Here is a 57671-nt window from a genome sequence, read left to right on the forward strand (position 1 = left end):
GCCATCGGAAAAACTACTTGCCGAAATGAATAAGACAGGCCGTGTTTCATCCATCAATCGACGTTATCACGGTCATCCCTTACCCGTTCCACGCTACGACACCCTGTGGAATTATGCGAAGCACATCCGAAAAGGAAGACTTCCTGCAAAGCTCGTCAAATGGATTGAAGAACGACTTCAACTACAACAACCATTCCTTATCTTTTTCCATACGATTATGCTCATGGAAGAGGCGGAGCCTTTATTCAAACAACTTGACGCGAAAATCTGTGCTGTCCACGCGGTACATCCCGACCGACAAGAACGTGTCCAAGCGCTACGCAATAAAGAAATACCAGGCTTGCTTACAACAACAATCCTAGAACGGGGCATCACGATACCAAACGTTCAAGTGGCTGTAGTTGGTTCGGAGCAACTGACTTTCAACAAATGCGCACTTGTTCAAATTGGTGGCCGCGTCGGTCGTTCCGCGCAATTTCCAACGGGCGATTTTGTCCTGTTCCACCACGGTATCACCTATGCGATGGACGAAGCGAAAAACGAAATTCATAGGTTGAATAAGGGAGGCGTCCATGTATGAACGAATGCCTCCTATGTGAACAAATAATCGCCTTCAGCCCGTCGTGGAAAGGGCTACTAGGACTCGATAGACAGATGAATATTTGTCCGAACTGTTCAAAAAAGTTTAAACATGCCGACATAAAAGATGAGGGAACCATCTTGGATAAAATCACAACGCTTTACACATACAATGAAGCGATGCGGGAATACTTGCACCAGTTTAAATTCCTACAGGACGTTCAACTAGCGGGTGTCTTTGCCAAAGAACTACATGAGCACCTGAAGGGAGCTGGGACGATTGTTCCCATTCCCATGCATCCTGAAAAGAAGATTCAAAGGACATTTGCGCACATGGACGAACTATTGAAAAGCGCAAATGTATCTTACAGCAATATCCTCGATAAGACAGACACCGTTGTAATGGGGGAGAAATCGAAAGAACAACGTCTGGCGATGAAACCTTTATTTGCATTGAAACCTGGTAAGACCCTTCAATCTGGCACGTACATACTTGTGGATGATATTTACACGACGGGTACGACTCTATGTCATGCGGCAATCGTTTTAAAGGAAGCAGGCGCTACGCGAGTTGAAGCGGTCACGCTTATCCGTGCAGAACGATGAATTAGATAGGAGATGATCGAAATGGCTGAACTACGCAATTGTCCGACTTGTGAGGATATATTTAACTTTACAGGTGCGCGCGAGGTATGTGCAAAATGCACCATGGACGAAGAGAAAATGTTTGAGGAAGTTTATCGTTTTCTTAGAAGAAGGGGAAATCGTTCGGCGACAATTGAACAGATTGTTGAACAGACAGGAATGAGCAAATCCTTACTACACAATTGGGTGAGAAGAGGCAGGCTACAACCGGCGTTATTCCCGAACCTAGGTTACCCGTGTAACAGCTGCGGTGGGCTTACGAACAAAGGGAAATTGTGTGACCGCTGTACGACCGACATTAAAAAAGATCTCAAAACATTTGAAGCTGCACAGGCATTCAGGGAAGCCCAGGAGAAGAGAAACAAACTGACCTATCACTTGGATCGTAATAAGGATTAATTGGAAATCACTCGTTCTTACCTGTCCAACCTTTTCATCCAGCTGCCCCTAAAGGTTCACGAACTTATGCCGAAATAAGAGATAAGGGGCACACATCAATCAATTTACAAAGGAAGGAGTGAAATGAAATGAAGATTCAAAATATTAATTTACCAGCTGTTAACCCTTACAAAGCAAACCAGCTAAAAGCGGAGCAGAATGAGCATAAGACCAAAATGAAGACTGATAAACTCGAGATTTCAACTGCAGCAAAACAGCTTTCGGAACTGTCAACATTTCCGGCCGAGAGGAACGAACGCGTTCAACAGATAAAAGCGCAAGTCCAATCAGGCATGTATGAAGTGGACGTTCAACAGCTCGCATCCAATTTGGCCAACCATTTTAAAGTGTAAAATACAATTTCAAGATGAAAGTAGGCAAAACATCATGTCCATCACACCAATCTTGGCGTCACTCGATAGCCTCGAAAAACTTCATGTAAGTCTACTACGGCTGGCGAACGATAAAACGGTGCTCATCAAGGTCGGGGATATGATGGGTCTCGATCAGATGCTAAAAGACGAGCAGGCGCATTTGGCCGCGATTGTTCAGATGGACACCAGAAGGCAGTTAGCCGTGAGTCAATACTTAACTGATCAAGGACAAACAGTTCCGGCGAAACCAACCGTTGCCGATTTGCTCGGTGCCGTACCGGAAGTGGACAAGAAGAGTCTTAAGGAGGCGAGGGACCGTCTCCTTCACGCGATTCATGACTTGAAATGGCAAAATGACTTGAACCAGAAACTAACCTACCAATCCCTTCAGTTCGTGAATCTATCACTGGATATGACTCGACCACGGTCAAGAACAATCAACTATACAAAACCGGAAATTAACGGAAAAAGAGTAACGGAAGACGAAAGAACTTTCGACTCACAAGCTTAAGGAGGAAAAATATGCGCTCCACATTTATGGGACTAGAAACAGGTAAACGCGGAATGTTCACACAACAAACCGGACTTTATACGGTAGGTCATAACCTTGGTAACGAAAACACGCTAGGTTTCTCACGTCAGCGTGTCAATATGAAAACAACGACACCGTTTCCAGGCATTGGTTTAAGCTCAGGGACGTCGCCAGGCTTTATCGGTACAGGTGTTACAGCGCATTCTATTGAACGAGTCCGTGATGTATTTGTCGATCGACAATATAGGCAGGAAACGAATAATTTTGGCTACTGGGAATCACGTTCAAAAGCGATGGAACAAATAGAAGACGTTATGACAGTGACATCGGGAGCTGGGCTAGATAAAACCTTAAGTCTTTTTTGGCAATCACTACAAGAATTAGCTAAAGAACCTGCTAATCTAGGAGTACGACGTGTTGTTGTTGAACGTGGGGTTGACACGGCGGCAGTGTTTAATAACATGCATAAGCAATTGACAGATATTCGAAGTGGTCTGAAGAATGAAATTGAAATGTCGACGTCAGCGATTAATTCAATCTTCAAGCAAATTGCAGACTTGAACGATCAAATTCAGAGAATTGAACCAAATGGTTATCTACCAAATGACTTATATGACTCTCGCGATTTGCTCCTCGATGAACTGTCTACGTACTTGCCAATCGAAGTTTCATATACAAAGTCTGGAGGAAATGCATTAAAAATTGCCGAAGGTCCCGTAACGGTTAGTATAAAAACGAATGGTGCAAGTATAGAAGTTGTTAAAGGCAAAGATTTCGCTACGATGGCATCCGACTTGACAGGAGCTGGAGTTAATGATTACTTCAATAATTATACTTTTGCTGGAACAGGTGTAACAGGTGGAACGATTAATCACGGCGAGTTAGTTCAAGGAAAAGGGAAAATGCTTTCGCTTGTTAATTCGTATGGATATGCTGTAGATAAAGGCGTTTATCCGGAAATGTTGAAAAACCTGAATGATATGGCAAAAGCATTTGCGGATGGATTCAATGCTATACACAGTGCAGGTTATGAATTTGAAAAAGATGGGACAGGTAACACACCACAAGCAGGAAATTTCTTCGCACCAACGACTGGGGCAGGGGATATTAAAGTTCTGGATGCTATCAAAAATGATCCTAAAAAAATAGGTGCATCTAATGCTGCTAATGAAGAAGGGAACGGTAAAAATGCCCTTCTTCTTGCGGGTATGCAATCCGCTACTTTAACGATTGATGGTACCAATACAACATTAACAAGTTTTTATGATTCATTAATCGGTAAACTTGGTGTCGATGCAGAACAAGCAAAGCGCTTTACAACTACCTCCGCTATTTCGGCAATAGCAGTGGAAAAAAGACGTGCATCCATCAGTTCAGTGTCAAAGGATGAGGAAATGATAAATATGATTAAATTCCAACAAGCCTATAATGCTTCGGCACGTATGATTACAACTATTGATGAAACGCTTGATCGTATAATAAACGGCATGGGCCGAGTAGGACAATAAGGGAGTGTATTATAAATGCGTATAACTCAATCGATGCTTGTGAATAATATGGTGCGTAACTTATCGAATAGTAACTCGAAATTGGATAAAATACAAAATCAAATCGATACTAAGAAGAGAATAAACCGTCCTTCTGATGATCCTGTGGCCATTATGAGGGGAATTGGCTATCATAGGGACGTTGATAAAATCGACCAATATAAAGAGAAAAATTTAGGTGAAGTTAATAATTGGCTCGATAATTCAGATGCTGCACTTGACGCTGTAGGAATAGTACTCCACCGCGTTCACTACATAGTGGGAGAAGCGGCGAATGGCACGAAAACAGAGGATGATCGTGCGAAATACAAAATCGAAATTGATGAGTTAAAAAAGCACCTTCAATCTATTTCAAATACTCAAATGGGGGGGAAATATATTTTTAATGGCACAAATACACTAACCCCAGTATGGAAAGATGGTGTTTTCTCTAACGAAACACTTCCAGGCCCACCCCCAGTTCCGCCCTCTGCTCCAGGTTGGGATAAAGCAGTAAATATCGAAGTGACTGAGGGAACCGAAATGACAGTAAACGTAACTGCAGTTAATATGTTCAAGGATTTAGATACGATGATGCAGAATATTGGGGATGCATTAGTCGGAACGCCAGGGAATCCTTCAAATAGTATTGAAATTAGTGCATTAATAAAGTCCGTAACAGATAACCTAGATGTTGTCCTTGAAAAACGTGCGGAACTAGGAGCACGTCAAAATCGTGCAGAAATGATGGAGAATCGTTTATCATCTCAAAACATTTCAACGATAAAGATGATGGATGATAACGAAGGCACCGATTATGAAAAAGCCATTTCAGAATTAATGTTGCAAGAAACGTCTCACCGTGCGTCACTTGCAGTAGGCGCACGAATCATCCAACCGTCCTTGGTAGATTTTTTAAGATAACATAAAGATGAGTTAAGCTTTTTACTATTATAATCTACTAAGAAAGCGTTTGGATATCCTCCAAACGCTTTTCTTTAGAAGCTGAACCTATGGGACCCGAAGAAGCGTAAGTGGGGGCATCAACTGCCCAAAACAGCTGTGGAATAAAGTTCGATTCCACTTTAAAGCCCGAATGGTTCGGACCAACAGGATGTTGGCCGCTTAGAGGAGAGGGATTGACCTTTATCCCTCTTTGTTGCCGCAGGATGCGGTGTCTTAGTCTGAGTCCCTTTTTATAATTAGTGAGGATAATGAATCCTCCTGATTGAAGTTTCACTTTATAGGTTTTTAAGCTCGGTTGAAAATCCAGCTGATGTAAACTAGTTAGCGGTCACTGTACAAAACGAAAAGACTAGGCTAACCAGCTTAGTCTTTTTAAAAAATCCAAATAATGCTATTGTACATAACAGGAACTATAAAGGAGTAGATGATATGCGTATCCAAACAAAATTCTTCGGAGATGTCGAACTATATCTCGACCAAAGATGGACATTTCCGAAAGGGATTCCAGGATTTGAAGATGAAAAGGAATTTGCTTTGCTTCCCATAGAAAACAATTCAACCTTTCAAGTATTACAATCCACAACAGATAGGGATATCGCCCTAATTGTCGCCAATCCATATCTATTAGTGGAGAATTACTCATTCGATATCGATGAACCGACAATCGAACTACTCACTATCAAAGAAGCAGAAGACATCTTTGTACTAGCAGTTCTCACTTTAAAAGATCCGTTCGAAACTTCGACCATCAATTTACAGGCACCTGTTATTTTTCAGTCCAAATCAAAAACAGCAAAACAGATGCTTATAAATGATACCGCATTTTCAATCCGTCATACAATTGGTACACAAGACACAGCCATCCAAGGGGAGGCGTGAAAGATGCTAGTCTTATCTCGTAAATTAAACGAAACAATTCGAATTGGTGATGATATTGTGATTAGAGTGGTAGATATTAAGGGAGAAACCGTCCGGCTTGGAATCGAAGCACCTAAATCCATTGAAATTTTACGCGGTGAATTAATAACCTCTATATCTGAAACAAATACAGAGGCTATCCAACTCGATGCGTCCCTTTTTACAAAGTTATCAAAAAAACTTTGAAATACTTTTAAAGTACTTTTGAAAAAGAGTAAACAAATCCAATTCAAATCCGATATTACTAGTGTAAGCAACAAGTAAGGAAGAACGGCCGATTCCTGAAAGTTGCAAACAAAAAAATGGGGTCCACACGGATGTGGGCCAACACATACTCAAGGAGGAAACACACAATGAGAATTAATCACAACATCTCGGCGCTCAACACACACCGCCAACTAACTTTCAACAACGCTAACGCTGCTAAGAGCCTAGAGAAATTATCTTCAGGTCTTCGCGTCAACCGTGCAGGAGACGACGCTGCAGGTCTTGCAATTTCTGAAAAAATGCGTGGACAAATCCGCGGTCTTGATATGGCTTCTAAAAACTCACAAGATGGTATCTCTCTAATTCAAACAGCTGAGGGTGCATTGAACGAAACACACTCAATTCTTCAACGTATGCGTGAACTCGCTGTTCAATCAGCAACTGGTACGAACACAAATGAGGACCGTACTGCAATCGAAGCAGAAATTACTCAATTAAATTTTGAAATTGACCGTATCGCTACTTCAACACAGTTCAATACTATGAACTTATTGGACGGTTCTCTTACAAGTATGGTTTTACATGTGGGTGCAAATGAAAATCAACAGATGAAATTTGCAATTGTTAGCATGGACTCTGAAGCAATTGGTGTTGCAACTATAAACATAGCTACTCAAGCTGATTCTAACCTAGCAATCACTGTGATCGATGCTGCTATTAAGAAAGTATCAGATACACGTGCTGGACTTGGCGCGATTCAAAATCGTTTAGAGCACACAATCAATAACTTAGGTGCTTCTTCTGAAAACCTAACAGCAGCAGAATCACGCATCCGTGATGTTGATATGGCAAAAGAAATGATGGAGTTCACAAAGAACAATATCTTGACACAAGCTTCACAAGCAATGCTTGCGCAAGCTAATCAACAGCCACAAGGTGTTCTACAACTACTTCGTTAATTTATAATCATTTCTGAAAAATTAGATAGCCGTAATTGGCTATCTAATTTTTAAATTGGAGGAATTTATAAAATGATCTATGTAAATGAGCTACTGGTTACAGAAGAAAAAAGTCGGGAAACGGCAGTTCAACTAGTAACGGAGTATTTAGCTACTAAAAAACTAGTTTTAATAAGTGGGAACAATGAAATATTGAACGAAGAAGAAATTAGATTACTTATTACTGAACAACCAGCAGTTCTTAAGTTGACTGCACTTCATTCTAATGAAGTGCTAAGAGATTTCAAAGAAGAATTGCATAACTATATAGTGAAAATAGAAGAATATGTCGAGGATACTCGGGAATCGGAAAACTTTACTTCTGCTATGAATAGCTTCGTTCAAGTTGCGGAGGCGTTATTAGAGTTCGAGGCTGTTGCAAATTATTTGCGAAAAAAATTGATTAATCATCAACAAATACAAGCTATTTCAACAAAAGCATTAAGCCAGGCTGAAGAAGGTGACAGCGAGTATATTCTCGATCTAATCGAGTACGAATTATTACCGATTTTACATCAATTTATAGACGAAACAAACGAGGAGATGTAAGATGTCATACATAGTAAGTCGAGTGCAATCGGACTCGGGACAAGATATATACATGTATGAAAAAAATGGACAGAAAATCGGCTTAAACTCACTTTATTCACCAGGAAAGGAAGCGGAGCGTTTTATAAAAAAGCTTGAATACTTGGAAAAGAACTTTGTAATACTGATCGGCTTTGGGAATGGTGCATTATTAGAGGGGCTTTTAAAGAGCAAAGCTTATGATCGAAATATTCATTTTCTCTTTATCGAACCTTTTTGTGAAGTGGAAGTGAGTGATGATTTAGCAAATCAAATAACAAGTACCCATAAAGTATCTTTTTTCTATGCAGAAAATTTTAATGCCATTACTTTTTCTAAATATATAGCGAAGTATATGTCCATTCCTGTTTCGATTCAAGTACATCCTAATTATTCAAAGATTGAAGACCCAGTAATAAAAGATTGTTTACAAGTAATTACTGACGGTATTGAGACAGTTCAAGTATTCAAAAATACACAAGCAGCATTTGCAATTGACTGGATTATCGAACCATTATTAAACATTCGTTCGTTACCCAAATCAATGAATATTAAAAGTTTTCAAGGTAAGTATAAAGGTGAACGAGCTATTCTTGTTGCTTCGGGTCCTTCTTTAAAAGAACACATCCCATTTTTGCAAGATAATAAAGAATCTTTTCATCTTTTTTCAGTCGGTTCAGCGTTACGTGCCTTACTTGTTAATGATATAGAACCGGATTATGTCGTTACGATGGATGCAGGTGCTACGAACTATGAGACCCATTTCAAAGACCTAAACTATAACGGAGCTCTTATTTATGAAACCGTCTCTAATTCGAAAATTCAAGATAATCATAAAGGTTCCTTAATCGTGAGCAGAAATATAGCTGAACATATAACCGTACAATTTTCGGATGAAATGTATTCATTTACTCAAACATCTCCTTCCGTTGCGATTCTAGCGTTACAGGTGATTGCCTATTTAGGTTTTTCTGAAGTATATTTTGTTGGACAAGACTTGGCTTTAGTAGATGGGGAGTATTATGCAAAGGACGTTCAACATCATGAGGCTGTAAAAAATATAAAGGAAGAATTGCTAGTGGTAAATAACCAAGGGAAACAAGTAGGAACGACGCGCGCGTTAAAAATATTTTTAGAAGCATTTGAGGAACTTATCAAAAACTTACCTAATGAAATGTCACTCTATAATCTATCTGAGCAAGGTGCAAAAATTGAAGGTACTCAATTTATAAAAGAAAGCACTATTTTAAAAGGGAATAAGAAAAATAGTACAGTTCCAAAACAATTAATCCAGTCATCAGTAGATCCAAATCATTTTATTCAGACGTTTATTGTGAAATTAGATGCATTAAAGAGGGATGTATTGGTTGCAAGCGCAGGTTTGAAGCGACATATCAAGATTGGTGTTGTGAACACAAATGACATGTCGAAGGTGTTAAGAGACTTCAGAAAAGCATCGAAGCATACCATTTTAGAAGACGTCATATTGGCCAATTTGAAATTTGTGTTTAATAGCATTGTTAATAACATCCAGTTGTTAAGTAGTGAACAAAACAATACGAGTAAAGGCTATCTTGCATTAATTAAAGAACTTGAAACTTTCTATAGACTAGTCATAGCCTATTGTGATGAAATTAGTAAAGATAAGCGATTAACACAATATAAATAAAGAGACATGGCTTGAATTGCAGCCATGTCTCTTTATTAGTTGTTAGTTGTAAGTAAATTGTGTAGTTGCTGTTTCACCATGAAGTTCTAATGTTAGATCGACTATACCTGGTGTCCCAGCAGGTATAGCTACTCTAATTCGTGTGTCTGCTAGAATTGTAAAGGTTGTCGTATTTCCACCGACTGTGACAGTCATGTTCTTATCAAAATTACCTCCAAAAAGAACAATACTATAACCGCCTGTTGCAGCGCCATTATCCAAAGATAAACTTCTAATAAAAGGTTTGATTCCTTGATATAAATATGCGTCTTGTAAAGTGGCTTCTTGTAAGTCTGTATTGACTACTTTTACCGAAAACAACCCTATATGATCTACTTTTGGTGTACGTAATGTTATTTCCGTATCAGATACAAAAGTTATTCCCGCAGCTTTGTCTCCAAAATATACTTTTACACCGCGAATAAAGTTTTGACCTGAAATTGTAACAGTTTCATTTCCAGCTACTGAACCAGCGGTACTAGAAAGTGATGTAATGATTGGTGCAAGTACTGGTGCTGGTTCTGTATACGTAAAACCATTAGTTAGAACAGCAAATTGACCATCTGCATTTAAGACTTTTACATCTACTGCACCTGCTACGTTGCTAATTGGAACTACAACTCGTACTCTAGTTTGGGAAAGAAATGTGAAAGTTGCTTCTTGGTCACCAATAAATACTTTTGAAGAACTTTCAAGGTTTTTACCAGAAAGTAGGATACTTTTTGGCTGACCCGTTAAAACAGTATTTTCTGAGATAGACGTAATTTCAGGACCAGGCAGTGGGGGTGGCGTTAAATATTCGTACGCACTGTCTAGTATAGAAAAAGATGCATCAGGATTTTCGGCTTTTACGGGTACGAAACCTGGAGCTGTAGCCGCTGGTACGTTTACTCGTAATTTGCTCGCCGATATGAAAGTGACTACTACTTCTTCGGTTCCAAAATAAATCTTCACCTGTGGATTGAAATTTCTCCCGAAAATATATATGCTTTCCCCACCTGTAGTAAGACCGCTTATCGCTGATAGATGGGATAGTTGGACAGCAGGAGCTGGTGGTGGCGTTAAATATTTATACGCATCCTCTAATACAGCGAAGCTGGCATCAGGGTTTTCAGCTTTTACGGATACAAATCCTGGAGCTGTAGCCGCTGGTGCGTCTACTCGCAATTTGCTTGCCGATATGAAAGTGGCTGCTATTTCTTCGGTTCCAAAATAGACTTTCACATTTGGATCAAAATTTTTCCCGAAAATATAAATGCTTTCCCCACCTGTAGTAAGACCACTTGTTACTGACAGATAGCTTAGTTCGATAACAGGAGCTAGTGGTGGTGTTAGGTACTCATAGGCATCCTCTAATACAGCGAAGCTGGCGTCAGGGTTTTCAGCTTTTACAGATACTAAACCTGGAGCAGTAGCCGCTGGCGCTTTTATATTTACTCTACTTGCTGATATGAATGTAACGGGTACTTCTTCACCAGCAAAATAAATTTTGACATGTCGATCAAAATTCTTCCCGAAAATATTAATTGACTCTCCACCTATCATTTTGCCGCTCTTCATTGAAAGGTAATCCAGTTCTAAGACGGGTGGAGGTGGTGGTGTCAAATACGTATATGCATCTACTAACTTTGCATTCGTCATATCTGGGTTTACTACTTTAATAGAGACTAATCCACTTTTAGCAGCAGCAGGAGATGTTGCGATTAACCTGCTTCCTGAAATGAATGAGTAGGTGGCTTCAATATCACCAAAAAATACTTTAGCACCGGGTAAGAAGTTTGAACCGGAAATAGAAACGAAATTTCCACCTTCAAATGGCCCTTCGGCAGGTGATACAGAAGTAATCGTTGGATCTGCATAATAATTGTAATTTCCAATTGCAAATTGTCGATCGGTGTTCTCAACTTTAACAATCACAGTGCCCTGTTTTCCAGCAGGTGCCGTAACAACGATTTCGTTGTCCGTAACCGAAGTCACGGTTGCTAGTTTAGCGCCGAAATAAACTTTTGCTCCGGCTAAGAAATTTTCACCAGTGATTGTTACTGTTTCTCCACCGGCTGGAATGCCTTTACTTTCAGTTATGCTTGTAATGATTGGTGCAAGGTTTTTAATCTCGACGATTGGGTTTGTTGAGTTTAATGTTTTTGTTAAACCATCTCCGATATCAAAGGTTGTAGACGTTTGAGCGATCGGATATTTACCTGCAACAGCATCATTTTTTGCGCGAATTTGGTAAGTGAAGCTAAGTTCATCTGTTTTTAATTCTGAGATGAACCATGTAATTGTGTTGCCAGTAACAGTTGGTCTAGGGATATGATTGTCATAAGAACCTGGGACCAATTCGAACGCTGAGGAAATTGTGTCTGTAATGCTAACGTTATAAGCAGATGCAAGACCGATTTCTTCTACAATCTTTCTATAAACATCTGATAATCCAACAGAACCTAAAACAAAGTGATGATGTTTTGCTGAAGAAGCCATATCCATTAACAGTAGATTTGGAGCACTAGTTGCTGGATTTTCATTGGGTCCCAATAATGCAATTGAGTAGAAAGTAATTCCCGCATTCTTTGCAGCGCTTGAGGCAGCAAGAGCTTCGGGGTGACTATTAGCAGCACCATCCGTCATAATGACAATTGTTGGCTGAGCATCTGCACGGTGGTTTGCAAGTGTTGCTGTAGCTACTTGAATCGCTTCACTCGTATTTGTATTACCACCCAGTCGGATTGTATCTACATACGCTTTTGCTGCCTCTTTGTCAGTTGTTAGCGGGAATGAGGATGCCTTGGTACTGTAATCTACAATTCCCACTTTATGTTTCGTTAAATCCATCAAATTGATGAATTCTTTTGCTGCATCTTTAGCAGCGTCAAGTCTGTTATCATCAGCCATACTACCTGACTTATCGATAATTAAGATAACGTCATTGGGCTTCACGAAAGTGGAATCCTGTGGTGTTCCCTTAACGGTAAGTGTGACGTCTGTGACTTTACCTTTTGTAAGTATATTCTCACTTACTGTTTTAGTGATATTCAGCAGATTGCCACTTGTATTCGGAGCAGCTTCTGTTGAATTTGGTACAGCTATGCCGATAATAAGGATAGCTACTAAAATTACTTTTAGACTTTTAAATAATTTCATACAAATCATCCCTTTCTTGTTTTGTAGTGCTATTTCATTATTTATATCGGCAGGATAAAAGGCTTGTTTAGTTCCTTTTTTAAAATTTTTAGAGTTGAGTTCCTTTGAACTATTATATGGAAGTCTATTGTGGAAATAGTTAAAGTTTGGTTGTTAATCGTTTAGAAAGCTGTTGATAATGTATTTATTTAAACAAGCGTATAGCATTTTATTATCATCTGGTAATAGTATGATAAAGTAAAAAGTGGAATCATTGATGAAGAAAATGAAAGAAAAAGGTTAGGAGAATAGTAATGTTCAATTTAAAAGGTAAAACGATACTTGTAACAGGTGGTACAGGGTCATTCGGGAAAAAATTCATCTCAACAATACTTCAACAAGACATTAAAAAGGTTATCGTTTTTAGTCGAGATGAACTAAAGCAATATGAGATGGCACAAGAATTCACTGATTCACGTATTCGATTTTTTATAGGCGATGTGAGGGATAAGGATAGACTATACCGTGCTTTTGATGGTGTTGATATTGTTATCCATGCCGCTGCGATGAAACATGTCGGCGCATGTGAGTACAACCCATTCGAAGCAGTGAAAACGAATATCCATGGTGCACAGAATATAATCGAAGCTGCGATTGACCGTGGAGTTGAGAAAGTCATAGCGTTAAGTACTGATAAAGCAGCAAGTCCGCTTAATCTCTATGGAGCTACCAAACTAGCATCCGATAAACTTTTCGTAGCTGCAAACTCTTACGCTGGGGACAAAAATACAGGATTCTCGGTTGTACGTTACGGGAATGTTGTTGGCAGTCGAGGCAGCGTAGTTCCATTTTTCAAGAAGATTAAATCATCTGGAATTGTTCCCATTACAGATGATAGAATGACACGTTTCTGGATTACATTAGATCAAGGTGTTCAATTTGTTTTAGATAGTCTAGAAAGAATGCGCGGCGGTGAAATATTTGTCCCTAAGATCCCTAGCATGAAAGTACTAGATTTAGCAAAAGCGATAGCTCCTGAATGTGAAATTGAAATTGTCGGGATACGTCCGGGAGAAAAGATTCACGAAGCAATGATTACGGAGGATGACGCAAGGCAAACAATTGAATTCGATACATACTTTGTAATCCAACCTGAGTTTCCTTGGTGGACAGAAGCGTATACGGAAAGCGGCAAAGCTCTTCCGGAAGGTTTTAAATATACAAGCGATGTAAATATAGACTGGTTGACAGTTGAACAGTTGCGTAGCTTAGCAGAGGGTATGTAACGATGATGGAATTCAAGCCTGTCCGTGATACATACTTACCCTATGGCCAACAGCTAATTGATGAAGCGGATATAGAAGCGGTTGTAAAGGTGCTGAAAAGTGGCTATTTAACAACGGGTCCAGCTATAAGAGAATTTGAAATTAAAGTTGCGAATTATGTAGATGCGAAGTATGCTGTGGCTTTTTCGAATGGAACAGCAGCTTTGCATGGTGCTTGTTTTGCTGCTGGGATTGGTAAGGGCGATGAAGTTATTACAACACCGATGACATTTGCAGCAAGTGCAAATTGTGTCTTATATCAGGGCGGAAAAGTGGTTTTTGCAGATATTAATCCGGAGACATATAATATTGAACCAACAGAAATTGAAAAAAGAATTACTAGTAAAACAAGAGCAATCATTCCAGTTGATTTCACTGGTCAGCCAGTGGAATTAGATCGCATTTATGAGATTGCTAGGAAATACAAGCTGGTTGTTATTGAAGATGCTGCTCATGCGCTTGGCTCGACTTATAAAGGAAGAAAAGTGGGTTCATTAAGCGACATGACGATGTTTAGCTTTCATCCAGTAAAACATGTGACATCTGGTGAAGGCGGTATGATTACTACTAACAATAAAGAATACTATGAAAAATTGATTCAATTCCGTTCCCATGGGATTACAAGAAATCAAGAGAAAATGACCGAAACCCATGGACCGTGGTATTACGAAATGCAGTTTCTAGGCTATAACTACCGCATGACGGATATCCAGGCAGCACTCGGTTCAAGCCAGATGAACAAATTGGAAGAATTTGTATTAAGGCGTAAAAATATTATCAATATGTACAATAAAGCTTTTGGGGGAATGGGGGAATTAACAATTCCCTATCAAGCATCTGAAGGCGATTCAAGTTGGCATTTATACGTAATTCGGCTAAATTTGGAGAAGTTAAGTGGAGATAGAAAAGAGATTTTTGAAGCACTTCAAAAGGAAAACATCGGTGTGAACGTACATTATATCCCTGTGCACCTACTTCCTTATTATCAGCAACTTGGCTATAAGAAAGGTTCATTACCACAGGCGGAGAAACTGTATGAAGAGATGATGTCATTGCCGTTATTTCCAGCGATGACAAATCAGGACGTGGATGATGTAATTCATGCAGTTAACAAGATAATTGCGTACTATTCAAAAGGAAAAGGGAATTGAGTGTATGAAAATAGTAGCAATTATTCAAGCGAGAATGGGGTCAACAAGACTACCAGGAAAAATAGTGAGAAAAGTAATGGATAAAACAATACTTGAATATCAACTAGAGCGTGTTCAGCAATCTAAGCTAATCGATGAAGTTATTGTTGCGACCACTCAAAAGGAAAGTGATAATGTAATAGTAGCATTGTGCCAACACCTTGGCATTCATGTATACCGAGGTTCGGAAAATGATGTTCTCGCACGATACTATGAGGCTGCTGTTGAATGTAAAGCCGGCATAATTGTGCGGTTAACATCAGACTGCCCGCTCATTGATGCGGAAGTGATAGACCAGGTCATTCAGCTGTATTTGGACCGACAGGGAGAAATCGATTACGCATCGAACATAATGGAACGGACCTTTCCGCGGGGATTGGATACTGAAGTTTTTTCTTTCAGAGCTTTGCAAAAGGCGTATGAAAGTGCTTCGTTAGAAAGAGATCGAGAGCATGTCACAGCTTACCTTTATACGAATCCGGGCGAGTTCCAGCTTGGAAATATAACATCTTCACAAAATTTAGGCAGTCATCGTTGGACAGTTGATACAGAAGAGGATTTTGAATTGATTCGTCGAATTATAGAGTCCTTATATCCCCAAAAAGCAATATTCACTGTACAAGATATAATTGAGCTGCTCGATGAAAATCCTGCTTGGGTAGAAATTAATGCGCATATTGAACAAAAGAAATTATAGGACGTGAACTAAAATGAACATCGTCATTCGCACAGATGCCTCTATTAAAATCGGTACAGGCCATGTAATGCGTTGCCTGACATTAGCAAAACAACTTGAACGTCACAGTGGAAGGGTGACGTTTGTTTGCCGTAACCTTGAAGGAAATAACATTTCTTATTTGCGAGATCAAGGAATGACAGTACATACATTACCGCCTGTTAAAACGAGTGAATATGATGTGCAATGGACGAAAGAGCATTGGGAATTGGATGCCGAAGAAACTGTTGCGATGATGAAGGAAATGAACAATGAAATTGATCTAATTATTGTCGATCATTACGGATTGGATAGTCAATGGGAAAAGAAATTACGTAGTTATACAAAAAATATGATGGTTATTGATGATTTAGCGGACCGACCACATGTATGTGATCTTCTTCTCGATCAAAACTATTATCTGAATATGAGCGAACGTTATAAAGGAATCGTACCAGATCATTGTATTCAGATGATTGGGCCGGATTATGTATTACTTCGTGATGAATTTTTGCAAGCGGCCAATGAACCAAGAGAAAGAACTGGAGAAATCAATAACATCCTTGTCTTTTTCGGCGGTACTGATCCAACAGGGGAGACGATAAAGACATTAGAGGCCATCAAAGAATTGACTATTCCAGAAATTACTGTTCATGTTGTCGTTGGTGCGTCAAATCCAAAACGCCATAACATTGAACAGATGTGTAGCAAGATGCAAAATGTAAATCTTTATTGCCAAATTACTACTATTGCGGAATTGATGATGAAAGCGGACCTTGCGATTGGTGCGGGGGGTGCGACGACGTGGGAACGGTGTTTTTTGGGATTGCCATCATTGACTGTTGTTGTGGCTGAAAATCAACGTGAATTAACTTTGACGCTTGCTAACCAGGGAGCAACGACGTATCTTGGTTACAGTTCTGAGCTGACAAAGGATGTGATTCAAAAGGCCATTCTTGAATTAATGCGTAATTCTGATCAGCTGAAGGATATGACAGAAAAGTGTGCGGATATAGTGGACAGTCAAATGATCAAGAAAAATCCCGTGACATTGAACATAATGGAGTTGCTCCAATGAGTATTGAAGAGAGGGCATTCCTTAAAGATATTGCTGAAAATGATTTGCGTTTTATACTGGATTGGCGTAATCAAGAGTCAATCAGGAAAGTCATGTTTAATCATGATATGATTTCGTGGGAACAGCATATCCAATGGTTCAAACAAGTGCAAACGAGTGTCACAGCTCTATCTAAAGTTTTTTATTTTGATGATGTCCCTTACGGTGTTTTGAACATTACACAAATTGATCCAATCCATAACCGATGTGAATGGGGTTTTTATATTGGAGAACCTGAGGCACCAAAAGGGATGGGAACCGTTTTGGGATACACGGCTTTAAACTATATTTTTCGAGAACTTAAGATACAGAAACTAGATGCAGAAGTGTTGGATTTTAATGATAAAAGCATCTATTTTCATAAAAAGCTGGGTTTTAATCAGGAAGGAAAACGTAGAGAATATGTTGTGAAAAATGGTCAATACATAGATGTTGTACTTTTTGGTTACTTAGCGACAGAGTGGGATGAACAATATTTGGCTTTAAAAGAATTACTAGAAGGGAGAATAATATGAAAAGTATAAATGTAGCTGAAGTTTGCATTGGAAAAGAATACAAGCCTTTCATCATCGCCGAAATGTCAGGAAACCACAATCAATCATTAGAACGCGCATTAGAGATTGTTGAAGCTGCTGCTAATTCTGGCGTACATGCCTTGAAAATTCAAACGTATACAGCTGATACAATGACACTCAATATTGAAAAACCCGATTTTGTAATTAGTGATGAGGAAAGCTTGTGGAAAGGTAACTCATTGTATCAGCTCTATCAGCAAGCTTATACCCCTTGGGAGTGGCATAAGCCGATTTTTGACCGGGCACGAGAACTTGGTATGATTCCCTTTAGCACGCCATTTGATGAAACGGCTGTTGACTTTCTTGAAGAACTAGATGTACCACTTTATAAAATTGCTTCATTTGAAAACAATGATATTCCTTTGATTAAGAAAGTTGCGGCAACAGGAAAACCAATGATTATATCAACGGGGATGGCGACAGTAGCAGAATTAGACGAAGCAGTTCGTGCCGCCCGAGAAGCAGGATGTAGAGATTTAATTTTATTGAAATGTACAAGTAGTTATCCCACCACACCTGAAAATACGAATATCTCGACAATCCCACATATGCGAGAATTATTTGATGTGCAAGTCGGTTTGTCCGATCACACAATGGGTACAGGCGTCGCAGTTGCGAGTGTCGCATTAGGCGCAACTGTTATTGAAAAACATTTTACCTTGTCACGTGAGGATGGAGGAGTAGATGCAGCATTTTCAATGGAGCCTAACGAAATGGCGACGCTTGTTGTGGAAACAGAACGTGCATGGCAGGCCATGGGAGAAGTCATATATGGTCCAACTGAAAAAGAACAATCATCATTGAAATTCAGACGGTCGATTTACGTAGCACAAGCTATTAAAGTGGGCGAAGTGTTTACCAAAGATAATTTAAAGACTATACGACCAGGGTACGGGCTTGCACCGAAATATTATGACCGGCTACTTGGAAGTAAGGCGAAGAGTGAGTTGAAAGCTGGAGAACCGTTGAGATTTGAGGATATTTAACTTCATTCAGCAGAAGTCTCCCACTTCTATAAATGATGAGATGAATGCAAAGTGTATAGACAATTCAGTGGGGGTTAAAACCCTGTTGAATAAAGTTAAAGCCTTCGGCGGATGCCACGGATTTTGAAAGGAGTGAATTGAGCAAGCTCAATTCAAAATCCGAGCGCAAATACGCCGAGGCGTATTTGATGTTTTAAAGGAGAACAATATTGCCGAAAATAAAACGATAACAATACCAGCACATCATACTATTTATAATGGCTCACTGGGACGACAACTTCGGATTGATTTTTCGATACCGACTGCCGGAGTGGCAACTGAAACGGGGTTGCTATTTTTGGCTCCTGGCTTTGGGGGGACTATTGAATCCAATGTGTATAAAAAAATGCGTGATGTGTTTGCAGATAAGTATAACTTAGTAACTTTGCAGTGCGCATATTTCGGGGAAGAGTTTATGCAGAAGCCGGAAAGTATTAATTTGAAAAACGGAGCTAAAGAAGTGGCACGTTATCTTAACGCTGCTGAGTTGGAAAAATTCAGGAAAAATCCATCGTCTTTCTTTAATCTGCTTTCTTCTAAATCGGGAACACTCCCATTTGTAGCGAATATGAATGAGACTGAAAATAATTTTAATGATATGGGGTTTATGCAAGCAATCGATATTGTAACAGCATTAGAGGCAATCAAAATTATCTTGAAAGAAAATGATCTACCTTTTAATGAACAGAAAACGATTGGTTATGGCCACTCTCATGGGGCCTATCTATTACATTTAAGTAATCGTTTAGCTCCGCATTTGTTTTCATATATTATTAATGAAGCCCTACGATGAAATTCAGCTGTCGAAAACAAGAATTGCTGTGGACTATTCACATGGACTTCCAATGTTTCAGTTCATGTGAATAGGAGGTATTAAAGGTATCAGCACAACAGAAAAACCGCTTAGGGCAAAGTCCTGAGCGGTTTTTCATTTATCTATATGCTAAATTGATTTACGGCCTCATTCAACTCCTCGCTCAATTTCGTCAATGTATCAGCTGCATCTGATACAGATTGGATGGCGCGAAGTTGTTCGTTGGATGAGGCACTCACTTCTTCACAGGCTGCGGCTGTTTGTTGTGAAGTAGCTGCCATTGTTTGGATTGTCTCGGTGACGTCGTCTTTATGAACGGAAACTTTTTGAATTTCGTCGGAGACGGCGTCGATGGATGCTTGCATTTCAGCCATCAGTGTAGAAATCTCGTTGAATGTCATCTCGGTGTTGTGGACGACCACTTCTTTACAATGGAAGTTTTCGATCGTTTCATTCATCTGTTCAGTGACGAGACGGGATTCTGTTTGTAGTTCCTGGATCGTCACTTTTACTTCTTCTGTTGAGCGTGCCGATTGTTCGGCAAGTTTACGTACTTCATCGGCGACTACCGCGAAACCTTTACCGTGTTCGCCCGCACGTGCCGCTTCGATGCTTGCGTTAAGTGCAAGCAGATTTGTTTGCGAAGAGATTTGAGTAATTGTTTCCATGACGCCACCAATCGCTTTCACTTTATGTTCCAATGTGCCGATAACTGAGGCCATCGCTTGCAAGTTGAATTCCCAATCTTCAAATGAGTGTTCCAGTTCTCTCATCTGAACTTGTCCATTGCTGTTCATTGCATCAGCCTTTATCGCAATCTCGGACATTGTACTAGCTTTGACTATGATTTTATTGATTTGACTGCCAAGGAGGTTGGCTCGTTCTGTTACAATTTCTGCATCTTCGGCTGATTGTGCTGCGCCGTTTGCGATTTCATTTATTGCATGCGCCACGTCTACACCGGACGCATTCGTTTCTTCCACAATCACGCTCAAGCTTTTGGAGCTCATCCGAACGTTCGATGCGGAACTGTTGACGGTTTTAATGATGGTGTTCATATTGTCAATCATTATATTGAAGTTATTGCCGAGGTCCCCGATTTCGTCTTTCGTTTTGATATCGGAACGGAGGGTTAAATTACCTTCCGATACAGAATGCATCAGTGATTTAAGTGTGCTAATCGGATTGATAGTCCGGCTAATCATGACATAAAGTACAATGAAAATGGCCAGGAGAGTAACAAGGGCGACAATGAGCATTGACAGTAGCAAGTCATTTGCCAAGGCATTAATTTTTTTCTCATCATAAATGCCGCCGATTTTCCAACCGAAATTCGGAATTGTCGAATAGATATTGACTTTGTCTACACCTTCGTCTTCAAAGTGAATTGCTTCACGTTCGTTCCCTTCACCGTACATTCCAGCAATGAATGGCAAGTCCATCAAGTTTTTCCCAGGCAGTGTTGGATGGGCAATTGCCGTACCTTTTGTGTCGAATAACACAGGATAGCCGCCGTAACCAATTTCACTAGATGAGATTTTCTCTGTCAATGAAGAGAGTTGGATGTCAAGTGCGAGGACCCCGACCAATTTGCCGTTCGATTGGACCGCTTTGGATACAGCTATGACAACTTCTTTTGTAGCCTTATCAATAAAGGGTCTTGACCAATGGACAGTATCCGGGTTTGATACGGCTTTGGTATACCATTCTCGCGATGTTGGATCGAAATTTGCGCCAAGATTAGCTTCAGGTAAAATTGTTATCTGTTTGTTCGGCAATGCAATATAGATAGATGTCACATCTTCATGCAGCTCAAGGAAATAGCTGAATTCCCTTTTTAGTGAAGCGAGTGAAGGATTATTTATAGTGACTTCTTCAGGGGCGATAAGACCCTCCACTGTTGGTGAGATAGCTAATTGTGCAAGGCCTTTCTGGAATTGGGTGAGGTAGTTCTCGACAGCGAATCCCATCTCGTTGATAAGTGCGCCGTTTGAATCCACTACGCTAGCATTCGTTCCCGTTCTCACTTGTGCTGTACTGATAATGGTCATGGTTGATATTCCGACTAAAAATAGCGCCATCACTGTTAGGATGATTCTTGTTTTGATAGACTTAAACATATAGTACCCTCGCATTCTTTACATTGAATTGTCTACACTATACATTTCGGTTAGAAATGCGGTTTATTGAGGGTGTGTTGAGATGGTCCAAGATTGGTAATTGTGTCTTTAATGATGGTTTTTTAGAGAGGTATTAACAAATATTCCCACAGAGAGGATAGTTTTTATTGTCAATTACCTTAACTTCCATTTTCTCTCGCCGATATAATTCATAGTGAAAGATAATGAACAGATAAGGAGGTTTAAGAATGGTAAATGGAGTTAGTAGTAGTCTAGCCACCCGTCAATTGGGTATTTTGACGGACAAAGCAATAGAAATAAAACAACCTGCATTTGAAAAAAAGGTGCACTTGTCTGCAGATGAAGCAATGCAGATGACAGACGGCATGAACAAGTTTTTGGCTGGTTCCAATACGCAATTACGTTTCGAGTTTCATGAAAAGTTAAAAGAATATTACGTGACGATTATCGACCCGATAACTCAAAAAGTTGTCAAGGAGATACCATCAAGGAAATTATTAGATTTCCATGCGGCGATGCGAGATTTTGCAGGTGTTTTTGTAGATCGGAAAATTTAAGATAAGGGAATGAGAAGTTATGAGAATTAGTGGATTAGCAACAGGGATGGAACCAGAGAAAATCATTAGCGATTTGATGAAGGCGCACCGTATTCCACTTGATAGGATTACACAAAAGAAGCAATATCTGCAATGGCAGTTGGATGATTACAGGAATATCCAACGGAATCTGAAGGCAACGAGTGAAAAGGTATCTGATACAATAATGAAATCAAGTACGCTTCTGGCGAAAAAGGTGAATAGTTCAAATCCAGATGCAGTCAGTATAAAGAGCATGAGTGCGTCAGCTGAATTTTCCGGAACAATCTCCGTTCAACGCTTGGCAACTCAATCTACTTTGCAGAGTTCGGGAAGTATTATGTCTCCAGGTTTAAGTGAAGATTCTACTTTGCAGGACTTAGGAATTACTGGATCGTCTATCACAATCACTGCAAGCGGATCGGCTACTGGAGTCACAGTTGCATTTGACCCAACGAAAGATACTTTAAAGTCACTTATCGAGAAAGTGAATAAGCAGACTGGGGTTAGTGCATTTTATGATTCGCATTCTGGGAAAATTTCTTTAACTGCAAAAAATGGTGGTGCAGAGACAATTGCTATATCTGGCAATGGCAATATTGCAGAGAAATTGAAACTGGATAATGGTGTATCTGTAGACGGTTCTAACGCTAAATTTAAGTTGAATGGTCTTGAAACCGAACGTTCGTCCAATACATTCCAAATCAATGGTTTCGAAATTAATCTAAAACAAGTAACAACGAGTGATGTCACATTCAATTCAGCACCAGATACCGATAAGATTGTGGATGCTGTTGTGAAGTTTGTGGACGATTATAATAAGATGATTGAAGAATTGAACGCGAAAATTCGTGAGCCGAAACACCGTAAATTCCAACCTCTTTCTGAAGAACAAAAGAAAGAGATGAAAGAAAATGACATTAAGTTATGGGAAGAAAAGGCGAAAAGTGGTACGTTAAGCAATGACCCGACAATATCAGCTATGCTAACAAAAATGCGTGGAATAATGATGAGTTCGGTTGAAGGTTCTAATGGTGAAAAGATTCGGTTAAGTGATTTAGGGATAACGACAACGAAAGACTATAAGGAAAATGGGAAACTAGTCATCGATGCGGATAAGTTGAAAGCAGCAATTATTAAAGATCCGAACAAGGTCTATGAGGTTTTCGCAAAATCAAGCTCTGCAACTGATGCAGGCGGGATTGCAGTGCAGTTTAGGGAAGCGGTAGTTACTAGCGAGAAAGCTATTGCTACGCGTGCGGGGAAATTTGGTGCAGTGAATGGGAATGATACATTCACACTTGGTCGAACGATGAAAGATATAAACAAACAGATTGAGCGATTTGAACACCGTCTAAAGATGACGGAAGATCGCTATTGGAAACAATTCACTGCAATGGAACGTGCAATTCAGCGTGCTAATGCACAATCTGCGAATCTTATGAATGCATTGGGCGGCGGCGGCGGCGGTAACTAATAAAGGTGGCGATACAAAAGGGGATATAACATGGCTACGAACAATCCATATGCTACGTATCAGCACAACACAGTGATTACGTCGACACCTGGTGAACTGACGTTAATGCTCTACAATGGTTGTTTGAAGTTTATCCAACAGGCGAAAAACGCATTGGAAAATGGCGATATTGAAGAGAAGAATCAGTCAATCCAAAAGGCGCAGGCAATTATTTCTGAACTCATGCTTACACTTGATAGATCATACCCAGTTGCAGAAAATATGCTTATTCTATATGAATTTTCATTCAACAGACTGATTGAGGGGAACATAAAGAATGACAGCGCTCTGTTCGATGAAGTATCAAGTATTATTATGGAGTTCCGCGATACGTGGAGGCAGGTTATTCAAATTAACCGGCAGAAGCAGTATACGAATGTGGATGAAATATGATAAGGTCCGCAATGATAAAATGGCAAGATGTAGCGGTAAAACTGTTAGTCTTGACGCAACAGGTGACTGATGAGAAACGCGACGAAGTGATTGTTGACATTGAAGCACTGCTTGATGAGCGGGACCAACTTCAATCAGACATCCTTGCACCATTCACGGCTGAAGAAGAAGTGTTCGGTAAAGAACTTGTTGCAATGGAAGCGGATGTTCAAAAGAAACTAGCTCTGTTTACAAAACGGATTCGTAAAGACATTTCCGAAGCACAGTCGAAGAAAGACCATGTGAAAAGTTACGTTAATCCATATAGAAGTCTAGGGCGCGATGGTACGTTTTACGATACGAAACAGTAGTGAATACCCGGAAGAGATCCGTTCTCTTCCGGGTGTTTTAAAATAATCGATCAACCTACTCTATGTGGCCCATCATGCACTATCGTTGGATTTCATACAGTGAATCATTGTGATTATGTAATGGATACCCAAAATACATAACAAGGAAGTGATACGGTGTGAATATCAATCAATTGAAACAATCGGATTGGACACGTAAAAATGAAATAATGGGACTCACTTTTGGCCTTATAGCTAGTATTGGACTTTTAGCTCAATTCTTCATAGAATCTTCAATAGAGATTAAATTGTCAGTCTCGATTCCATTCTTAATGGCTGCGATTGTCTATGTTTTAAGAAGAAAAGTGACAGTTATCGAAAAACTCCTCCCTTATATTTTACTTGTGTTGATATTTGGTATTGCGATGAGCCTGATCCAGTTTTCGGGTGCAGATCTTGGGGCGATTGGCGTCGTTTATCTAGTCATGGTTCTCGGCGTGATTCATGGAAAAAAGATGATCATGGTATTTGCATACACCCTCAGTTTCGTGGCATTACTATTTAATAATGTTCGATTTGAATCTTCAGAAATGATTGTCGATAGCGCTATGAATCTCATTTTGCTTCATTTTCTTTGTGGGATTGCCCTATTTATGTTAGTCCGTCAGAATGGCCAAGTCTTTCAGCACGTTGAGGAACTTGTCGACATCACGGTAAGGAAAGCGATGGATGAAGAAGCTCTTGCGGCAAAACTTGATAATGCGGTTACCAAAATTACGTCGAATTTAGCACAACTTCAGACGAGCGCAGAGACATCTGCCACGTCACAGCGTGAAATGCTTTCAGCAGTGAATGAAGTGAGTGTCAGCAGTCAATATCAGGCGGATCATATTTCGGATATTGCAGAGAATGCGGAACAGACACATGAGGCGGTTCGAACCATTACAGAAGGATTGGAACAAGTCGCCATTCGGGCGAATGAAGCAGGTGAAAAAGCAGATGATGGCACGGTGAAAATGGACAGATTGAAAGGGCGCATGGATTCATTTTCCATATTCTTTACAGAATTAAAAGAAACATTCGATAAGTTATCAAACAAGATTGACGAGACGAATGTATTTGCGGGCTCAATCAAGGAAATCACAGACCAGACGAATCTGTTAGCGTTGAATGCCTCTATCGAAGCGGCACGAGCAGGTGAATACGGCAAAGGGTTTGCAGTAGTTGCAGATGAAATCCGGAAGTTGGCTGGATTGACAGATGAGACGCTGAAGAAGATTGATGCCAACTTGATGGAAGTGAACAATTATAACGAACTCGCAGTGGCAAAACTTGATGTCGGTTTGAAGCAGGTGATGATGCAGACCGAAGTTGCAGATGAATCAAGTGCAGCATTTGTAGATCTGTTCGAGACGATGACAAAATTACAGGGGCAGTTATCCGTTTTTATCCAGGATTTCGGTACAGTTACAGTCAATAGTCAATCGATTCGTGAACGGACGATGGAATTCGCGGCGATTGTCGAGGAAAGTACAGCCGCCATCGAGGAATTGAATGCAACGCTAACAGAGCTTACGGAGGAACAACAGGAAATCTCCACATACATTAATGAAACACATAAAGAAGCGATTCGGATGCGGGGATGAAATAAAATCGCCCTTGAATACATTTTGAGACGATATTTCTACAGCATTAATGCGAAATGAAAGGACTGAATAGTTAGGAAACGTAACGCTTTACCGTGGATCCGAGATTGATTTGGGAAGTAATGAGAAAAATAGTTGAACAAACAAAAATAAGTCATTAATTCGTCAACATTCGACAAAGTATTTAAATTTAATAATGTATTTAGGAGGACTTTTAAGGTACCATATAGAAGTAGTATATTATTGGTTAACTCAAAGGAGGAGTTCATATGCTAGACTTCAACATCCGTGGTGAGAACATTGAGGTGACTCCGGCGATTCGCGAATACGTCGAAAAGAAAGTACAGAGACTTGAGAGGTATTTCACAGAAGGCGCGAATGCAACAGCACATGTGAATTTAAAAGTGTACAATGATAAACAGACGAAAGTGGAAATCACAATTCCAATGAAAAACTTGACACTCCGAGCAGAAGAACGTCATAACGACTTATATGCAGCAGTCGATTTGATTGTCGATAAACTCGAACGTCAAATCCGTAAATACAAAACAAAAGTAAATCGTAAATTCCGTGAACGCGAAGGCATTGCAGCATTCTTCGCTTCCGTCAATAAAAGCGATGAGAAAGCCGCTGAAACGACATTAGAAGATGATTTAGAGTTCTCTATTGTTCGGACAAAGCAATTTGATTTAAAACCAATGGACCAAGAAGAGGCTGTTCTTCAAATGAACATGTTAGGACATAACTTCTTCATCTTCACAGATTCAGAATCTGATGGTACAAACATCGTCTACAAACGTAAAGACGGCAAATACGGCCTGATTGAAACGAACTGATTTAGTGAATAAAACACTCTCCAAGTAGCGAATGTTGCTTGGAGAGTGTTTTTTTTGGAAGTAAAGTGACCGATTCTGTTGAACAAGCGACTAATCCTACACCCGAGCGACTGATCCTATGGAAGAAGCGACAGATTCTGCACCCAAGCGACTGATCCTATGGAGAAAGCGACTAATTCTGCGAAAAATCGACCAATTCTGCACCCAAGCAACCAATCAACAAGTCTTTACATCAGTCTCCACCTCGCATTTTAGTTAGACTATTTGCACCGCGCATTTCAGCGTGTTAAAATGGAGGATGAACCTAATGAGGATGTGACCTAAATGCTTGGCGTATTGAATAAAATGTTCGATATGAATAAACGTGATTTGAAGCGTCTTGAAAAAATTGCAGATAAGGTAGAAGTACTCGCTATGGATATGGAACAGCTGTCGGATGAACAACTAACAGCAAAAACAGAGGAATTTAAGGAGCGCTTGGTAAAGGGTGAAACGCTGGATGATATCCAAGCTGAAGCGTTTGCGGTTGTACGTGAAGCATCTCGTCGTGTGCTTGGCTTGTATCCGTTCCGTGTCCAAATTGTCGGAGCCGCTGCTTTACATGAAGGCAATATCTCGGAGATGAAAACTGGTGAAGGGAAGACATTGACCTCTACGCTCTCAGTCTATTTGAATTCGCTTGCTGGAAAAGGCGTGCATGTTGTCACAGTCAACGAGTATCTTGCAAGTCGTGATGCGCTGGAAATGGGTCAACTTTATGAATTTCTTGGACTTACAGTCGGTTTGAACTTGAATGAGTTATCGAAGGAAGAGAAGCGGGATGCATACGCCGCAGATGTTACGTATAGCACAAACAACGAGCTAGGATTCGATTACTTACGCGATAATATGGTGTTATATAGTGAACATAAAGTACAACGTCCGCTGTTTTACGCTGTCATTGACGAGGTTGACTCTATTCTAGTCGATGAAGCGCGGACACCACTTATCATTTCGGGGCAGGCAGCGAAGGCGGCGGAATTATATCGTTTAGCAAATATGTTCACGAAATCGATGAAAAAGGAAGAAGATTATTCCTATGATGAATCGACGAAAGGTGTCGTTCTGACGGAAGCGGGTATTGAGAAGGCGGAAGCTGCTTTCAGTATCGATAACTTGTTCGATCTGCAACATGTCACGCTGAACCACGCAATCAACCAATCGTTAAAAGCGCATGTGAGTATGCATATCGATGTCGATTATGTCGTCCAGGAAGGCGAAGTCATTATCGTCGATTCATTCACAGGGCGTTTGATGAAAGGTCGTCGCTATAGTGATGGACTCCACCAGGCAATTGAGGCTAAAGAAGGTCTCGAGGTCCAAAACGAGACGATGACGCTTGCAACGATTACATTCCAGAACTTTTTCCGGATGTATGACAAGCTAGCGGGGATGACCGGGACGGCGAAAACGGAAGAAGAAGAATTCCGTAATATTTATAATATGAATGTTATTGCTATTCCGACGAACCGTCCAATTACAAGGGATGATCGCGCGGATCTCATCTATGCTTCGATGGAGGGCAAGTATAAAGCGGTCGCGGAAGACATCAAGGAACGGAATGCTAAAGGGCAACCGGTACTTGTTGGTACGGTAGCCATCGAGACGTCCGAGATCATTTCAAGATACTTGACGAAATATGGTGTGAAGCATAGTGTGTTAAACGCGAAGAATCATGGCCGTGAAGCTGAAATCATTTTAGAAGCCGGCCAAAAAGGGTCCGTTACAATTGCGACGAACATGGCAGGTCGTGGTACGGATATTAAACTTGGTGAAGGTGTTCAGGATCTGGGCGGACTTGCGGTTATTGGTACGGAGCGACATGAGTCACGTCGGATTGATAACCAGCTTCGCGGACGTTCTGGACGTCAAGGAGATCCGGGTGTGACACAGTTCTACTTATCACTTGAAGATGAATTGATGCGTCGCTTTGGTTCAGAGCAAATGAAGTCGATGATGACGAAACTCGGGATGGATGATTCGACACCAATCCAGTCGAAGATGGTATCGCGTTCGGTTGAATCTGCTCAGAAACGGGTAGAGGGGAACAACTTTGATGCGCGGAAACGTCTGCTTCAATATGATGACGTCCTGCGTCAACAGCGTGAAATCATCTATAAGGAACGGAATGAAATTTTAGAATCAGAGAACATTCGTGATGTACTTGAGAAGATGCTCGCCAATATCATTAATAATACGGTTTTGATTCATACGAAAGAGGAAAAGGAAGCCGATTGGAAATTAAAAGGACTTGAAGATTTCCTTGGGGCCAATCTTCTTTCGGAAGGCCATTTGACACAGGCAGATATGGAAGGTAAATCGGTTGAACAATTAACTGATGTCATCACTGAAATGGTTACAGAACGCTATAATGAGAAAGAAGCAGAAATGTCGGAAGAACGCATGCGTGAATTCGAGAAAGTGGTACTACTTCGTGCAATCGATTCAAAATGGACCGATCATATTGACGCGATGGACCAATTGCGTCACGGAATCCATTTACGTGCATATGGTCAGACCGATCCACTGCGTGAATATCAGTCGGAAGGATTTGGAATGTTCGAGGAGATGGTAGCGGCAATCGAAGCCGACGCTGCGAAATATGTAATGAAGGCGGAAATTCGCAACAACCTTGAACGTGAGGAAGTCGTAAAAGCTCAGGCAGTCAATCCAAAAGAAGATGGCGAGCCAGTAAGAAAAAAACCAGTGCGTCGTGCTGTAAACATCGGACGAAATGATCCATGTTCTTGCGGTAGCGGTAAGAAGTTTAAAAACTGCCACGGAAAAGCGTAAGCTCACCGGGCAACCCAATTTCAGGAGGAAACCACCATGATAGAATTATCCGATGTACGTAACGAGCTTGACAAATCAGCTAAGAAATTAGCGGACTTTAGGGGGTCTCTTTGACTTAGAAAACAAAGAGATTCGAATTCAAGAACTTGATGAAGTGATGCTTGAGCCTGGATTTTGGGATAGCCAAGACGAAGCGCAGAAAGTCATCTCGGAATCGAATGCATTAAAAGATGTCGTCGGCGACTATACGGAGCTAACAGACATACAGGAAAACCTTGAAATGACGCTCGAACTATTGCGCGATGAGTTAGATGAGGATTTGCAGGAAGAACTTGGTACTGAACTAAAGGGATTCAAAGGCAAAATGGAGGAATTCGAACTCCAAATGCTACTGAGTGATGAATTCGATAAAAACAGCGCAGTCCTTGAACTTCATTCTGGTGCAGGTGGGACGGAATCACAGGATTGGGCGTCCATGCTACTGCGTATGTATACGCGATGGGCAGAACGCAAAGGCTTCAAAGTTGAGACACTAGACTACCAATCGGGAGATGAAGCAGGCGTTAAATCCGTGACATTGTCCATTAAAGGCCATAATGCTTACGGCTATTTAAAGGCTGAAAAAGGTGTTCACAGGCTTGTCCGGATATCACCTTTCGACTCATCGGGTCGCCGCCACACGTCATTCTCTTCGATTGAAGTAATGCCGGAATTTGAAGGCGAAGTCGATGTAGATATCAAGATGGAAGATGTCAAAATCGACACATACCGTTCAAGCGGCGCAGGCGGTCAGCACGTCAATACAACGGATTCTGCTGTGCGAATGACACATCTTCCGACAGGTGCCATTGTTACCTGTCAGACAGAGCGTTCGCAAATTAAAAATCGGGAGCGTGCAATTAATCTTTTGAAAGCGAAGATTTACCAGATTCGAGTTGAAGAAGAGGAAGCACGTCTTCTTGAAATTCGTGGCGATCAGAAAGAAATTGGTTGGGGAAGTCAGATTCGCTCATATGTTTTCCATCCGTATTCGATGGTGAAAGATCACCGAACAAGTGCGGAAACAGGAAATGTCAGCGCAGTTATGGATGGAGAAATCGATTTGTTCATCAATGCCTATTTACGTTCACGCATTTCGTAATTCATTGAAGCGGGAAAATTGTGTTTTTGAAAAAAAACAACAACAATAAGTCCAGATAGGTTTTGAATAAGTACAAAATGTGTATAGTAAATGGTATAGGTCCAAATAGATGTGCGTTTATGTTCGGCATGGGATGGCAAATAGAGTTCATAAAGTTGTGATAAGTTGCTGGAGAGATTGACACGACAATAATTGTCATTGCTTTGATGAATTTTGGGTGGTCAGTGAAGGACTTAAACGTGCATGGATTTGGTATACTTGGACATGTAGGATTATTATTCTGAGGGAGGTAACAAAATGAAGAACACGTTTTTAGCAATATTGCTGGGAGCTGTACTTGTCCTTGGGGCATGTGGCGGAGAGAAAGCAGATAAGAAAGAAGACGTAACAACGGGCGGAGAAGCAACAGTTGATGCAGAAAAAGTCGTACAATCAAGTTGCATAGGATGCCATGGTGGCAAATTGGAAGGATCAATGGGCCCTGCACTTGCTGATATTGGAGCACGCTTATCTGAATCAGAAATCCATGACATTATCGTTAATGGTAAAGGCAAAATGCAAGCGCAAAAACTAAAAGATGATGAAGCTACTGCAGTTGCAAAATGGCTTTCTGAGAAAAAATAAGTTTTGAAAATTAAACCGCTGCCGGATGAATGTCCGTGGCGGTTTTTTCGTATTTGTCGTATAGATCTGTAAACTATATAAGTTGAGTTTAAGTGTCTCACTTTCTAGAATACTCAACACGCGTGCTTTACTCATTCGATTCAAGTGTACAGTTACAATTAGGACAGGAATCTTTGGTTCAACTTATGTATATACTATTTTTTTGAAATAGAGTAATTTTTCGGTCAGGGTTAAAAAGAACTAGTTAATGACTTTTTAATCACTCGTATAAAATGGGTAATTGGTATTAAAAGATAATGTTATCAACAAAAACTACAATATTAAAATGAAACATAACTGTAATACTTACGAATGGGAATCATGTTATAATGAGCATATTGGAAGAATAAGAGTGATACTAATTATCAGGTGGTTTTAACATGATAGTGATGAAAAATGTGTACAAGAAATATCCGAACGGCGTCGTAGCGGCAAACGGCATTAATATCGAAATAAAACGTGGCGAATTTGTCTATGTAGTTGGACCAAGTGGTGCAGGGAAGTCAACGTTCATCAAAATGATGTATCGTGAGGAAGCCTCTACAACAGGAGATATTATTATCAACGGCATTAATCTCGCCACATTACGCAATAAACATATTCCTTATTTGCGTAGGCAAATTGGCGTCGTTTTCCAAGACTTTAAACTACTACCGAAATTGAATGTATACGAAAATGTGGCATTTGCTCTCGAAGTAATTGAGGAATCGCCAGAAGAGATTAGAGAAAAAGTGAATGATGTTCTTGCGCTCGTTGGGCTTACACAAAAAGCAAGGATGTTTCCGAATGAATTGTCTGGTGGAGAACAACAACGTGTTTCCATCGCTAGGTCTATCGTCAACGTTCCCAAAGTCGTTATTGCAGATGAACCAACAGGAAATCTTGACCCTGAAACATCATGGGAGATCATGAGGATCTTCGAACAGATCAATGCTCGTGGTACGACGATTGTCATGGCCACCCATAACAGGGAAATTGTTAATACAATTAGGCATCGGGTTATTGCAGTGGATGGCGGACTTATCACTCGTGATGAGTATGGAGGTGAGTACGGTTATGAAGGCTAGAACAATTAGCAGACATATGCGGGAAAGCATTAAGAGTATTCGCAGAAATAGTTGGATGACGTTTGCATCGGTTAGTGCTGTTACTGTCACTCTTCTCCTTGTAGGTGTATTCATCGTTATTATGATGAATTTGAATCTGTTGGCTGATAGTATCGAAAATGATGTGGAAATTAAAGTTATTGCTGATCCAGCGGCGGACGAGGAAGCAGTTAAGAAACTGGAAGAACAGGTACGTAACACAGAAGGCGTTCTTGAAGTGGTCTATTCATCGAGGGATGAAGAACTGAACACGATGATTAAATCATTCGGGGATGAACTTAATTTATATAAACAGAGCAATCCGCTTGGCGATGCATTGTACGTAAAAGCGAAGGATCCTCAGCAGACGGCAACCGTAGCGAAAAAAATTAATACATACGATTACACGGATAAAGTCGAGTATGGTGAAGAAAAAGTTAACAAGTTGTTCAAAGTGCTAAATACGAGCCGAAATGTTGGACTTGTACTCATTTTGGCCCTTCTTTTCACTGCGATGTTCCTCATTTCGAATACAATCCGGATTACGATTGTGGCAAGAGGAAAAGAAATCGAAATCATGAAACTGGTTGGAGCGACAAATAACTTTGTCCGCATTCCCTTCATACTCGAAGGTGTTTGGCTTGGCATTTTAGGGGCTATCATTCCAATGGTCATCATTTCTGTATCCTATAACAATCTATATGAACATTGGGAACCGAAATTGCGAGGGCAATTGTTTCAATTGCTTAATACAACACCCTTCATTTACCAACTAAATGGGCTCCTCTTATTTATGGGGATTTTCATCGGGATTTGGGGTAGTTTTATGTCTGTTCGGAAATTTCTTAAAGTCTAATTAGAGCACAGATTGTGAAAGGGGAACTGGGAAGTTGAAAAACTACAAGTGGTTGCTTTCAGGTACAATAGCAATTTTCATGCTGACTACCATTGTGAGTGGGACAGGCGTTTTAGCAAGTCCTCTAACTGATCTGAAAAACGAAAAGAAACAAAATGAACAAAAGAAAATTGAACTAAAATCGAACATCAACCAAAAAAAGACGGCAATTTATAAAAACAAATCTACAATCGATAAGATATTCGATCAAATTTCGGAACTAAATGCTCAAATTGAAGAAACGAACAGTAACATTGCACGTGTGGAAGAGAAAATTCTTCACACTACAGAAGACATTGAAGCGCTTCAAAAATCCATTAAGGAACTCGAAAAGAAAATTGCGGAACGTGATATTGTATTGCGTGAGCGACTTCGCGCAATGCAAGTAAAAGGCGGATCGGTGGATTACCTTGATGTCCTCCTTGGTGCAAACAGTTTCTCTGATTTTATCGATCGTTTTTCTGCAGTGAATACATTAATGGATGCGGATCGAAATATCATGGAACAGCAGGCAAAGGATAAAGAGCAGTTGGAAGTAGAAAAAGCGCTTGTTGAAAAGAAATTAGCAGAGCAAGAAGAGAATAAAAAAGAATTACAAGGAATGATGGCCTCCCTCGAATTAAAAAAAGTTGACAAGAATAAACTAATTGATCAATTGGAAGTTGAACAAGAAAAATTAGAAGCTGAAAAAGGTAAATTGGAAGTAGACCTTGATCATGAGCATAAAATAAGTAAAGAAATCGAACAGAAAATTGACGCCGAACAGAAACGAATCGCTGAAATTGCAAAGAAGGCAGAAGAAGAGAAGAAACGTAAAGCAGCAGCTGCCGCAAAAGCGAATCGTAATAATGGAGGTTCTTCTATCTCAACCCCTACCTATTTACCGAATGTTTCAAGTGGGAACTGGACTAGACCGACAATTGGAAGATATACTTCATCATTCGGATGGCGTAAGCACCCAATATATGGAGCAACAAGACAACATCGTGGTATGGACATTGCGAACTCAATCGGAACGCCTGTTGTATCGGCTAGTGATGGAGTAGTTTCTTATGCTGGACGGATGAGTACGTACGGAAATATTATCATGGTGACGCATTCTGTCGAAGGTCAAATCTTTACGACCGCCTATGCTCACTTATCTAGTATCGCTGTCGGTGTTGGTCAACAAGTAGACAAAGGCCAACATATTGGGAACATCGGAAATACGGGTGCATCGACCGGGCCCCATCTCCATTTTGAATTCCACATAGGAAACTGGTCAGCAAGTGGTTCAAGTGCGGTCAATCCATTGCGTTATGTTTCATTTTAAAAGAAAAAGGCCTTCCTCTCTAATGAGGACAGGCCTTTTCTTTTAGAGCAAAAGTTGCGATTCGTTATTTTTCACAACTTTTACTAGCGAAGCGACCAATTAAGGAGGTTAAGCGACTGATTCCACTAGCGAAGCGACCGATTAAGGAGGTTAAGCGACTGATTCCACTAGCGAAGCGACCGATTAAGGAGGTTAAGCGACTGATTCCACTAGCGAAGCGACCGATTAAGAAATTGAGCGACTGATTCCACTAGCGAAGCGACCAATAAAGAAATTAAGCGACTGATTCCACTAGCGAAGCGACCAATTAAGAAATTAAGCGACTGATTCCACTAGCGAAGCGACCGATTAAGAAATTGAGCGACTGATTCCACTAGCGAAGCGACCAATTAAGGAGGTTAAGCGACTGATTCCACTAGCGAAGCGACTAATTAAGAAATCAAGCGACTGATTCCGCTAGCGAAGCGACCAATAAAGAAATCAAGCGACTGATCTTTGATTTTTCTTGTGGGGCAAAAAAGTCGCAATTCAATTCGGAATCCTATACCATATACGGTATACATATGTTAAAGGGGTATACGTGAATGACCGTCACTAACTATTATATTATTGGTAGTTTTACTGTTCCGTCGTCGTGGATTGCACTCATCGTTGCGTTCGTCGTCGCATATAGTGCAGTTCGGACACGTTATGGAAAAAAACATGCAGAAATCTTATCGGATGCATTTTTTTATTTAGTGATTGTGTGGAAATTAAGTGTTATTTTGATTGATTTCAGTACAGTCATTCGATCTCCTCTTACGGTTCTCTATTTTCATGGAGGGATCCTAGGGTTTTATTTTGGACTAGTGTTTATTATCGGCAAGATTTTATGGGGCGTGAAGAAGGGACGGTACCATACTGATGGGTTAATCTCACTTTTTTCGGGTGCGGTTTTGACCCAAGTGGTGTTTCAATTATTGATGGTGTTGCTGAATGAGGGTGAGTGGGTTGCGCAAGGCATGACCATCGTCGTATTTACGTTGTTCGCCGTTTATTTCTGGTTGATTAGCGGAAAGTCAGGAAATTGGACGATTCAGCTGGCGCTATTGTTCATGGCGGTCCATGTCTTCGTTGCTTCCTTCCAACCGAAGGGACTGGTCGGTACACCGCTTATTACAACTATTGTCAATGGAATACTTTTTGCGATCCTGTTTTCATTGGAACGTCGCACTGAAAATGGAATGGAGGAATAAATATGAATAAGAAATTGATAGGTTATCTGATAGCTGCACTGCTGATTGGCACGCTGGTTGTAATTATGGTGAAAACGAATTTGGATAAACCGGAGCCAATCGCTACATCTAAATTGGGGGTTGAAACAGGATTGGGGCAGGGAGAAGCACCACCTGATTTTGAATTAACTACACTTTCTGGTGATGTAGTGAAGTTGTCCGATTTCAAAGGGAAAAAAGTTATTTTGAATTTCTGGGCTTCTTACTGTCCACCGTGTAAAGCGGAAATGCCACATATGCAAAATTATTATGAGGGTTATAAAGAAGAGGATAACTTTGAAATACTTGCGGTTAATCTGACGCCTAGTGAGCGGAATGGTATTCAAGGTGTTGAGGATTTTATCGATACGTATGAACTGACGTTTCCAATTCCACTCGATGAAGAAGGTATTGTTGGTGAAACATATCAAATCCTTACAATTCCAACAACGTATATGATTGGAACAGATGGTGTCATTGGTCAACAAATAAATGGACCGATGGATGAAAGCATGTTGAAAGAGCTTGTCGAAAATCTTGATTGAAGAAAGCCGGTTACCTGCTGTCGTAATGTTCCATTTTCGTTCATATAATGAACGGAGGAGGGGATATTACACTATGCGGAGAAGCCGGTTTTTGCTATTTGCTATATTTTGGGTTTTAGTAACGAGTGTTATTCTAATATTGAATGGTTGTGTAGAGGGAGAAAATAAGGACAATGCGGTAGCGCAGACGCCGACAACATTTGGTATTATTGAAGAGGCATTTGGTTTGATCCAGAAAAAAGCTGTGTATCCAGTTGATGAAGATATGTTGATTGAAGGCGCGGTGCGTGGGATGACAGACTCCATTGGCGATAAGTATTCGACCTATTTTACGAAAGACGAAGCGGCCGCCCATAAAGAATTGCTTGCTGCTGAGCGAGTTGGAATCGGTGCGGAAATCACACGTTCAAACGGAAAATTCATTATAGTTGGGCCAGTTAAGTCATCTCCAGCCGACAAAGCGGGGCTACGTCCATATGATGAAATCGTTCGCATAGATGGTGAGCGTTTGGAAGGGAATTCACTGCAGGACATTGTTCAGCGTATCCGTGGCAAGAAGGGGACAGCAGTTAAGATGACGATTTTTAGGCCTGATGAGGATAAGCATATTGAGTTAAGTGTCATGCGGGATACGATTCCGGTGAAGACAGTGTCCTCGGAAGTGATTGAGGATCGCGAAGAAAAAATCGGTTACATATCGATTACGACGTTTGGCAATGAAAGCGCGAAGGAATGGCAGAACGCGACAAATGGACTCATTCAGAAAGGGGCTAATTCGCTAATTATTGATGTGCGAGGCAATCCAGGTGGTTATTTGCGTACGGTCAGTGAAATTGCCGGGAGTTTATTGCCGAAGGATACGGTTTTCGCTTATATGCAAGATCCGAAAGGTATGCTGTCACCACTTGTTCCAGAATTCTCCGATGGTAATTCGTTCGATGAAAAGCTGAAGAAGATGCCGATTGTTTTATTGCAAGATAAAGGAAGTGCATCGGCGAGTGAAGTGTTGAGTGGTGCGTTGAAGGATTTGAAAAGGGGATTCATAACGGGTACGACGAGCTTTGGCAAGGGGACCGTGCAGGATACGTTTAAATTATCGAATGGCGGGGAAGTGAAACTGTCGACCCATAAGTGGCTCACTCCGAAAGAGCAATGGATTCATGGTAAAGGAGTGAAAGCGGATCTCGAGGTTGTCCAAAGCGCGCTGTTTGGAGAGCATATTCGTCTAGTTGCGGATATTTATACGGAAGGAGATTTCCATGATGATATCGCCTATGGTCAGCGGTTGCTTACAGGGCTAGGCTATAGTGTCGGAAGGACGGACGGTCTTTTTGATGAGTCAACAGCCCGTGCAGTTCATGCATTCAGAGTCGATGCCAAGGTCGAAGAAGGTAAAATAATGGATCGAGTATTTTTCACAACACTGAAAGATAAAGTGGAAGTGTTCAGGAAGGATCGTAAAAACGACGACCAGCTTCAGATGGCAATTGGCTATATCCATCACAAAATAAGTGAGAAATGAAACTCCCGATGCGTTATCGGGAGTTTTTTGCGGGGAAGTAGAGTAAGCGGAATTGCCATGACAGTTGGTGCGGGCCATGACAGTTTTGTGGATTGCCCTTAGAGTAAGCAGAATTGCCATGACAGTTGGTGCGGGCCATGACAGTTTTGTGGATTGCCCTTAGAGTAAGCGGAATTGCCATGACAGTTGGTGCGGGCCATGACAGTTTTGTGGATTGCCCTTAGAGTTAGTGGAATTGCCATGACAGTCTTACGGATTGCTTACAGTTTGCCTTATCCCCCTATACAAACCATCTATCAATCTTATCTTGAATCAATGCATGAATGATATTTTCCACTTATTATCAATTCATTTATAACTATTCACATAAGAAGCACTTCTTTTGGTACAATGAAAAGAAATGACGTTGCGGGGAATGGGATGGTGACAGTTCGTGTCTGAGAAAATGATATTCGATGTACTTGATGTAGTTGTGTTGTTTTTCTTGAATCCAGTTTTGTTTGCTGCGCTTCTCATGGCAGTCATTATAGGGTATTTTCGCGTGAAGCGCGAGCGGCGGAGTTTCAAAGTCCGTTTATTGCCGGGTTTTACTGAGTTGAAAAGGCTTTTGGCGGAGTCATGGCCTTATGCATTACTTCTATCAGTATTGATTTCAGGGGTAGGATTGATAGCTAATTTTGGTTGGCTCGTATTATTTTCTGCGGCTACGCTTGTTACATTACTTTCATTCTATTATAAAGCAGCGTCACCTATTTATTTTGCTGCTATTGCTTTTTTTGCACTTTATTTCTTGAAAGAATATGTAGGTGAATTCACGTTTCGTGGATGGAGTTTGGGGCAACTGGACATGTTCGGAGAGCTGGCAGTAACGATTGCAGTTATTGCGGGATTACTCCTCGTCGTGGAAGGGCTTCTCGTTAGCCGTCACACAGTCCAATATGCATCGCCATATCTAGTGAATACGAATCGTGGGCTCAGAGCCGCCTCATTTAAGGTGAAGCGGCTCTGGTTGCTGCCTGTTGTATTCCTCGTTCCAGGGGATATGATTTCGGCTTATGTTCCATATTGGCCACAATTTACTCTTGGGGAAAATGCGTTCAGCTTAATTCCGCTGCCAGTCATTATAGGATTTTCGCAAGTGGCACGCTCGACGTTGCCAGACTTTTTATTCCCCAAAATCGGTCGTGCGGTCACTTGGTTAGGCATAGTCGTCATAATTGTAGGTATTTCAGCGATTTGGATGCCAGTCCTAGGATGGGCTGCACTATCGATGGGTGTCATTTGCAGGGCAATGATCTCTATTTTAACTTCGCTCCAAGAACGAAAAGGCGGCTATGTGGCTGCGCCAAGTTCCACGGGTGTTGTCATAGCGGGTATCCTACCCGGATCACCTGGGGAAAAGATGGGCCTCTTGTCAGGAGAGTGTATTCGCACGGTCAACGGGATTCGAGTGAGCAATGAAAAGGAGTTGTATGATGCCATCCAGGTAAATGCTGCGCATTGCCGTTTACAAGTAATTGGTCGCGACGGGGAAATTCGGTTGATGCAACAGGTTATTTATCGACATGATCACCATCGGTTAGGACTACTTATCGTCCGATGAAACAGTAAGTACCATTCGCTTTAGAAGGAAGGTTTAACATGGAGTTACTTGAAACAAAACTGATACTTGCCTTGTTTTTACCCGGATTACTCGTTGTCTTTTTCACGAGGGTCACTTTTCACTATGTTGTCGGTCTCCTTTTGACTCTAGCCTTAATCGCAGCATCCGTATATGCGGGTTACACACATGACTGGATACTCTATGTAGCAGATGCATTGTCACTCACGGTTGGCTTTTGGTATGCGACACGAATGGTAAATGAAGCGAGGAAGAATGAGGAAGAAGCCTGAAATAGCGAAACCGCTCCCGATTATTGGAGCGGTTTTTTGTGTGGAATGAACTGGGATATTTCATGTGGGCAACCGTAAATTCGCTCAAGCGACTGATTCCACTGTCCAAGCGACCAATCTCGTCAGCGAAGCGACTGATTCCACTGTCCAAGCGACCAATCCCGTCAGCGAAGCGATTGATTGCACTGCCCAAGCGACCAATCCCGTCAGCGAAGTGACTAATTTCACTGTCCAAGCGACCAATCCCGTCAGCGAAGCGACTGATTCCACTGTCCAAGTGACCAATCCCGTCAGCGAAGCGACTGATCCCACTGACGAAGCGACCAATCCCGTCAGCGAAGCGACTGATTTCACTGCCCGAGCGGCCTCTCTACATAAACAAACTATAAACAGCAAGCACACCAATCGTTCCAAGTACAACAGACATTACACCGCCGCCGAAAAACGCAATTAAAAATGCCACGCCCGCACCAATCATACCAAACAAAATGTTCCCTTCCTGCACGAACAAAATTGCCGGAAAAATGAGAGCACCCAATACGGCGTATGGAATATTGCGTAAGACGCCGGACACAATAGGAGGAAATTCTTTCCCATCTAAAAATGTAAGAGGAATCATACGTGGAATGTATGTCACTAACGCCATTCCAAAAAGCATCCACCAGTAAGTCGGACCCATTAAACTGCCTCCTCCTTTTCAAACATCGCCTCTGCGTTTTTGCCTTGCTTCGCATAGATAACCTCAACAAAAATCGAAGACGCAAGTGTTGCGACGAGAATCGACCAACCTGCTGAGAAACCCGAAAAGTACAGCACGCAATGGATTGCCGCCGCCACTCCCGCGAGCATGACAACTTTGCGATTTCCCTTCATCGAAGGAACGAGTAGTCCGATGAACATTGCATAGAGTGCGATTGCCATAGCAGCTTGTAGAAATAGCGGTAGATTGGCGCCGATAACATGACCAACCGCAGTAAAGATAACCCAACTTCCATAGGCAATTAGTGTGACACCGAACGCAAAGGGTGTCGATATTTTGTCGTTTTTACTTGTTGCGAGAACGGAAAAGGATTCATCTGTAATACCGAAGGAGTAAAATGCCTTTACCCATTTTGGGGCGGGTTGCATCTTTTCACTGAGCGATGCCGTCATAAGGAAGTGACGAATGTTGACGATAAATGTATTGAGGACAATCAAGATAGGGTCGACAGCCAATGCAATCAGGCTGAGTGACATATATTGTGAGGCTCCCGCATAGACGAATATGCTCATTGCGGTCGCTTCGATAATGGACAAGCCTGCTGTTTTCGCAAGTAGTCCGAATGTGAGAGCGACGGGGAAATACCCGATGGCGATGCTAGAACCTGCCCTAAGTCCCGCTAAAAATTGGCTTTTCTTCATATTGTCACATCTTTCTTAGCTGTATTTAATGATTATACTATAAATTCGTGTTTTAATGGATGTACAGTAGGGGAAAATCTTAGTTAGAAGAATTTTTATATCATTAAAAAAGATAAGCACGTATAGCGAGGGTGTTTCGGATGAGTGATTGGTTTGATGTAGATAATATCGTTAAATTGGCGCAACATTATAAGGCACTCGGTCCGTTTGTGGGATTGCTACTGCCTTTTATTGAATCGTTTTTACCGTTTCTTCCGTTATTCGTTTTTGTTTTTGCGAATGCGAGTGCGTATGGGCTTTGGTATGGGTTTATATTATCGTGGGCAGGTGCGGTTGTTGGATCGTATGCTGTATTCCTGATTATTCGGAAGTATGGCCGCAATCGGTTTCTCCGTTTTTTAACGAAAAGTGTACGCATTCAAAAATTGATCAAGTGGGTTGACCGCAACGGATTTGGGCCACTGTTTATATTGATTTGTTTTCCGTTTACACCGTCAGCGCTCGTCAATCTTGTTGCGGGGCTGTCCGATATGAAAAAGACGCATTATCTGTTTACGTTGATGGCGGGAAAGTTTGTTATGATTTTTACGATTAGTTATATAGGCTATGATTTGAAAGCATTACTTACACAGCCAATCCAGACTGCCAAAGTCATCATCTTGATAATTTCACTCTGGCTGGTCGGCAAATGGTTCGAAAAACGGTTGAATCGAAAGGTGGAAGCTGAATTCCGTTCCGTTTCGAGCCACAGCAACGAAAAATAATCAACCTTATGAGAAGTCAAGGTAGTAAAAAGTAAATAAAAAATGCCTCGAAGTTGGAAAATTCACTTCGAGGCATTTTTTCATTAGTAACTCACTGAAGGTTGCCCAGTCGTACCGTGACTTTTTAGCAAATAGCCCTTTAATTCCAGATTTATAAGAAAGTACAACCCAGAATATATTGATTGGGATGCTTAAAGGATATGGTGGTAATTCAAGTATTGGGAATAGGTTCCCGCACCAGATGGGCCAAGAATTCCAAAAATTTCTCCAGAAGCAATTTTGAAATCCATCCCTTTAATTCTTTGGATCACTTTTCTTCGGCGAGAAAGAGGATTCCTTGCATCTTCTTAAAATGGTCGACATTTGTGAACGTGTTGCATTTATCGTAAACGTCATTGAAACAATTGCTTTAAAACATGACGGACCTATAGGTGAAGGGTTAGTAGACAAGCGTTTCGTGCTTGTGGAAGACCGCGCCTATTTAAAAATCAAACGCATCGATCAGTTTGTTTTAGATAAACAGGATTTTGTCATCCGTATGAAAGAAAATAGCGAGTTATCCAGTATCAAATCACTTCGACGCATGCCACCAAAGGACTCAAACGTCACGCGGGACATGACCTGTCTTCTAGGCACGGTTCAATCGCGTTCGGAAATACGTCATCGTGTCGTCTTTTTTAAAGATAACGATGGAAATGAAATACGTGTAGCGACAAGTCTTTTTAATGTATCCGCCGAAGTAGTCGCAGACATGTATAAAGCACGCTGGGGAATTGAGTCTTTTTTTCGCTGGATTAAACAAAGCCTGAATGTGCCAGTGTTAGTTGGCACGACTGAAAATGCAGTGTTTAGTCAGCTGTTTGCGGCGCTAATCGCATATGTACTACTAATCTGGCTTCACCAACAGACAAAGGCCTTAATTTATAGACCAAAACGATCGCCTACGTCTTTTCTACGAATGCTTCTGGAGGACACACTACCATTGATTTGGAAGGATACGATGGCTTTCTTTCTGTATAATTACTTTGCAAGTGACAGGACTTGTCTACCTATTTCTGGATAATCAACACGTTTGGGCTTTTTTAGTACTTTCGATTGAAGCGTTTACTATTAAATATCGTCAACGTCTTTTGTAAAATATACACAGGATCTCATCCGTTCCACATAATTTAATAGATGTATAGTATTGTCTCTGAAATTTCTTCACTTCGTCACGACCATTCATCTCAATAAAAAAACGTAAATAGGAATTAATTCCTTCCAAATAGAGCAGAGTATGGGTGAGATACCCTATTCAAGATGAATCATCCCACAAGTTGCTTTAAATAAGTTCCATCAAATTAAAGAGGAGGCTATCATTTGTCAGATGATCTATCCAATAACAAGTTGAATGAAGAACAAGAAGACACATTGACGAATAGACAGGGACATCCTGTTACAAACAACCAAAATCTAAGAACTGTCGGCAATCGAGGCCCTGCAGTGTTGGAGAATTATGATTTTCTAGAAAAAATCAGCCATTTTGACAGGGAACGAATTCCTGAACGTGTCGTTCACGCACGTGGCGCCGGCGCACATGGCTATTTTCAAGCATACGGAACAGTAGGTGACGAACCGGTTTCGAAGTATACACGCGCAAAGCTTTTTCAGGAAAAAGGGAAACAGACGCCTGTTTTCGTGCGCTTTTCATCCGTTATACACGGCGGCCATTCTCCTGAAACTCTTCGTGATCCCCGTGGATTTGCCGTGAAGTTTTATACAGAAGATGGAAACTGGGATCTCGTCGGAAATAACCTGAAAATATTCTTTATCCGTGATGCGATTAAGTTTCCTGACATGATTCATGCCTTTAAACCAGACCCAATTACGAATATTCAGGATAGCGAACGTTTTTTTGACTTTTGCGCCAGCTCTCCTGAATCATTCCATATGGTGACATTCGTTTATTCCCCTTGGGGTATCCCCGCTAACTATCGCATGATGCAAGGCTCTGGTGTCAATACGTATAAATGGGTGAACCAAAAAGGTGTTGCAGTACTTGTCAAGTATCATTGGGAACCGAAGCAAGGTATTAAAAACTTGACCCAACAAGAAGCAAGTGAAATCCAAGGAACAAGTTTCAATCATGCGACACAAGATTTATATGATGCAATCAAAGAGGGTGATTATCCTGAATGGGAGTTGTTAGTCCAAATTATGAGCGACGACGAACATTCTGAACTTGATTTCGATCCGCTTGACGATACGAAGCTTTGGCCAGAAGACCAGTTCCCTTGGCTGCCGGTCGGAAAAATGACTTTAAACAAAAACCCTGAAGATTACTTCACTGAAGTGGAACAAGTTGCATTCGGTACAGGTGTCCTTGTCGATGGTCTCGATTTTTCTGATGATAAAATGCTTCAAGGACGAACTTTCTCATACTCTGATACGCAACGTCATCGCGTTGGTGCCAACTATTTGCAACTACCCATCAATTCTCCAAAAAAACGGGTCGTAACGAATCAGAATGGGGGACAGATGCAATATAAACTGGACCGGGCTCCAGGTCAGAACCCTCATATTAACTATGAGCCGTCGATCTTGGGCGGATTAAAAGAGGCTGTACAAGATGGAATAGAACACACACCTTATATTGAAGGTAACCTCGTACGGGAGTCTATCGACCGGCAAAGCAATACAAAACAAGCTGGAGAAACATACCGGATGTTTGAAGAATGGGAACGAGCAGATTTGATTTCAAACTTAGTGTCAGACCTTTCAAGTTGTGATCAACGCATTCAAGATAAAATGATTGCTCTTGCTGAAGAGGCTGATGAAGAATACGGGCGTCGTTTACGTGAAGGCTTGGCGCAAACATCAACAAAAGGCTCAAGTCAAAAACCACTCGGAAATAGAGATGGCAACAAAGCACCTGACGAAGCAGTGAAAAAAGGCCATGACGCCGATCCGTATTAATAAAACAGCCCACTCAATGGGGAAAATCCATTTGAGTGGGCTGTTTTATTTTATGTTGTTCTCCCAGGTGTTTTCAAAAAAGTCTACATCATAATGTGAGATGATTGAGGAAGTGTATGGTAAGGAGACATAAAAGGAACGATTACTTTCAACATCCGATAAATTAGATAAATTGAATTCGACCTAGCCTATTATGTTCTACGGGTGAATGTAGCTATACTCGATGAAATGAAAAATAACACAACTCATTTAATTAGTTCCTGTCATCCTCATCTTTCTGTACAATAGAAAGAAAGGATGACTGAAGTTAAAGTCCTACGGATGCCACGGATTTTGAAAGGAGTCAATTGAGCAAGGTGGGGCCTGCGTGAGGGCCTGCACGATGTAGGTCATGTCGACAATGCCACAGGACGTGGCGTTTTTGGCGATGCAGGTCAGTTAGCAGGGAGGAATTGAATTTCGTTCCTCCTTATTGTCGCAAGGATGCGACGTTCTTAGGCTAACTTCCTTACTTGATCCGTATTTGATTTGAAAAGGAGGGAACCAATATGTCATTACGTTTCATTACCGGCAGGTCCGGAGCGGGGAAAACAACGTTCATCAAGCGGGAGATTGCAGCTGAGCTGGCACGGAATCCGGTGGGTGCACCGATTGTTGTCATTGTACCTGATCAGATGTCGTTTTCGATGGAGCATAGCTTATCAACCAATTTTGGACTAAAAGGAATCATTCGCGCCCAAGTGTTGACATTCAAGCGTCTGGCGTGGCGAATACTTCAGGAAACTGGCGGCATCACGCGTAAGGAAGTGGATGGTTTTGGCTATCGAATGCTTGTCCGAAGTGTTTTAGAAGACAATCGAGATGAATTCAAATTGTTTAGACAGGCTACGAGTAAAAGAGGATTCACGGAACAAATCGGGGTTCTTATGAAGGAGTTCAGCCGCTATTGTTTGAACCATCAAACGATGAGTAATCTTCATGACGAACTTGTCGCAATAGGCGCACCTCGTACGTTGCTGGACAAAGCGAGTGATTTAGCACTACTACTTACCAAAATTGAAGAGCGTCTTGGGACGTCTTATGTCGATAGTGAGGGACATCTTGTCTTGCTCGCTGCGCAAATTAAACATGCGGACCTGCTAAAAGGGGCCGACATCTATATAGATGGTTTTGAAAACTTCACGACGCGGGAACATGAAATCGTACTAGAGCTGATGAAACATGCAAACCGGGTGACAGTCGTTTTACCGATGGAGGGTGCGCAATCGGGCTTTGGCGATCATGAACTATTTTTCAACCCAGTACGGACGTCACTTAAGTTGCGCGAACTTGCGCGCGTCGAATCTGTTGAAGTGGAAGAGGATGTTTATTTGTCTGAACGCCATCGCTTTTTGAATGATGACCTCAAGCATTTCGAGGCGGAGTTTGATCACTATCCAGCTCAGGGAAAAGCGTGTGAAGGGGCAGTTGTTCTTATTGAAGCGGCGGATCGTCGTGCGGAAATCCATGCCGTTGCGCGAAACATTCGAGAGTTGATGATTAATGGAAAACGCTATAAAGATATCGCCATTCTCTACAGACAACCTGAAAAGTATGATGAGCTGATTGAGACAATTTTCTCGCAATATGATATACCGGTGTTTATTAGCCAGAAAAAGCCGATGTTGCATCATCCACTTATCGAGTTTTCGCGTTCTGTTTTAGAGGCTGTTACTTCGGGTTGGTCCTATGAAACCGTATTTCGTGCTGTGAAGACAGACCTCTTTTTTCCACATCGGGAAGAGAAGCTAGTATGGCGTGACCGTGCGGATCGTCTTGAAAACTATGTGCTAGCTCATGGGATTTACGGAAAGCGTTGGTTTGATGAAGACCGTTGGCGTGTGAAAAAATACCGTGGACTTGAACTGTATACGGATGTACAAACCGACGAAGAACGTGCAATGGAGCAAGAATTACATCAAGTGCGCAATGTAATCTGTGAACCTCTTGCTAGATTTGAAGCAGGGCTAAAAGGTTCGAAAAATGGCCGCGATGTAGCGGAAGCGCTGTTTCTATTTATGGAAGAGCTTCATGTGTTCGACAAAATTATCGACCTGCGTGCGGAGGAAGAACGTGCAGGCAGATTGCTTGGCGCAACGGAACACGAACAGGCATGGAACAGCTGGATTAACGTCTTAGATCAGTTCGTTCTGATGTTTGGAGATAAAAAGATGGAACCGAAAGAAGCTGCGCGTATTTTGGATGAAGGCTTCGACTCGCTTGAATTCGCACGTATTCCGCCATCGCTTGACCAAGTAACGGTAACGACGGTTGAAATTTCAGGTTTGATGGAAATTGACGCGGTTTTCGTTATTGGTGTCAATGACGGCGTACTACCGAAACGGATTGATAATGAAGGGATTCTATCAGATGCGGATCGAGAATGGTTCACGGGATTAGGGTTTGAGCTTGCGCCAACGTCGAAAATGAAATTGATGGATGAGACCTATATGGTGTACCGCGCATTTACGTCGCCACGTGAACAACTTTTTGTGTCCTATCCGATTGCGGACGGGGAAGGAAAAGCACTTCTTCCGTCGCTTTACGTGCCGAGGATTCAGCAACTTCTCCCAGGTATCGAAACGAAAGTAGCTGTAACGGATCCTTCCGAACTTGCTATAGAAGCGAATCAATTCGATTATATTAGCCATCCGCGGGCAGCACTTCCGTATGCTTCGATGAAGTTAAAAGTAGCTGATCAATCAGGTGTGTTGGAACGTGAATGGCAAGCGGTGATGGCTTATTACGAAGAGGATCCGTATTGGTCTTCCGTATTCAGTCATATTATTCGTCCGATGAAGGAAAGCAAGGAAACAGACCGACTTCGACCTGAATTGACAGCGGGTCTCTACGGGGAATCCTTTGTCTCCAGTGTGTCGCGTATCGAGTCGTATTATAGTTGTCCTTTCCAACATTATGCCTCCTACGGACTGGGTCTTCGAGAGAGATCAGAGTTCACACTTGAAGCACCAGCGATTGGAGATTTATTCCACGCTGCGCTGAAATGGGTGTCTGATGAAGTGATGCGCCTAGACAAATCGTGGTCAGAGCTAACGAAAGAGGAATGCTGGAAGTTGGCAAGGGAAGCGGTAGAAGACATCACACCTTACTTCTTCAACCGAATTTTATTGTCGACGAGCCGTTATGTATATATCAAACGAAAGCTGATGCATATCCTTCAACGAACGATTTATTCACTTAACACACAAGCCAAATCGACCGTATTCAAGCCAGTTGCCATTGAAGCAGGATTCGGGTTAGGAGAGGAACTTCCCGCACTTGAAATTCCGTTGCGCCGTGGCAATTCGATGAAACTACGTGGCAGAATTGACCGGGTCGATGCATCGGAAATTGGTGGTAAAAACTATATTCGCGTGGTTGATTATAAATCATCAGCACGTGCACTTGATTTGACGGAAGTGTATTATGGTTTGTCATTGCAAATGATGACATATCTTGACGTGGCGCTTGAAAATTCGGATGAGTGGCTTGGGATAAAAGCCGATCCCGCGGGCGTGTTGTACATGCACATCCATAATCCGATGATCCGGCCAGGCACAGAGTTAACGGCTGTCCAATTGGAAGATGAAATTGCAAAATCCTATAAGATGAGGGGCTATCTGCTCGAACATCCTGAAGTCGCTGTGGGTATGGATGTGGATATTGGACGATCATCGGCTATCATTCCGGCGGCACTCAAGACGGATGGGGCGTTTACCAAGGCGTCAAAAGTGCTGTCCGCAGATGATATGCAAATGATGCGTTCATTCGTTCGAACACGGCATCAGAAGGCGGGAGATGCCATGTTGGCAGGGGATACGCGCGTCTATCCGTATAAATTACGTGATAAGATGCCTTGCCAATTCTGTCCTTATCGTTCGGTTTGCCAATTCGACCCAACAGACCCGTCTTCAACACATAGACCTTATACTGAAATGGAACCCGAGCAATCCCTTGAAAAAATGCGTAAGGAGGTGGCGGATGATGCATATACCCGTGAAACCTGAAGGACTGACATTTACAGATGCACAGTGGAAGGCGATTTGGGCGACAGGGAAAGATGTCCTTGTTTCCGCTGCTGCCGGTTCGGGAAAGACGAAAGTATTGATCACACGGATGACTGAAAAAGTATTGGATGAAAAGAATCCAATTGATGTCGATGAATTGCTTGTTGTTACATTTACGAATGCGTCCGCTGCGGAAATGCGGCATCGGATGGCGGAGGCGTTAGAAGAGGCGATTGTTGCTAAACCGGAGTCTGTCCATTTACGGAGACAGCTGAATTTATTGAACAAAGCACAGATTTCAACCATGCACTCATTTTGTCTGAATGTTGTCCGTCAGTATGCCTATTTACTCGATGTCGATCCGGGATTCCGCATTGCGGATAGTACGGAGGCAGCGCTGCTACGTGACGATACGATTGGGGCAGTGCTTGAAGAAGCGTATAGTGCTGACAATCCTGAGGCGATGTACCGACTTGCAGATAGCTTCACGTCAGACCGCAATGACCAGGCGATTGAGACGCTTATCGACCGGTTATACGATTATTCACGCGTCCATCCCTCACCGGAACGATGGCTGCGTCTTATTCCACTGCAATATGAGATTGATGGCGTGACGGCAATTGATGATTTAGATTTTATCGGACCGTTGACAACAGCGATCCGTCATACGCTTGAAGAAGCAGCAGCATTGACGCACGAAATGAGCCGGATTGCGTTTATGCCTGATGGACCGGAACCGCTTGTTGCAACTGCGGAAGCGGATATGCTGTGGATTAATGAAGCAATTTATCGTATGACAGCAGGTACATGGGAAACAACCTATGAATTTTTCGGTTCTCTTAAATGGACGAAGGCGGGAACGATTCGTAAAGATTCCTGTGATGAAGAACTTGCGAAACGTGCGAAGGCACTCCGTGATGCGGTGAAGAAGATTATTAATACAGTAAAAGATTCCTATTTCACAAGAACGCCGACCCGTTTGCTTGATGAAATCCGTTTAATGGCTCCGACGATGCATACATTAATCGACCTTGTCATTGAATTCGGCAAGCGTTATGAGCAAGTGAAAGTTGACCGGGGTATCGTTGATTTCTCGGATTTAGAGCATTATGCACTTCGGATTTTATCGGTAGAAGAGGATGGGAAACTTGTTCCTTCCGATATCGCAATTGACTATCGAAAGCGCTTTTCAGAAGTGTTAGTCGATGAATACCAAGATGTTAACAGGTTGCAGGAGTCGCTTATTCAGCTGGTGAAGCGTGGCGGGGAGCAGGATGGTAACTTATTCATGGTAGGGGACGTCAAGCAATCGATTTACCGATTCCGTCTTGCTGAGCCAATGTTATTTCTCGGGAAATATAATCGATTTACGGATATGGATGGCGAACAGGGTCTGAAAATCGATTTAAATGCAAACTTCCGAAGTCGAAAAGAGGTACTCGATGCGACAAATTTCATCTTCTCTCAAATTATGGGATCTCGTGTAGGTGAAATTGATTATGATGAAGCGGCGGCATTGAAGTACGGGGCGAAGTATCCGGAAAAAGCGGTGTCGGCAGGATTGACGCTTCTTTACGACGAACAAGAAGACGAAGAAGTGGTGGATGGCGCATCAGAACTTGAAGGACAAAGCTTGAAAAGTTCGCAGGCAGAAGCGCGCTTCATGATTAGAAAGATTAAAGAACTGATTGCATCTGGTGCGGAAGTAGCCGATGCCTTTAGTGCTGAAAAGCGCCCGCTTGAATACCGAGATATTGTTATCTTGATGCGGTCGATGACATGGTCGGGTGAGATTGCAGAAGAGTTCAAGCTGGCGGGTATCCCGTTGTACGCGGAGTTATCACGCGGTTATTTTGACGCACTTGAAGTGATGATTATGATGAATACGCTGCGTGTTATCGACAATCCGTATCAAGATATCCCGCTTGCGTCTGTTCTACGCGCACCGTTTATTGGCATGACAGAAAATGAGTTGGCGCAAGTAAGGCTTGCGGGGAAAAATATGTCGTTCTATGAGGCGTTGACATGTTTTGTCAACAGTGATGGGACGGGTATTGCACCCGAAACACAGGTGAAATTGCAACGTTTCTTCGTCCAGTTAGAAGACTGGCGCAATTTAGCTCGGCGTGGGTCGTTATCCGAACTGATCTGGCAAGTGTATTCGGATACGCATTATTATGAAATGGTTGGTGCGATGCCAAACGGCAAACAACGCCAGGCGAATCTCCGTGCGCTTCATGACCGTGCCATTGATTATGAAAAGACTTCGTTCCGCGGGTTATTTCGTTTCTTACGTTTTATTGATCGTATGAGAAAGCGCGGCGATGATTTGGGGGCGGCACGTTCACTTAGTGAGAAGGAAGATGTTGTTCGGCTGATGACGATTCATTCATCAAAAGGATTGGAATTTCCTTATGTCTTCATTGCGGGGTCGGGTCGGAAGTTCAATAAGATGGATTTCAATGAACCGTATTTGTTTGACCAACATTTCGGGCTTGCGGTGAAGGCGGTTGATCCGGATAATCGAATTATGTATACATCACTGCCTTTCCTTGCGATGAAAGAAAAGAAGGAACTTGAAATGCGTGCGGAAGAGATGCGTGTTTTGTACGTGGCGATGACGCGGGCAAAAGAGCATCTGGAGATTATTGGTTCTGTGAAGGATATTGAGAAAACGATTGTGAAATGGCAAGATGCCCAGCTTATTGAACCTGGACTGATGCTGCCGGAATATACTCGGTCACGCGCAAATGGCTATCTCGATTGGATTGGACCGGCTGTTGCAAGACATATGGCGTTCGGGAAATTTGGCGTTATCCAGGGCGGCCAGTCAGTCACGGACCCTTCTGTTTGGCAGATTGATGCATTACCCGTCTCTGCATTGTTTGATAGTGTAGAGGAGACGCCCGAAGAGACCGAGTCCATTAAAGATGTCGTTCCGATTGCGGAAGTGGATGAAAGAATTTTGGCGGAAGTGAAACGTATGTTTGATTCAAATTACCCTTTTCAAGCGTCGGTAACAAAGAAATCCAAGCAAACTGTAAGTGAATTGAAGCGGTTGGCTCTGCTTGAGCAAGAGGTAAATGGCGAAGATCCATTCTTGCAAAAAAAGGATGAAGTAAGTACGGCATATCTTCACAACCGTCCGGCATTTATGCAATCGCGTTCATTGTCCGCAGCGGAAATCGGGACATCGATGCATACGATTATGCAACATATTGCTATCGAAAAAGAAAGTACAGTTACTGAGGTTGAACAGTTGCTTTTGGAATTAACGGAGCGCCAATTACTCACTGCTGAAGAGGCGAAAGCCGTCGATGTCAATAAAGTCTCGAACTTTTTCAAAACGTCGATTGCCAAACGGCTTATGGTAGCAAAACAAGTGGCGCGGGAATTGCCATTCACGTATGCTTATGATAACGAAGATGGTGATTATCAACTATTGCAGGGGATTGCGGATTGTTTATTCGAAGAGCAAGATGGTTGGGTGCTGCTCGATTACAAAACAGATCGCGTTCTAGGTAGATACGGTTCTGATGAACAGGCGGATGCGGAGATGCAGAAGCGCTACGGAATCCAGTTGAATTTATATAAGAAGGCAATTGAAGAGGTTATGAAAATCACGATTAAAGAGATGGTGCTCTATTTGTTTGACGGGGAGAGAACCGTGCAGATTCAGGGGGAATGAAATTGAAATTAACACCGACAACACTTGGAAATCGCGTCGAATCAATCGATATGCTACGAGGATTTGCATTGCTCGGAATTTTTGTGGCGAATATGCTGTATTTCCAATTACCGTATCTTTATATGGATCCGTTCACATGGTTCAGTGAACCGAGTGATGTGGCGATGTTCAAGGGAATCAAAATTTTTGTAGAAGGCAGTTTTTATCCGATATTTGCGATACTATTCGGTTACGGGGTGAATATGCAGTATGAAAAGGCGGCTGCACTGGGCAATCCATTTGCTCCTATTATGGCGCGAAGGTTCGGAATCATGCTCTTGTTTGGTTTGTTTCATGCGTTATTCATTTGGTACGGGGACATATTGTTTACCTACGCACTAATGGGCTTCATCATGATTGCGTTCGTTAGAATTCCGAAGAAATGGATGTTGCCGATTGCATCGGTTCTGTACATCGTACCGTCTGGACTAACGTATGTCGGCCTTTACTATTTGAATAAAATGGATCCGGACGCCCTGAGGGAAGGATATGCGAATATCCAACAGATTGAACTGTCCATTAGTGCATACGCTAAGGGCACATATGGAGAAATTTTCGCATTCCGTTTCTCTGAATGGATTGTGTACGGGTTGGGCAGTTCATTGATGGCCTTCTTCTTCATCTTGCCATTAATCATGATGGGTGCGGGGCTTTCAAAATGGAAAGTGATTGAGCGCGCTGGTGAGATGAAAGGCAAAATTGTAGGTGTGACAGTCGTTGCGCTTGCAGGAGGGATCTGGTTGAAGGCGATCCCGTTCATAGGGGCGCCGACGATAGATGCAATCACTTTACAAATGCAGTTTGGTGGCCCGATTTTGGCAGCTGGCTATGTAGGCATTATGCTTCTTCTATGCCAGATTCCGCTCTTCCGTACAGTGTTCCGTCCTGTATCGAAAGCCGGTCGGATGTCACTGACGACGTATATTACACAATCTATTATTGCGACAACTATCTTTTACGCTTATGGTTTTGGTCTATATGGCAAACTGGATTTGGCGACAGGAACATGGATTGCCGTAGGGGTATTCGCCATCCAAGTCATTTTCGCAGAACTATGGTTGTCGAAATTCAAGATGGGACCACTCGAGTGGGTTTGGCGGAAAGCGACATACGGAAAGAAGTTACCCCGCATTAACGGGCAGTAAATCCCCACTGATTGAAGATTAACTTTACCGGATAAAGAGGGGAAAGGGCGTTAATTGTCGTAATAATAAGGCTAAGGGTATTAATAGAATGAAGGGATGGGCTTACAGATGAAATTATTGTCGTTCCGTTGCAAGGGTAAGACGTTGTTTGGTCCGAAAGTGAAGAGGGAAGAAGCGGTGTGGGATGTGCTAGCCATTGCAGAAGCATCTGGTGTTACTGATTTCCCACAGACAATCACGGAAGGTATCGCATTCGGGATGGATTTTGTCGAAAAGATTAGAAGATTGGTAGAACAAGCCGGGAAGGATGAGAATCTCGACCGTTTTAAATATGCATTCACGGCGATTGAGTGGCTTGCACCGATTCCGAGAACGCCAAAAAATGTCCTTTGCGTTGGCAAGAACTATGCGGACCATGCAGCAGAAATGGGAGCGGAAGCACCACCTGAAAAGATGATGATTTTCACGAAATCTCCAACAGCTATTGCGGCGGATGAACAAGATTTGCCAATCCATGAAGATGTGACGAATAGTCTTGATTATGAAGGGGAACTTGCGGTTGTCATTAGTAAGAAAGGTCGTAATATCCCAAAACAGCTTGCCTATGATTACATCTTCGGTTATACAATTGCAAACGATATTACGGCACGTGATGTTCAAGTGGCTCATAAGCAATTTTTTCTTGGGAAAAGCTTGGATGGTTCGTGTCCAATGGGGCCTTATATCGTTACTAAGAATGAAATTCCAGATGCACATAATCTATCGATTGTGACGAAAGTGAATGATGATGTGAGACAAAACGGTAATACCGCATCAATGATCTTCAAAATCGATGAGTTGATTGCGGAAATCTCTCGTTATGTAACGCTTGAACCAGGTGATGTCATTTTGACGGGAACTCCTGCTGGCGTTGGGAAAGGAATGACGCCGCCGATGTATTTGAAAAAAGGAGATAGGGTAAAAGTTTCAATCGAAGGCATTGGTACACTTGTTAATACGTTCGTTTGAGTCTCTTTCTTTCCGAGACTATTAACAGTGTGATACGATTACTAGGTACGATTACTAACGAATGAGGTGACTATTTTGGACGCATTATCAACCACGACACATCTTCATATTTTCACATGGGTTGTCGGAATCATTTTCTTCCTTGTTGCAGCAATGATGGCAAACGGGTCAAAGGGTCAAAAAATTTCGCATATGATTGCGCGCTTGTTTTATATTTTGATTCTTGTCTCTGGCGCATTGCTTTTCTTTAAATACTCAAGCAATGATGCAATGCTCTATGGCGTTAAGTTTTTATTAGGCTTTCTAACAATCGGAATGATGGAAATGGTACTGGTTCGTTCTCAAAAAGGGGAAAAAGTTACGACTTTCTGGATTCTATTCTTTGTGTTCCTTATTGCGACGTTGTTCCTCGGATTCAAACTACCGGTAGGTATTACCTGGTTCGCTTAAGCATAAAGAAATAATTGATGAATGAGACGCCTGCTGGCCACTATTGCCGGCAGGTGTTTTTTTCTTGTCTAGCTTCAGGCGCCAGATGCTCGGGTCATAAGTTGGTCCGACTTTGCGGCAAAGGGACGCCACTTCGTCAGCCCACCTTATGCCTGTCGCATCTAAACGGCGCCTTCCGCTTTTCTTTTATGTCTAGCTTCAGGCGCCAGATGCTCGGGTCATAAGTTGGTCCGACTTTGCGGCAAAGGGACGCCACTTCGTCAGCCCACCTTATGCCTGTCGCATCTAAACGGCGCCTTCCGCTTTTCTTTTATGTCTAGCTTCAGGCGCCAGATGCTCGGGTCATAAGTTGGTCCGACTTTGCGGCAAAGGGACGCCGCTTTGTCAGCCCACCTTATGCCTGTCGCATCTAAACGGCGTCTTCCGCTTTTCATTTTTCACAATATCGCCCTATTTTAAGTGAAGGGGTACGTTTATTAATTTAAACAATGGCGGCAACGGGTCACGTTTGGTAAAATGACGGATAGACAGCTTGTTTTGAGGAGGTTATTTTGTGAAAGTGAATAGATGGTTTGGACTTATTGCTACAGTGTTATTGTTTGTTACTACGCTACAACCGGCTAGGGTACTTGCGGAAACAGAAAGAACGATTGCTGACGAAAGTATCTATGATTTACTTGTCGATCGGTTTAATAACGGCGATGGCCAAAATGATATAGATGTAAATTCACAGGATAGTAGTGCGTTCAATGGCGGAGATTTCCTGGGAATTTCATTGAGGTTGCAACATATTATTGATATGGGTTTCACGACAATTTCACTGGGTCCAGTTTTTCAAACAGAATCATATGATGGCAGTAAAGTGCTTGATTATACGAAGTTAGAGCCGCATTTTGGCACAGATGAGGATTTCGTGGGAATGCTTAAGGAAATCCATGATAATAAACTTCTTGCAATCGCTGATTTTCCGCTTGGCGGAGTGAGTGTCAATCATGTATGGGCGAATGAGGGAACTGCAAAAATGATTCCTTCGTCTAACGGTACAATCGATTGGGATGGTACGGACGTTGATACTCAAAAAAGATTGAAAGAAGCCGTCGTCAATTTTGTGGAAACGTATAAGTTGGACGGAGTACGCTTGACGAAGTTGAATAAAATTGATTCGCAATTTTTGAATGATATTATTGCGGCTGTAAAGGTAGCGAAGCCAGGTATTTATGTTTTGACGAATGAAGAGAGCGATGCAGATTTCGACGCTATGCCAAATATCGAAAAGATGAATGCATTAAGACATTCTTTTGTAAAATTTGATGCAGACACTTCGCCACTTGCTTTATTTACAAATGAAAGCAACAAGGAACTGGTCCAATTCGATGAGTTGACAGGAGCGCGTTATACTTATGATATCGTAGAGGCAAGAATGTTCCCGCCGACGAGATGGAAACTAGCAGCGACGGCTTTATTCACGATGCCAGGTACGCCAATCATGCCCTATGGAACTGAAATAGCGGTGAATGGGGGAAAGGCACCGGATAGTCATCAGCTGTTGAATTTTAAAACGGAGATGGAATTGAAAGATTTTATAGGGAATATGAATACATTACGCAATAAATCTGAAGCATTTCGCACTGGGGATTTCGAAGTTTTGCATAATGAAGGCGGATTTACGGTATTTAAGCGTTCATCCGATAAAGAAACATGGATTATTGCGTTAAATAATTCAACAAAAACTGCAAACTTTGAAATACCAAAAGAAGTAATCGGTGAGAATAAAAAGCTTCGGGGTGTGCTTGATGGAGATCGAGTGAATGAATCAAAAGATGGAAAGTTCCGTGTCGTATTGGAACGTGAGCTTGCTGAAATCTATATTGCAGATGAAGATAAGGGCTTCAACACCGCTTATCTAATTGCATCGATTATGGTGTATGTGCTATTCCTTGGATTCCTCTTTACTGTTTGGAGAAAAGGTAGAAAGAGCCGAAAAGATGGAGTGACGAAGTAATTCGGTCTGCTTCTTAATTTTAACAACAAAAAACCATGGACTTTAAATTGTCCATGGTTTTTTGTGCATAATAGAAAACACTTTGGTAACAAATCATCGCCGCGAGCGACCAATAAAGGGATCAAGCGACCAATTAAGCAAACAAGCGACCAATTAAGCAAACAAGCGACCAATTAAGCAAACAAGCGACCAATTCTACAAGCGAAGCGACCGATTAATGAAACAAGCGACCGATTAAGCAAGCGAAGCGACCGATT

At 41.8% G+C, this 57671-nt stretch carries 50 protein-coding genes (1 of these 50 only partly in view); 45 read left to right on the forward strand and 5 right to left on the reverse strand.

What is annotated here, in order from left to right; translation table 11 throughout:
* The 12 genes from H4683_RS10295 to H4683_RS10350 all read left to right on the forward strand — a co-directional run.
* On the forward strand, window positions 1-580 hold the 3' end of the coding sequence (locus tag H4683_RS10295) for an ATP-dependent helicase ComFA (protein ID WP_192598751.1). The gene continues 800 nt to the left of window position 1, outside the view; 580 of the gene's 1380 nt are visible here — the last part of the coding sequence; its start codon lies off the left edge, out of view; the stop codon is at window positions 578-580.
* Window positions 577-1185: a ComF family protein gene (locus tag H4683_RS10300; RefSeq protein WP_192598752.1), complete on the forward strand. Its 609-nt coding sequence runs from the start codon at window positions 577-579 to the stop codon at window positions 1183-1185. Before H4683_RS10295 ends, H4683_RS10300 begins: the two co-directional genes overlap by 4 nt.
* Window positions 1186-1206: 21 nt before the next feature.
* Window positions 1207-1623: a TIGR03826 family flagellar region protein gene (locus H4683_RS10305; RefSeq protein ID WP_192598753.1), complete on the forward strand. Its 417-nt coding sequence runs from the start codon at window positions 1207-1209 to the stop codon at window positions 1621-1623.
* A gap of 128 nt (window positions 1624-1751) precedes the next feature.
* Window positions 1752-2015 (forward strand): flagellar biosynthesis anti-sigma factor FlgM, encoded by a 264-nt coding sequence (gene flgM, locus H4683_RS10310; RefSeq protein WP_192598754.1) that lies wholly within the window; start codon window positions 1752-1754, stop codon window positions 2013-2015.
* Between the two features lie 34 nt (window positions 2016-2049).
* Window positions 2050-2547 (forward strand): flagellar protein FlgN, encoded by a 498-nt coding sequence (locus tag H4683_RS10315; protein WP_192598755.1) that lies wholly within the window; start codon window positions 2050-2052, stop codon window positions 2545-2547.
* 11 nt (window positions 2548-2558) lie between these two features.
* Complete coding sequence (gene flgK, locus H4683_RS10320) at window positions 2559-4076, forward strand: flagellar hook-associated protein FlgK (RefSeq protein WP_192598756.1); 1518 nt, start codon at window positions 2559-2561, stop codon at window positions 4074-4076.
* Between the two features lie 15 nt (window positions 4077-4091).
* The gene (gene flgL / locus H4683_RS10325) at window positions 4092-5018 is read left to right on the forward strand and encodes a flagellar hook-associated protein FlgL (RefSeq protein ID WP_192598757.1); all 927 of its coding nucleotides are present in this window, start codon (window positions 4092-4094) and stop codon (window positions 5016-5018) included.
* Between the two features lie 471 nt (window positions 5019-5489).
* Window positions 5490-5939 carry a flagellar assembly protein FliW gene (gene fliW / locus H4683_RS10330; RefSeq protein ID WP_192598758.1) on the forward strand — a complete coding sequence of 150 codons (450 nt, stop codon included), beginning with the start codon at window positions 5490-5492 and terminating at the stop codon, window positions 5937-5939.
* A gap of 3 nt (window positions 5940-5942) precedes the next feature.
* The gene (gene csrA / locus H4683_RS10335) at window positions 5943-6164 is read left to right on the forward strand and encodes a carbon storage regulator CsrA (RefSeq protein ID WP_192598759.1); all 222 of its coding nucleotides are present in this window, start codon (window positions 5943-5945) and stop codon (window positions 6162-6164) included.
* A gap of 167 nt (window positions 6165-6331) precedes the next feature.
* Window positions 6332-7144 carry a flagellin N-terminal helical domain-containing protein gene (locus tag H4683_RS10340; RefSeq protein WP_192598760.1) on the forward strand — a complete coding sequence of 271 codons (813 nt, stop codon included), beginning with the start codon at window positions 6332-6334 and terminating at the stop codon, window positions 7142-7144.
* A 72-nt stretch (window positions 7145-7216) separates the two neighbouring features.
* On the forward strand, window positions 7217-7732 hold the full coding sequence (locus H4683_RS10345; RefSeq protein ID WP_192598761.1) for a hypothetical protein: 516 nt from the start codon (window positions 7217-7219) through the stop codon (window positions 7730-7732).
* Between the two features lies 1 nt (window position 7733).
* Complete coding sequence (locus tag H4683_RS10350; protein WP_192598762.1) at window positions 7734-9419, forward strand: motility associated factor glycosyltransferase family protein; 1686 nt, start codon at window positions 7734-7736, stop codon at window positions 9417-9419.
* 42 nt (window positions 9420-9461) lie between these two features.
* Here the strand turns inward: H4683_RS10350 and H4683_RS10355 are convergent, their stop codons facing one another.
* Entirely contained in the window at window positions 9462-12599 is a 3138-nt protein-coding gene (locus tag H4683_RS10355; protein ID WP_192598763.1) for an IPT/TIG domain-containing protein, read from the reverse strand.
* 293 nt (window positions 12600-12892) lie between these two features.
* On the opposite strand from H4683_RS10355, the gene pseB reads away from it, so the two are divergent.
* The 7 genes from pseB (at window position 12893) to H4683_RS10390 (ending at window position 19318) form a co-directional block, all read left to right on the forward strand.
* The gene (pseB, locus tag H4683_RS10360; protein ID WP_192598764.1) at window positions 12893-13864 is read left to right on the forward strand and encodes a UDP-N-acetylglucosamine 4,6-dehydratase (inverting); all 972 of its coding nucleotides are present in this window, start codon (window positions 12893-12895) and stop codon (window positions 13862-13864) included.
* Between the two features lie 2 nt (window positions 13865-13866).
* On the forward strand, window positions 13867-15054 hold the full coding sequence (pseC, locus tag H4683_RS10365) for a UDP-4-amino-4,6-dideoxy-N-acetyl-beta-L-altrosamine transaminase (protein WP_192598765.1): 1188 nt from the start codon (window positions 13867-13869) through the stop codon (window positions 15052-15054).
* Between the two features lie 4 nt (window positions 15055-15058).
* Window positions 15059-15790 carry a cytidylyltransferase domain-containing protein gene (locus H4683_RS10370; RefSeq protein WP_192598766.1) on the forward strand — a complete coding sequence of 244 codons (732 nt, stop codon included), beginning with the start codon at window positions 15059-15061 and terminating at the stop codon, window positions 15788-15790.
* A gap of 13 nt (window positions 15791-15803) precedes the next feature.
* Window positions 15804-16886, forward strand: coding sequence for a UDP-2,4-diacetamido-2,4,6-trideoxy-beta-L-altropyranose hydrolase (gene pseG, locus H4683_RS10375; protein WP_192598767.1), 1083 nt, complete (start codon window positions 15804-15806; stop codon window positions 16884-16886).
* Window positions 16883-17440, forward strand: a complete 558-nt coding sequence (gene pseH, locus H4683_RS10380) for a UDP-4-amino-4,6-dideoxy-N-acetyl-beta-L-altrosamine N-acetyltransferase (RefSeq protein ID WP_192598768.1) — start codon at window positions 16883-16885, stop codon at window positions 17438-17440. The genes pseG and pseH overlap by 4 nt, the downstream gene beginning before the upstream one ends.
* On the forward strand, window positions 17437-18486 hold the full coding sequence (pseI, locus tag H4683_RS10385) for a pseudaminic acid synthase (RefSeq protein ID WP_192598769.1): 1050 nt from the start codon (window positions 17437-17439) through the stop codon (window positions 18484-18486). Before pseH ends, pseI begins: the two co-directional genes overlap by 4 nt.
* A 337-nt stretch (window positions 18487-18823) precedes the next feature.
* Complete coding sequence (locus H4683_RS10390; RefSeq protein WP_338062449.1) at window positions 18824-19318, forward strand: DUF2920 family protein; 495 nt, start codon at window positions 18824-18826, stop codon at window positions 19316-19318.
* Window positions 19319-19461: 143 nt separating this feature from the next.
* On the opposite strand, the gene H4683_RS10395 is transcribed toward H4683_RS10390, so the two are convergent.
* Entirely contained in the window at window positions 19462-21459 is a 1998-nt protein-coding gene (locus H4683_RS10395; protein WP_192598771.1) for a methyl-accepting chemotaxis protein, read from the reverse strand.
* A gap of 248 nt (window positions 21460-21707) precedes the next feature.
* On the opposite strand from H4683_RS10395, the gene H4683_RS10400 reads away from it, so the two are divergent.
* From H4683_RS10400 to H4683_RS10480, 17 genes are all read left to right on the forward strand, one after another.
* The gene (locus H4683_RS10400; RefSeq protein ID WP_192598772.1) at window positions 21708-22037 is read left to right on the forward strand and encodes a flagellar protein FlaG; all 330 of its coding nucleotides are present in this window, start codon (window positions 21708-21710) and stop codon (window positions 22035-22037) included.
* A 19-nt stretch (window positions 22038-22056) separates the two neighbouring features.
* Entirely contained in the window at window positions 22057-23532 is a 1476-nt protein-coding gene (gene fliD, locus H4683_RS10405) for a flagellar filament capping protein FliD (RefSeq protein WP_192598773.1), read from the forward strand.
* A 30-nt stretch (window positions 23533-23562) separates the two neighbouring features.
* Window positions 23563-23964 (forward strand): flagellar export chaperone FliS, encoded by a 402-nt coding sequence (gene fliS / locus H4683_RS10410; protein WP_192598774.1) that lies wholly within the window; start codon window positions 23563-23565, stop codon window positions 23962-23964.
* Between the two features lie 11 nt (window positions 23965-23975).
* Entirely contained in the window at window positions 23976-24314 is a 339-nt protein-coding gene (fliT, locus tag H4683_RS10415) for a flagellar protein FliT (RefSeq protein WP_192598775.1), read from the forward strand.
* 158 nt (window positions 24315-24472) lie between these two features.
* On the forward strand, window positions 24473-25939 hold the full coding sequence (locus H4683_RS22145) for a methyl-accepting chemotaxis protein (protein ID WP_192598776.1): 1467 nt from the start codon (window positions 24473-24475) through the stop codon (window positions 25937-25939).
* 269 nt (window positions 25940-26208) lie between these two features.
* Window positions 26209-26775, forward strand: a complete 567-nt coding sequence (hpf, locus tag H4683_RS10425) for a ribosome hibernation-promoting factor, HPF/YfiA family (protein ID WP_192598777.1) — start codon at window positions 26209-26211, stop codon at window positions 26773-26775.
* 324 nt (window positions 26776-27099) lie between these two features.
* Window positions 27100-29607, forward strand: coding sequence for a preprotein translocase subunit SecA (gene secA, locus H4683_RS10430; protein WP_192598778.1), 2508 nt, complete (start codon window positions 27100-27102; stop codon window positions 29605-29607).
* A 39-nt stretch (window positions 29608-29646) separates the two neighbouring features.
* Window positions 29647-30748, forward strand: a protein-coding gene (gene prfB, locus H4683_RS10435) for a peptide chain release factor 2 (RefSeq protein WP_192598814.1) whose coding sequence is annotated in 2 segments (ribosomal slippage) — window positions 29647-29718 and window positions 29720-30748 — 1101 coding nt in all. Because the reading frame shifts where the segments join, the coding sequence is not laid out codon by codon here.
* A 297-nt stretch (window positions 30749-31045) separates the two neighbouring features.
* Complete coding sequence (cccB, locus tag H4683_RS10440; RefSeq protein WP_192598779.1) at window positions 31046-31372, forward strand: cytochrome c551; 327 nt, start codon at window positions 31046-31048, stop codon at window positions 31370-31372.
* A gap of 419 nt (window positions 31373-31791) precedes the next feature.
* On the forward strand, window positions 31792-32478 hold the full coding sequence (gene ftsE / locus H4683_RS10445) for a cell division ATP-binding protein FtsE (protein WP_192598780.1): 687 nt from the start codon (window positions 31792-31794) through the stop codon (window positions 32476-32478).
* Window positions 32468-33352: a permease-like cell division protein FtsX gene (gene ftsX / locus H4683_RS10450; RefSeq protein WP_192598781.1), complete on the forward strand. Its 885-nt coding sequence runs from the start codon at window positions 32468-32470 to the stop codon at window positions 33350-33352. The genes ftsE and ftsX overlap by 11 nt, the downstream gene beginning before the upstream one ends.
* A 34-nt stretch (window positions 33353-33386) precedes the next feature.
* Entirely contained in the window at window positions 33387-34703 is a 1317-nt protein-coding gene (locus tag H4683_RS10455) for a murein hydrolase activator EnvC family protein (protein ID WP_225942023.1), read from the forward strand.
* 584 nt (window positions 34704-35287) lie between these two features.
* The gene (locus H4683_RS10460; RefSeq protein WP_192598782.1) at window positions 35288-35938 is read left to right on the forward strand and encodes a hypothetical protein; all 651 of its coding nucleotides are present in this window, start codon (window positions 35288-35290) and stop codon (window positions 35936-35938) included.
* Between the two features lie 2 nt (window positions 35939-35940).
* Window positions 35941-36501 (forward strand): redoxin domain-containing protein, encoded by a 561-nt coding sequence (locus H4683_RS10465; RefSeq protein WP_192598783.1) that lies wholly within the window; start codon window positions 35941-35943, stop codon window positions 36499-36501.
* Window positions 36502-36574: 73 nt separating this feature from the next.
* Window positions 36575-38023: a S41 family peptidase gene (locus H4683_RS10470; RefSeq protein ID WP_192598784.1), complete on the forward strand. Its 1449-nt coding sequence runs from the start codon at window positions 36575-36577 to the stop codon at window positions 38021-38023.
* Between the two features lie 433 nt (window positions 38024-38456).
* Window positions 38457-39626 (forward strand): PDZ domain-containing protein, encoded by a 1170-nt coding sequence (locus H4683_RS22150; RefSeq protein ID WP_192598785.1) that lies wholly within the window; start codon window positions 38457-38459, stop codon window positions 39624-39626.
* Between the two features lie 38 nt (window positions 39627-39664).
* The gene (locus H4683_RS10480) at window positions 39665-39916 is read left to right on the forward strand and encodes a CsbA family protein (protein ID WP_192598786.1); all 252 of its coding nucleotides are present in this window, start codon (window positions 39665-39667) and stop codon (window positions 39914-39916) included.
* 84 nt (window positions 39917-40000) lie between these two features.
* Here the strand turns inward: H4683_RS10480 and H4683_RS10485 are convergent, their stop codons facing one another.
* Genes H4683_RS10485 through H4683_RS10495 form a run of 3 tightly spaced genes read right to left on the reverse strand, consistent with a single transcriptional unit; the run spans window position 40001 to window position 41317 of the window.
* Window positions 40001-40270, reverse strand: coding sequence for a hypothetical protein (locus H4683_RS10485; protein WP_192598787.1), 270 nt, complete (start codon window positions 40268-40270; stop codon window positions 40001-40003).
* Window positions 40271-40286: 16 nt separating this feature from the next.
* Window positions 40287-40595, reverse strand: coding sequence for an AzlD domain-containing protein (locus H4683_RS10490; protein ID WP_192598788.1), 309 nt, complete (start codon window positions 40593-40595; stop codon window positions 40287-40289).
* Window positions 40595-41317 carry an AzlC family ABC transporter permease gene (locus tag H4683_RS10495; protein WP_192598789.1) on the reverse strand — a complete coding sequence of 241 codons (723 nt, stop codon included), beginning with the start codon at window positions 41315-41317 and terminating at the stop codon, window positions 40595-40597. The genes H4683_RS10490 and H4683_RS10495 overlap by 1 nt, the downstream gene beginning before the upstream one ends.
* 140 nt (window positions 41318-41457) lie before the next feature.
* Here H4683_RS10495 and H4683_RS10500 point away from each other — a divergent pair, with 140 nt between their 5' ends.
* The 9 genes from H4683_RS10500 to H4683_RS10540 all read left to right on the forward strand — a co-directional run bounded on the left by H4683_RS10500 (window position 41458) and on the right by H4683_RS10540 (window position 57414).
* Window positions 41458-42081: a TVP38/TMEM64 family protein gene (locus H4683_RS10500; protein ID WP_192598790.1), complete on the forward strand. Its 624-nt coding sequence runs from the start codon at window positions 41458-41460 to the stop codon at window positions 42079-42081.
* 337 nt (window positions 42082-42418) lie between these two features.
* Entirely contained in the window at window positions 42419-43144 is a 726-nt protein-coding gene (locus H4683_RS10505; RefSeq protein ID WP_225942024.1) for an IS4 family transposase, read from the forward strand.
* A gap of 296 nt (window positions 43145-43440) precedes the next feature.
* Window positions 43441-45036, forward strand: a complete 1596-nt coding sequence (locus H4683_RS10510) for a catalase (protein WP_225942025.1) — start codon at window positions 43441-43443, stop codon at window positions 45034-45036.
* Between the two features lie 548 nt (window positions 45037-45584).
* The gene (gene addB, locus H4683_RS10515) at window positions 45585-49082 is read left to right on the forward strand and encodes a helicase-exonuclease AddAB subunit AddB (protein WP_192598791.1); all 3498 of its coding nucleotides are present in this window, start codon (window positions 45585-45587) and stop codon (window positions 49080-49082) included.
* Entirely contained in the window at window positions 49060-52770 is a 3711-nt protein-coding gene (addA, locus tag H4683_RS10520) for a helicase-exonuclease AddAB subunit AddA (protein WP_192598817.1), read from the forward strand. The genes addB and addA overlap by 23 nt, the downstream gene beginning before the upstream one ends.
* A 2-nt stretch (window positions 52771-52772) precedes the next feature.
* Window positions 52773-53954: a DUF418 domain-containing protein gene (locus H4683_RS10525; protein WP_225942026.1), complete on the forward strand. Its 1182-nt coding sequence runs from the start codon at window positions 52773-52775 to the stop codon at window positions 53952-53954.
* A gap of 108 nt (window positions 53955-54062) precedes the next feature.
* Window positions 54063-54962 carry a fumarylacetoacetate hydrolase family protein gene (locus H4683_RS10530; protein WP_192598793.1) on the forward strand — a complete coding sequence of 300 codons (900 nt, stop codon included), beginning with the start codon at window positions 54063-54065 and terminating at the stop codon, window positions 54960-54962.
* 75 nt (window positions 54963-55037) lie between these two features.
* Window positions 55038-55412, forward strand: coding sequence for a YisL family protein (locus H4683_RS10535; protein WP_192598794.1), 375 nt, complete (start codon window positions 55038-55040; stop codon window positions 55410-55412).
* A 553-nt stretch (window positions 55413-55965) separates the two neighbouring features.
* Entirely contained in the window at window positions 55966-57414 is a 1449-nt protein-coding gene (locus H4683_RS10540) for an alpha-amylase family glycosyl hydrolase (protein ID WP_192598795.1), read from the forward strand.
* The last annotated feature ends 257 nt before the right edge of the window (window positions 57415-57671 follow it).

The sequence above is a fragment of the Sporosarcina limicola genome (genome assembly GCF_014873855.1).
GTDB classification, from domain to species: domain Bacteria; phylum Bacillota; class Bacilli; order Bacillales_A; family Planococcaceae; genus Sporosarcina; species Sporosarcina limicola.

Coding starts and splice junctions, on each gene's coding strand:
- H4683_RS10300 (WP_192598752.1), top strand. CDS start 577: ATGAACGAATGCCTCCTATGTGAACAAATAATCGCCTTCAGCCCGTCG.
- H4683_RS10305 (WP_192598753.1), top strand. CDS start 1,207: ATGGCTGAACTACGCAATTGTCCGACTTGTGAGGATATATTTAACTTT.
- flgM (WP_192598754.1), top strand. CDS start 1,752: ATGAAGATTCAAAATATTAATTTACCAGCTGTTAACCCTTACAAAGCA.
- H4683_RS10315 (WP_192598755.1), top strand. CDS start 2,050: ATGTCCATCACACCAATCTTGGCGTCACTCGATAGCCTCGAAAAACTT.
- flgK (WP_192598756.1), top strand. CDS start 2,559: ATGCGCTCCACATTTATGGGACTAGAAACAGGTAAACGCGGAATGTTC.
- flgL (WP_192598757.1), top strand. CDS start 4,092: ATGCGTATAACTCAATCGATGCTTGTGAATAATATGGTGCGTAACTTA.
- fliW (WP_192598758.1), top strand. CDS start 5,490: ATGCGTATCCAAACAAAATTCTTCGGAGATGTCGAACTATATCTCGAC.
- csrA (WP_192598759.1), top strand. CDS start 5,943: ATGCTAGTCTTATCTCGTAAATTAAACGAAACAATTCGAATTGGTGAT.
- H4683_RS10340 (WP_192598760.1), top strand. CDS start 6,332: ATGAGAATTAATCACAACATCTCGGCGCTCAACACACACCGCCAACTA.
- H4683_RS10345 (WP_192598761.1), top strand. CDS start 7,217: ATGATCTATGTAAATGAGCTACTGGTTACAGAAGAAAAAAGTCGGGAA.
- H4683_RS10350 (WP_192598762.1), top strand. CDS start 7,734: ATGTCATACATAGTAAGTCGAGTGCAATCGGACTCGGGACAAGATATA.
- H4683_RS10355 (WP_192598763.1), bottom strand. CDS start 12,599: ATGAAATTATTTAAAAGTCTAAAAGTAATTTTAGTAGCTATCCTTATT.
- pseB (WP_192598764.1), top strand. CDS start 12,893: ATGTTCAATTTAAAAGGTAAAACGATACTTGTAACAGGTGGTACAGGG.
- pseC (WP_192598765.1), top strand. CDS start 13,867: ATGATGGAATTCAAGCCTGTCCGTGATACATACTTACCCTATGGCCAA.
- H4683_RS10370 (WP_192598766.1), top strand. CDS start 15,059: ATGAAAATAGTAGCAATTATTCAAGCGAGAATGGGGTCAACAAGACTA.
- pseG (WP_192598767.1), top strand. CDS start 15,804: ATGAACATCGTCATTCGCACAGATGCCTCTATTAAAATCGGTACAGGC.
- pseH (WP_192598768.1), top strand. CDS start 16,883: ATGAGTATTGAAGAGAGGGCATTCCTTAAAGATATTGCTGAAAATGAT.
- pseI (WP_192598769.1), top strand. CDS start 17,437: ATGAAAAGTATAAATGTAGCTGAAGTTTGCATTGGAAAAGAATACAAG.
- H4683_RS10395 (WP_192598771.1), bottom strand. CDS start 21,459: ATGTTTAAGTCTATCAAAACAAGAATCATCCTAACAGTGATGGCGCTA.
- H4683_RS10400 (WP_192598772.1), top strand. CDS start 21,708: ATGGTAAATGGAGTTAGTAGTAGTCTAGCCACCCGTCAATTGGGTATT.
- fliD (WP_192598773.1), top strand. CDS start 22,057: ATGAGAATTAGTGGATTAGCAACAGGGATGGAACCAGAGAAAATCATT.
- fliS (WP_192598774.1), top strand. CDS start 23,563: ATGGCTACGAACAATCCATATGCTACGTATCAGCACAACACAGTGATT.
- fliT (WP_192598775.1), top strand. CDS start 23,976: ATGATAAAATGGCAAGATGTAGCGGTAAAACTGTTAGTCTTGACGCAA.
- hpf (WP_192598777.1), top strand. CDS start 26,209: ATGCTAGACTTCAACATCCGTGGTGAGAACATTGAGGTGACTCCGGCG.
- secA (WP_192598778.1), top strand. CDS start 27,100: ATGCTTGGCGTATTGAATAAAATGTTCGATATGAATAAACGTGATTTG.
- cccB (WP_192598779.1), top strand. CDS start 31,046: ATGAAGAACACGTTTTTAGCAATATTGCTGGGAGCTGTACTTGTCCTT.
- ftsE (WP_192598780.1), top strand. CDS start 31,792: ATGATAGTGATGAAAAATGTGTACAAGAAATATCCGAACGGCGTCGTA.
- ftsX (WP_192598781.1), top strand. CDS start 32,468: ATGAAGGCTAGAACAATTAGCAGACATATGCGGGAAAGCATTAAGAGT.
- H4683_RS10460 (WP_192598782.1), top strand. CDS start 35,288: ATGACCGTCACTAACTATTATATTATTGGTAGTTTTACTGTTCCGTCG.
- H4683_RS10465 (WP_192598783.1), top strand. CDS start 35,941: ATGAATAAGAAATTGATAGGTTATCTGATAGCTGCACTGCTGATTGGC.
- H4683_RS10470 (WP_192598784.1), top strand. CDS start 36,575: ATGCGGAGAAGCCGGTTTTTGCTATTTGCTATATTTTGGGTTTTAGTA.
- H4683_RS10480 (WP_192598786.1), top strand. CDS start 39,665: ATGGAGTTACTTGAAACAAAACTGATACTTGCCTTGTTTTTACCCGGA.
- H4683_RS10490 (WP_192598788.1), bottom strand. CDS start 40,595: ATGGGTCCGACTTACTGGTGGATGCTTTTTGGAATGGCGTTAGTGACA.
- H4683_RS10495 (WP_192598789.1), bottom strand. CDS start 41,317: ATGAAGAAAAGCCAATTTTTAGCGGGACTTAGGGCAGGTTCTAGCATC.
- H4683_RS10500 (WP_192598790.1), top strand. CDS start 41,458: ATGAGTGATTGGTTTGATGTAGATAATATCGTTAAATTGGCGCAACAT.
- addB (WP_192598791.1), top strand. CDS start 45,585: ATGTCATTACGTTTCATTACCGGCAGGTCCGGAGCGGGGAAAACAACG.
- addA (WP_192598817.1), top strand. CDS start 49,060: ATGCATATACCCGTGAAACCTGAAGGACTGACATTTACAGATGCACAG.
- H4683_RS10530 (WP_192598793.1), top strand. CDS start 54,063: ATGAAATTATTGTCGTTCCGTTGCAAGGGTAAGACGTTGTTTGGTCCG.